The organism is Pseudomonas sp. F8002 (genome assembly GCF_013385495.1).
Taxonomy (GTDB): Bacteria; Pseudomonadota; Gammaproteobacteria; order Pseudomonadales; family Pseudomonadaceae; genus Aquipseudomonas.
The window spans coordinates 40,374-95,515 of the sequence record NZ_JACAPW010000028.1 but is presented as its reverse complement, the minus strand read 5'-3'; the positions used below and the strand labels follow the sequence as shown (position 1 = coordinate 95,515).

The 55,142-nt window shown below is 60.8% G+C and carries 63 protein-coding genes (1 of these 63 only partly in view); 25 read left to right on the top strand and 38 right to left on the bottom strand.

Going from position 1 to position 55,142, the window contains the following annotated elements:
• From HX811_RS20715 to HX811_RS20680, 8 genes are all read right to left on the bottom strand, one after another.
• Positions 1–1,040, bottom strand: the 5' portion of a protein-coding gene (locus tag HX811_RS20715; protein ID WP_177047133.1) for a transporter substrate-binding domain-containing protein. Its footprint begins 2,593 nt before the window's first position; 1,040 of the gene's 3,633 nt are visible here — the first part of the coding sequence; it begins with the start codon at positions 1,038–1,040; the stop codon falls past the left edge of the window.
• 8 nt (positions 1,041–1,048) lie between these two features.
• Positions 1,049–1,675, bottom strand: a complete 627-nt coding sequence (locus tag HX811_RS20710; RefSeq protein ID WP_003209072.1) for a response regulator transcription factor — start codon at positions 1,673–1,675, stop codon at positions 1,049–1,051.
• Between the two features lie 249 nt (positions 1,676–1,924).
• On the bottom strand, positions 1,925–2,332 hold the full coding sequence (locus HX811_RS20705) for a response regulator (RefSeq protein ID WP_003209073.1): 408 nt from the start codon (positions 2,330–2,332) through the stop codon (positions 1,925–1,927).
• Between the two features lie 224 nt (positions 2,333–2,556).
• Entirely contained in the window at positions 2,557–3,888 is a 1,332-nt protein-coding gene (locus HX811_RS20700) for a deoxyguanosinetriphosphate triphosphohydrolase (RefSeq protein ID WP_003209075.1), read from the bottom strand.
• 72 nt (positions 3,889–3,960) lie between these two features.
• On the bottom strand, positions 3,961–5,124 hold the full coding sequence (locus tag HX811_RS20695) for an EAL domain-containing protein (protein WP_177047131.1): 1,164 nt from the start codon (positions 5,122–5,124) through the stop codon (positions 3,961–3,963).
• Positions 5,125–5,216: 92 nt separating this feature from the next.
• Positions 5,217–5,558, bottom strand: a complete 342-nt coding sequence (locus HX811_RS20690) for a hypothetical protein (RefSeq protein WP_008432159.1) — start codon at positions 5,556–5,558, stop codon at positions 5,217–5,219.
• Entirely contained in the window at positions 5,555–5,941 is a 387-nt protein-coding gene (locus tag HX811_RS20685; RefSeq protein WP_003209078.1) for a phage holin family protein, read from the bottom strand. Before HX811_RS20685 ends, HX811_RS20690 begins: the two co-directional genes overlap by 4 nt.
• Before the next feature lie 2 nt (positions 5,942–5,943).
• Positions 5,944–6,258 carry a YqjD family protein gene (locus HX811_RS20680; RefSeq protein ID WP_003209080.1) on the bottom strand — a complete coding sequence of 105 codons (315 nt, stop codon included), beginning with the start codon at positions 6,256–6,258 and terminating at the stop codon, positions 5,944–5,946.
• Between the two features lie 348 nt (positions 6,259–6,606).
• Between HX811_RS20680 and HX811_RS20675 the strand changes: the two genes are divergently transcribed.
• Positions 6,607–7,815 carry an ammonium transporter gene (locus HX811_RS20675; RefSeq protein ID WP_177047129.1) on the top strand — a complete coding sequence of 403 codons (1,209 nt, stop codon included), beginning with the start codon at positions 6,607–6,609 and terminating at the stop codon, positions 7,813–7,815.
• On the opposite strand, the gene HX811_RS20670 is transcribed toward HX811_RS20675, so the two are convergent.
• Entirely contained in the window at positions 7,802–9,523 is a 1,722-nt protein-coding gene (locus HX811_RS20670; RefSeq protein ID WP_177047127.1) for a monovalent cation:proton antiporter-2 (CPA2) family protein, read from the bottom strand. The genes HX811_RS20675 and HX811_RS20670 overlap by 14 nt on opposite strands.
• A 141-nt stretch (positions 9,524–9,664) precedes the next feature.
• Between HX811_RS20670 and HX811_RS20665 the strand changes: the two genes are divergently transcribed.
• From HX811_RS20665 to HX811_RS20655, 3 genes are all read left to right on the top strand, one after another.
• Positions 9,665–9,901, top strand: a complete 237-nt coding sequence (locus HX811_RS20665; RefSeq protein WP_177022164.1) for a glutaredoxin family protein — start codon at positions 9,665–9,667, stop codon at positions 9,899–9,901.
• A 74-nt stretch (positions 9,902–9,975) separates the two neighbouring features.
• On the top strand, positions 9,976–10,311 hold the full coding sequence (locus HX811_RS20660) for a hypothetical protein (RefSeq protein WP_003209087.1): 336 nt from the start codon (positions 9,976–9,978) through the stop codon (positions 10,309–10,311).
• Between the two features lie 70 nt (positions 10,312–10,381).
• Positions 10,382–11,266 carry a pseudouridine synthase gene (locus tag HX811_RS20655; protein WP_177047125.1) on the top strand — a complete coding sequence of 295 codons (885 nt, stop codon included), beginning with the start codon at positions 10,382–10,384 and terminating at the stop codon, positions 11,264–11,266.
• 56 nt (positions 11,267–11,322) lie between these two features.
• On the opposite strand, the gene HX811_RS20650 is transcribed toward HX811_RS20655, so the two are convergent.
• Both HX811_RS20650 and mobA read right to left on the bottom strand, forming a co-directional pair.
• A complete protein-coding gene (locus HX811_RS20650; protein ID WP_003209090.1) occupies positions 11,323–11,544 on the bottom strand; it encodes a YgdI/YgdR family lipoprotein in 222 nt (73 codons plus the stop codon).
• A gap of 80 nt (positions 11,545–11,624) precedes the next feature.
• Positions 11,625–12,227 carry a molybdenum cofactor guanylyltransferase MobA gene (mobA, locus tag HX811_RS20645; RefSeq protein ID WP_003209091.1) on the bottom strand — a complete coding sequence of 201 codons (603 nt, stop codon included), beginning with the start codon at positions 12,225–12,227 and terminating at the stop codon, positions 11,625–11,627.
• Positions 12,228–12,302: 75 nt separating this feature from the next.
• On the opposite strand from mobA, the gene moaB reads away from it, so the two are divergent.
• Both moaB and glp read left to right on the top strand, forming a co-directional pair.
• On the top strand, positions 12,303–12,842 hold the full coding sequence (gene moaB / locus HX811_RS20640; RefSeq protein WP_003209092.1) for a molybdenum cofactor biosynthesis protein B: 540 nt from the start codon (positions 12,303–12,305) through the stop codon (positions 12,840–12,842).
• A complete protein-coding gene (glp, locus tag HX811_RS20635) occupies positions 12,826–14,052 on the top strand; it encodes a gephyrin-like molybdotransferase Glp (RefSeq protein ID WP_177047123.1) in 1,227 nt (408 codons plus the stop codon). Before moaB ends, glp begins: the two co-directional genes overlap by 17 nt.
• 143 nt (positions 14,053–14,195) lie before the next feature.
• On the opposite strand, the gene HX811_RS20630 is transcribed toward glp, so the two are convergent.
• From HX811_RS20630 to minC, 5 genes are all read right to left on the bottom strand, one after another.
• Entirely contained in the window at positions 14,196–15,485 is a 1,290-nt protein-coding gene (locus tag HX811_RS20630) for a M18 family aminopeptidase (RefSeq protein WP_003209095.1), read from the bottom strand.
• Positions 15,486–15,656: 171 nt separating this feature from the next.
• Complete coding sequence (locus HX811_RS20625) at positions 15,657–16,292, bottom strand: RluA family pseudouridine synthase (RefSeq protein ID WP_177047121.1); 636 nt, start codon at positions 16,290–16,292, stop codon at positions 15,657–15,659.
• A gap of 96 nt (positions 16,293–16,388) precedes the next feature.
• Positions 16,389–16,643, bottom strand: coding sequence for a cell division topological specificity factor MinE (gene minE / locus HX811_RS20620; RefSeq protein WP_003175252.1), 255 nt, complete (start codon positions 16,641–16,643; stop codon positions 16,389–16,391).
• A 3-nt stretch (positions 16,644–16,646) separates the two neighbouring features.
• Positions 16,647–17,459 (bottom strand): septum site-determining protein MinD, encoded by an 813-nt coding sequence (minD, locus tag HX811_RS20615; RefSeq protein ID WP_003209098.1) that lies wholly within the window; start codon positions 17,457–17,459, stop codon positions 16,647–16,649.
• Positions 17,460–17,658: 199 nt separating this feature from the next.
• Positions 17,659–18,396: a septum site-determining protein MinC gene (gene minC, locus HX811_RS20610; RefSeq protein ID WP_003209099.1), complete on the bottom strand. Its 738-nt coding sequence runs from the start codon at positions 18,394–18,396 to the stop codon at positions 17,659–17,661.
• A 118-nt stretch (positions 18,397–18,514) separates the two neighbouring features.
• On the opposite strand from minC, the gene HX811_RS20605 reads away from it, so the two are divergent.
• Both HX811_RS20605 and HX811_RS20600 read left to right on the top strand, forming a co-directional pair.
• A complete protein-coding gene (locus HX811_RS20605) occupies positions 18,515–19,450 on the top strand; it encodes a lipid A biosynthesis lauroyl acyltransferase (RefSeq protein ID WP_003209101.1) in 936 nt (311 codons plus the stop codon).
• A gap of 32 nt (positions 19,451–19,482) precedes the next feature.
• Positions 19,483–20,634 (top strand): patatin-like phospholipase family protein, encoded by a 1,152-nt coding sequence (locus HX811_RS20600; protein WP_177047120.1) that lies wholly within the window; start codon positions 19,483–19,485, stop codon positions 20,632–20,634.
• A 121-nt stretch (positions 20,635–20,755) separates the two neighbouring features.
• Here the strand turns inward: HX811_RS20600 and HX811_RS20595 are convergent, their stop codons facing one another.
• The 8 genes from HX811_RS20595 to puuE all read right to left on the bottom strand — a co-directional run bounded on the left by HX811_RS20595 (position 20,756) and on the right by puuE (position 28,036).
• Positions 20,756–21,541: an outer membrane protein OmpK gene (locus HX811_RS20595; protein WP_003209104.1), complete on the bottom strand. Its 786-nt coding sequence runs from the start codon at positions 21,539–21,541 to the stop codon at positions 20,756–20,758.
• A complete protein-coding gene (locus HX811_RS20590; protein ID WP_134326009.1) occupies positions 21,538–21,933 on the bottom strand; it encodes a hypothetical protein in 396 nt (131 codons plus the stop codon). Before HX811_RS20590 ends, HX811_RS20595 begins: the two co-directional genes overlap by 4 nt.
• Before the next feature lie 43 nt (positions 21,934–21,976).
• The gene (locus HX811_RS20585) at positions 21,977–23,329 is read right to left on the bottom strand and encodes a nucleobase:cation symporter-2 family protein (RefSeq protein ID WP_087694784.1); all 1,353 of its coding nucleotides are present in this window, start codon (positions 23,327–23,329) and stop codon (positions 21,977–21,979) included.
• Positions 23,330–23,525: 196 nt separating this feature from the next.
• Positions 23,526–24,827 carry a urate hydroxylase PuuD gene (locus tag HX811_RS20580; protein ID WP_008432185.1) on the bottom strand — a complete coding sequence of 434 codons (1,302 nt, stop codon included), beginning with the start codon at positions 24,825–24,827 and terminating at the stop codon, positions 23,526–23,528.
• Positions 24,828–24,877: 50 nt separating this feature from the next.
• On the bottom strand, positions 24,878–25,381 hold the full coding sequence (locus HX811_RS20575; protein ID WP_003209110.1) for an ureidoglycolate lyase: 504 nt from the start codon (positions 25,379–25,381) through the stop codon (positions 24,878–24,880).
• Between the two features lie 140 nt (positions 25,382–25,521).
• On the bottom strand, positions 25,522–26,517 hold the full coding sequence (gene alc / locus HX811_RS20570) for an allantoicase (RefSeq protein WP_003209112.1): 996 nt from the start codon (positions 26,515–26,517) through the stop codon (positions 25,522–25,524).
• Positions 26,518–26,597: 80 nt separating this feature from the next.
• Positions 26,598–27,113, bottom strand: a complete 516-nt coding sequence (gene uraD, locus HX811_RS20565; RefSeq protein ID WP_008432188.1) for a 2-oxo-4-hydroxy-4-carboxy-5-ureidoimidazoline decarboxylase — start codon at positions 27,111–27,113, stop codon at positions 26,598–26,600.
• Positions 27,110–28,036, bottom strand: coding sequence for an allantoinase PuuE (puuE, locus tag HX811_RS20560; protein WP_008432189.1), 927 nt, complete (start codon positions 28,034–28,036; stop codon positions 27,110–27,112). The genes uraD and puuE overlap by 4 nt, the downstream gene beginning before the upstream one ends.
• 461 nt (positions 28,037–28,497) lie before the next feature.
• Here puuE and uraH point away from each other — a divergent pair, with 461 nt between their 5' ends.
• Entirely contained in the window at positions 28,498–28,851 is a 354-nt protein-coding gene (gene uraH / locus HX811_RS20555) for a hydroxyisourate hydrolase (RefSeq protein WP_134326010.1), read from the top strand.
• A gap of 130 nt (positions 28,852–28,981) precedes the next feature.
• Here uraH and HX811_RS20550 read toward each other — a convergent pair whose 3' ends face one another.
• The 3 genes from HX811_RS20550 to HX811_RS20540 all read right to left on the bottom strand — a co-directional run bounded on the left by HX811_RS20550 (position 28,982) and on the right by HX811_RS20540 (position 31,644).
• On the bottom strand, positions 28,982–29,608 hold the full coding sequence (locus HX811_RS20550) for a LysE family translocator (RefSeq protein ID WP_008432192.1): 627 nt from the start codon (positions 29,606–29,608) through the stop codon (positions 28,982–28,984).
• A 63-nt stretch (positions 29,609–29,671) separates the two neighbouring features.
• Complete coding sequence (locus tag HX811_RS20545) at positions 29,672–31,018, bottom strand: NCS2 family permease (protein WP_003212843.1); 1,347 nt, start codon at positions 31,016–31,018, stop codon at positions 29,672–29,674.
• Between the two features lie 191 nt (positions 31,019–31,209).
• Positions 31,210–31,644 carry a MarR family winged helix-turn-helix transcriptional regulator gene (locus tag HX811_RS20540; RefSeq protein WP_003212841.1) on the bottom strand — a complete coding sequence of 145 codons (435 nt, stop codon included), beginning with the start codon at positions 31,642–31,644 and terminating at the stop codon, positions 31,210–31,212.
• 82 nt (positions 31,645–31,726) lie between these two features.
• Between HX811_RS20540 and HX811_RS20535 the strand changes: the two genes are divergently transcribed.
• Both HX811_RS20535 and HX811_RS20530 read left to right on the top strand, forming a co-directional pair.
• The gene (locus HX811_RS20535; protein WP_003212839.1) at positions 31,727–32,893 is read left to right on the top strand and encodes a PLP-dependent aminotransferase family protein; all 1,167 of its coding nucleotides are present in this window, start codon (positions 31,727–31,729) and stop codon (positions 32,891–32,893) included.
• 10 nt (positions 32,894–32,903) lie between these two features.
• Positions 32,904–33,506, top strand: coding sequence for a glutathione S-transferase family protein (locus HX811_RS20530; protein ID WP_008432197.1), 603 nt, complete (start codon positions 32,904–32,906; stop codon positions 33,504–33,506).
• Between the two features lie 105 nt (positions 33,507–33,611).
• Here the strand turns inward: HX811_RS20530 and HX811_RS20525 are convergent, their stop codons facing one another.
• Entirely contained in the window at positions 33,612–34,508 is an 897-nt protein-coding gene (locus tag HX811_RS20525; protein ID WP_177047119.1) for a LysR family transcriptional regulator, read from the bottom strand.
• A 131-nt stretch (positions 34,509–34,639) separates the two neighbouring features.
• Between HX811_RS20525 and HX811_RS20520 the strand changes: the two genes are divergently transcribed.
• From HX811_RS20520 to HX811_RS20510, 3 genes are read left to right on the top strand one after another with little or no spacing between them, the layout of a single operon-like run.
• The gene (locus HX811_RS20520; protein ID WP_003213142.1) at positions 34,640–35,932 is read left to right on the top strand and encodes a CitMHS family transporter; all 1,293 of its coding nucleotides are present in this window, start codon (positions 34,640–34,642) and stop codon (positions 35,930–35,932) included.
• Position 35,933: 1 nt separating this feature from the next.
• Complete coding sequence (locus HX811_RS20515; protein ID WP_177047118.1) at positions 35,934–37,265, top strand: acyclic terpene utilization AtuA family protein; 1,332 nt, start codon at positions 35,934–35,936, stop codon at positions 37,263–37,265.
• Positions 37,262–37,582, top strand: a complete 321-nt coding sequence (locus HX811_RS20510; protein WP_087694789.1) for a hypothetical protein — start codon at positions 37,262–37,264, stop codon at positions 37,580–37,582. The genes HX811_RS20515 and HX811_RS20510 overlap by 4 nt, the downstream gene beginning before the upstream one ends.
• Positions 37,583–37,689: 107 nt before the next feature.
• Here HX811_RS20510 and HX811_RS20505 read toward each other — a convergent pair whose 3' ends face one another.
• From HX811_RS20505 to HX811_RS20485, 5 genes are all read right to left on the bottom strand, one after another.
• The gene (locus tag HX811_RS20505; protein WP_177047117.1) at positions 37,690–38,061 is read right to left on the bottom strand and encodes a glutathione S-transferase N-terminal domain-containing protein; all 372 of its coding nucleotides are present in this window, start codon (positions 38,059–38,061) and stop codon (positions 37,690–37,692) included.
• A gap of 103 nt (positions 38,062–38,164) precedes the next feature.
• Positions 38,165–38,710, bottom strand: coding sequence for a GTP cyclohydrolase I FolE (gene folE / locus HX811_RS20500; RefSeq protein WP_003204506.1), 546 nt, complete (start codon positions 38,708–38,710; stop codon positions 38,165–38,167).
• Positions 38,711–38,789: 79 nt separating this feature from the next.
• Entirely contained in the window at positions 38,790–39,347 is a 558-nt protein-coding gene (locus HX811_RS20495) for a Smr/MutS family protein (protein WP_003213135.1), read from the bottom strand.
• A 75-nt stretch (positions 39,348–39,422) separates the two neighbouring features.
• Entirely contained in the window at positions 39,423–39,743 is a 321-nt protein-coding gene (locus tag HX811_RS20490) for a hypothetical protein (RefSeq protein ID WP_003213133.1), read from the bottom strand.
• A 130-nt stretch (positions 39,744–39,873) separates the two neighbouring features.
• A complete protein-coding gene (locus HX811_RS20485; protein ID WP_008433198.1) occupies positions 39,874–40,464 on the bottom strand; it encodes a cysteine hydrolase family protein in 591 nt (196 codons plus the stop codon).
• 240 nt (positions 40,465–40,704) lie between these two features.
• Here HX811_RS20485 and prmB point away from each other — a divergent pair, with 240 nt between their 5' ends.
• Positions 40,705–41,613, top strand: coding sequence for a 50S ribosomal protein L3 N(5)-glutamine methyltransferase (prmB, locus tag HX811_RS20480; protein ID WP_003213129.1), 909 nt, complete (start codon positions 40,705–40,707; stop codon positions 41,611–41,613).
• 136 nt (positions 41,614–41,749) lie between these two features.
• Here the strand turns inward: prmB and HX811_RS20475 are convergent, their stop codons facing one another.
• Positions 41,750–42,553 carry a hypothetical protein gene (locus HX811_RS20475; RefSeq protein ID WP_003213127.1) on the bottom strand — a complete coding sequence of 268 codons (804 nt, stop codon included), beginning with the start codon at positions 42,551–42,553 and terminating at the stop codon, positions 41,750–41,752.
• Between the two features lie 99 nt (positions 42,554–42,652).
• Entirely contained in the window at positions 42,653–43,615 is a 963-nt protein-coding gene (locus HX811_RS20470) for an alpha/beta hydrolase (RefSeq protein WP_003213124.1), read from the bottom strand.
• Positions 43,616–43,758: 143 nt separating this feature from the next.
• On the opposite strand from HX811_RS20470, the gene aroC reads away from it, so the two are divergent.
• From aroC to HX811_RS20450, 4 genes are all read left to right on the top strand, one after another.
• Complete coding sequence (gene aroC / locus HX811_RS20465) at positions 43,759–44,850, top strand: chorismate synthase (RefSeq protein ID WP_003213122.1); 1,092 nt, start codon at positions 43,759–43,761, stop codon at positions 44,848–44,850.
• A gap of 148 nt (positions 44,851–44,998) precedes the next feature.
• Complete coding sequence (locus HX811_RS20460; RefSeq protein WP_177047141.1) at positions 44,999–46,150, top strand: MFS transporter; 1,152 nt, start codon at positions 44,999–45,001, stop codon at positions 46,148–46,150.
• Positions 46,151–46,178: 28 nt separating this feature from the next.
• Positions 46,179–46,724: an acireductone dioxygenase gene (locus HX811_RS20455; protein ID WP_003216782.1), complete on the top strand. Its 546-nt coding sequence runs from the start codon at positions 46,179–46,181 to the stop codon at positions 46,722–46,724.
• 235 nt (positions 46,725–46,959) lie between these two features.
• Positions 46,960–47,244: a response regulator transcription factor gene (locus HX811_RS20450; protein ID WP_003216779.1), complete on the top strand. Its 285-nt coding sequence runs from the start codon at positions 46,960–46,962 to the stop codon at positions 47,242–47,244.
• Between the two features lie 54 nt (positions 47,245–47,298).
• Here HX811_RS20450 and HX811_RS20445 read toward each other — a convergent pair whose 3' ends face one another.
• Together HX811_RS20445 and HX811_RS20440 are read right to left on the bottom strand one after the other, a co-directional pair.
• Entirely contained in the window at positions 47,299–47,577 is a 279-nt protein-coding gene (locus HX811_RS20445) for a DUF3509 domain-containing protein (protein ID WP_003216777.1), read from the bottom strand.
• Between the two features lie 69 nt (positions 47,578–47,646).
• Positions 47,647–47,991 carry a hypothetical protein gene (locus tag HX811_RS20440; protein WP_177047116.1) on the bottom strand — a complete coding sequence of 115 codons (345 nt, stop codon included), beginning with the start codon at positions 47,989–47,991 and terminating at the stop codon, positions 47,647–47,649.
• Here HX811_RS20440 and HX811_RS20435 point away from each other — a divergent pair.
• From HX811_RS20435 to HX811_RS20415, 5 genes are all read left to right on the top strand, one after another.
• The gene (locus HX811_RS20435; RefSeq protein WP_177047115.1) at positions 47,976–49,802 is read left to right on the top strand and encodes a long-chain-acyl-CoA synthetase; all 1,827 of its coding nucleotides are present in this window, start codon (positions 47,976–47,978) and stop codon (positions 49,800–49,802) included. The two genes, HX811_RS20440 and HX811_RS20435, sit on opposite strands and share 16 nt — an antisense overlap.
• Before the next feature lie 96 nt (positions 49,803–49,898).
• Positions 49,899–50,414, top strand: a complete 516-nt coding sequence (locus HX811_RS20430; protein ID WP_003216773.1) for an ankyrin repeat domain-containing protein — start codon at positions 49,899–49,901, stop codon at positions 50,412–50,414.
• Between the two features lie 41 nt (positions 50,415–50,455).
• Entirely contained in the window at positions 50,456–50,986 is a 531-nt protein-coding gene (locus HX811_RS20425; protein ID WP_177047114.1) for a hypothetical protein, read from the top strand.
• A gap of 68 nt (positions 50,987–51,054) precedes the next feature.
• The gene (locus tag HX811_RS20420; protein ID WP_003172956.1) at positions 51,055–51,246 is read left to right on the top strand and encodes a PLDc N-terminal domain-containing protein; all 192 of its coding nucleotides are present in this window, start codon (positions 51,055–51,057) and stop codon (positions 51,244–51,246) included.
• Between the two features lie 396 nt (positions 51,247–51,642).
• Entirely contained in the window at positions 51,643–53,730 is a 2,088-nt protein-coding gene (locus tag HX811_RS20415) for an LTA synthase family protein (RefSeq protein WP_177020684.1), read from the top strand.
• Positions 53,731–53,789: 59 nt separating this feature from the next.
• Here the strand turns inward: HX811_RS20415 and HX811_RS20410 are convergent, their stop codons facing one another.
• On the bottom strand, positions 53,790–53,942 hold the full coding sequence (locus tag HX811_RS20410; protein ID WP_003216767.1) for a DUF3309 family protein: 153 nt from the start codon (positions 53,940–53,942) through the stop codon (positions 53,790–53,792).
• Between the two features lie 329 nt (positions 53,943–54,271).
• On the opposite strand from HX811_RS20410, the gene HX811_RS20405 reads away from it, so the two are divergent.
• Positions 54,272–55,093: an SDR family oxidoreductase gene (locus HX811_RS20405; protein WP_177020683.1), complete on the top strand. Its 822-nt coding sequence runs from the start codon at positions 54,272–54,274 to the stop codon at positions 55,091–55,093.
• Positions 55,094–55,142 lie beyond the last annotated feature (49 nt).

Genomic DNA, 55,142 nt, shown 5'->3' with positions numbered 1-55,142 from the left:
ATCTCGAAGCGCAGGCCGGTTCGCAGGCGGATCAGCTCCAGCAGGTCGGCGGTGATGCCTCGGAAGTTGCCGTCGGTATCAAAGAACGTCAGGGGGGCGAGGGTTTCATTGACCACCACCTTCACCACGGGGTTGTCCTTGAGCCAGCGCTCTTCGCGCAGGCTCAGTTGCAGCTTGCGGTCGGTCAGCAGAATGTCGCTGCCCGCACTCCAGCGCTTGGCGATGCTGTCACGTTCATAGGTTGATACGCCATCGAGCACTGAGTCGATGATACTCAGGAGAATGGGTTGATCCTTGCGCAAGGCGAAGCTGAACCCGTGGGCCTCGTGCTTGCCGAAGTTGGCCATGCGGATATTTTTCAGGTAGCCCTTGTTGATCATGTAGTGAGTGGAAATGGTGTCGCCCAGGAATACGTCAGCCTGGTCGAATGCCACGGCATTCAAGGCGTTTTGATAGGACGGGTAGGCGTGGATGGTCGCCTTGGGGTACAGCGCCTGCACTTCGTCCATGGGCAGGTAATGGTAGACAAGACTCAGGCGCAGGCCGGCCAGGCCGTCGCCAAGGTCGCGGTGCTCACCTTCACGGGTCACCAGTACCGGCTGATCCACTGCGTAGGGCAGTGACAGGACGATGTCGGGATTCGCCGCTTCAAAACCGTTGGCAGACCCCAGAAAATCGATTTCGCCGTTTGCCAGCGCCTGGATCGCGGCTTCACGGGAGGAGTAGCGCAACACGGTGATTGGTATCGCCAGTGTCCTGGCCAGCAGCCCGGCGTAATCGGCAGTCAGCCCTTCATAATCACGCCCGCTGGAGGTGATGTCGAAGGGCGGATAGTCGGGTGCAGAGGTGCCCAGTATCAGTTCCCGTTTGTTCTGCAACCACTGGCGCTGTGTCTTGTTCAGGGGGGTGTCCAGTTGAACGGCACCGGCACGCCCCAGCAGGGCATATTGCTCGGGAACAGTTTGTTCGGCAGGCACGGAAGTGCTGAGGCACACCCCGATACTCAATATGATTAGATAGTCCTTTAATCGCCTGGGCATCCGATTTCTCACACTAGCGCGTTACGTTTTGCCATCTCGATAAGTTCTACCAAGGATTTGGCTTTCAGTTTTTGCATGAGCCTTTTTTTGTAAGTGCTGACGGTTTTGTTGCTGAGAAACATGCCCTTGGCGATTTCCTTGTTTGTCCGGCCTTGGGCAAAAAGTTGTAATACCATGAGTTCACGATCGTTGACGACTTTGAAAAGTTCAAGCTCTTCATTGTTATCCGTTTCGTTAGTGCTGCCGTTAAGGGCCTGGCTCGGGAAGTAGTTGTAACCTGACAAGACCGCCCTGATGGCACTGAGCAGTTCGCTCAAGTCACCTTCCTTACACACATAGCCATCGGCACCGGAGCGCATGCACCGGGTAGCAAAGAGCTTGGGGGTCTGGGCAGTGAGTATCAACGTCTTGGTCGGCGTACTCATTGCGTTGAACCGGCACAGCACTTCCAGGCCATCGAGTTTCGGAATGCCGATATCAAGGATAATCAGGTCAGGCTGACACTCCTTGACCATTTGTATCGCATCACAACCGTTATCGGCTTCTCCCACTACTTTATAGCCTTCGTGTTCTAACAACATCCGAATGGCAAGTCGGATGACGGGGTGGTCGTCAATAATAAAAACTGAGTTCATGATCAAATTCCATACAGGCGCAAATAAAGTCGGCACATTAGCTCACATGGCAATGAAGGAGGATGAACTTGATGTGGAACAAACGTAAAACAAGAATAATCCTACATCAAAAAAAGCAAGGGATTACGCTCTGTGAGGTGTTTGTTGTTTGGGTGTAAGAGTTTTGCGTGGGTGGAATTTAAAAGTGACTGGTCGTGAGAGGGCAGCGTTATAAAGAGGCGTTTTCGGATTGCCCGGGTGTTTAACTTCCTACTTTTCTGTTGAGCGAGTAAGGCGTGATTGGCGTATGAGTTCATTCAGCTCAAGGTGGCTTAACGGCTTCGACAAATAGCCAAGTAATGGAAAGTTGCGTCGTGATGCCTGGGCCATCAGGTGTTCCAGTTCATTGACGGGCAGGCCGCTGAGCAATATCGCGGACCTTATAAAGCCTCTGCGGTTGGCAATTTCAATCAACTCCAGCCCGGGCAAGTCGGGCAAACATTGATCACAGAGCAGAATATCGAATGGCACGTCGGTTTGTGTCATCAGCCGCATTGCCTGTTCTGCATTCTCGGCCAGTGCCAGGTCGTGGTAGCCATAGTTTCGTAGCAGGCATTGGGTAGCCAGCAATTGAAAGGGGTGATCCTCCACCAACAGGATGCGAAGTTGTTCGAGCATGGTTTTTTCCATGGAATGGACAATAGCCCTGAAGACGCTCCACCAGGGCGTGTAGTAAGAAGTTAATGGGCCCGCCAGCTATCGGGCGCAGGAGCAGGTCGAAAGACTGCGGTCAGGGCGCGCGATTATTCATCGCGGCGGGGAAGAACTTCGATCAGGCCGCTCTGTTCCGTGCGTAGGGCGATTCTTTGAAAAGCCGCCCTGGCCATCAGCCAGGGCTCGATTTATTGCGGGCTGGAGCGGCCGGTCATCTCGCGGGCCATCTCGCTGGCGTAGCTGTCAGTCATGCCGGCGATAAAGTCGATCATGCGCAGGAAGGACGCGTGCAATGACCAGGAAGGGTCCGGGGCGCTATTGCCCAACAGGTCGAGGATGCGTCGGTTCTTGAACGACGGGGTGCGACCGCCATGTTGTTCCAGGGCCGCGCCGCAGAAGGCATTCAAGAGGATTTCCAGGGTGGTGTAGGCGCCGATCTCATGCAGGGTCTTGCGCTTGTCCTGGAAGATCTTCTTGCGGGCCATGTCCTTGGCATCCAGCACGCAGCGCTTGGCCGGGCCGTGCATATGTTCCACCAGGTCCCCCGGCAGGGTGCCGGCCAGCAGCGCGTCCTGTTGTTCGACGAACGCCCGGGCCGCGGCGTTGGTCAGGTGTTCGATGGCCTTGCCTCGCAGGATCGCTAGTTTGCGTCGCCGGGAATCCAGCGGGCCGAGTTGCCGATAGGTTTGCGGCAAGTCGTCGCCCACCAGGTCCAGCAGCAGTGACTCGACCTCGGCGTATTCCAGCAGCTCCATTTCCAGGCCGTCTTCGAGGTCGATCAACGCGTAGCAGATATCGTCGGCCGCCTCCATCAGGTACACCAGCGGGTGCCGGGCCCAGCGTTGTTCTTCCAACTGCGGCAAGCCGAGCTTCTGGGCGATCTGCTCCAGGATCGGCAGTTCGCTCTGGTAGCAGCCGAACTTGTGTTTCTTGTAGCCCAGGGAGTCGGCGTGGCGGGCGGTCCAGGGGTATTTCAGGTAGGTGCCCAAGGTGGCGTAGGTCAGGCGGGTGCCACCATCAAACTGGTGGTATTCCAGTTGCGTGAGTACCCGGAAGCCCTGGGCATTGCCTTCGAAATTGAGGAAGTCATTGCGTTCGGCGCTGCTCATGTCATCCAGCCAGCCACGGCCTGAAGCTTGCTGGAACCAGTGCCGGATCGCGTCCTCGCCGGAATGGCCGAAGGGTGGGTTGCCGATGTCATGGGCCAGGCAGGCCGACTGCACCACCATGCCCAGGTCGCTTGGGTCGCACCAGTCGGGCAGGGCACTGCGGATGGTCTCGCCCACGCGCATGCCCAGGGATCGTCCCACGCAACTGACTTCCAGGGAGTGGGTCAGCCGGGTGTGGATGTGATCGTTGCTGGTCACCGGGTGCACTTGCGTCTTGCGGCCCAGGCGGCGAAACGCACCGGAAAAGATGATGCGGTCATGGTCTTTGTGAAACGGACTGCGCCCCAGTTCTTCCGGGCTGTGCAGGGGTTTTCCAAGGCGTTCGCGGGTAAGCAGGGTGGGCCAATCCAAGGCGGGTACTCTCCGTGCGGTGAATGACGGCTCCCAGCTTCCCGGTTCAGCCAGGCCTTCGCAAGCGAAAAACTACAGGCCGGCGGCGTCGATATCGATTAACAGCAGGCGCTGACCATTATCAAAGAATTGTCCGGCAGTCAGGCAGTACTGGTTGGTCGTGGCATCGCGATAGGTTGAGGACAGGGTCAGCCGCCGCTCCTCCCAACCTTCGGCCAGCAAATGATAAAAATACGGACGCCATGACCAGTTGTGGCCCAGGTAGCGGCTGTCGGCTTGCCAGGCGCCCTGGTGCCATTCGAAGTTGGGCGTCAGTTGCGTGCCATGCCGGTCGCACTGGTAAAAACGCAGCAGCCAGGGAAACCCCGGCAATTGCGGCAGATGGCTCAGCGGTGCGCGGGTGTGGGCCCAGGTTTGCAGGATCTGCATCAGCTCCGCCAGTTGCTGGCGCAGTTGCATGATCCGGCCACGTTCGGCGAGCTTCTGTTGGACATAGCCGGTGCGCAACTGGGCGAAGCGCGGCACGAATGCGTCGGTGTCGAACCAGTCCAGTTGGGCCTGGGCGAACAGGTAGCCCTGGACATAACGCGAACCACATTCCAGGGCAAAATTCAGCTGGGCCTCGGTTTCCACCCCTTCGGCGATGATCCAGCAGCCGGTTTTTTCCGCCATTTGCGCCAGTGCCCGTACCACCTCACCGCTCGGGCCACCGCGTGCCGCGGCCTGGAACAGGCGCATGTCCAGCTTGAGAATGTCCGGCTGCAAGGCCAGCACCCGGTCCAGCTGCGAATAGCCGGCGCCGAAGTCATCAATGGCAATCCGCGCGCCGGCCTCGCGGTAGCGCTCGACGACTTCGGCCAGGCGCAGGATATCGCCGCCCAGTTCAGTGATCTCGAACACGATGCGGCGCGGGTCGACGTTATGCAGTTGCAATTGCTTCAGGCTCGGCAGCGCCTGGCCCGGGCGCAGGCGGGTGATCCAGCGTGGCGAGATATTCAGGCTGAGGAACCACTCTTGCGGGGCTTCATGCAGGCGGCTCAGGGCATTGTCACGGATCTGCCGGTCCAGGCGGCGCAAGGCCACCGAGGGCGTGCGCGGGTCGGCGAACAGCGGACCCACCGAGCGCAGTTGGCCATTCGCCTGGCGTAGGCGGCCCAGGGCTTCTACGCCGGCGATGCGGCCGGTGGCGGTGTCGATGAATGGCTGGAAGCAGGCGAGCGGTTGCCCGTCGATCACGGGGCCTCCTTAAAAGACCGGAAATAAAAAAGGCCCGGCCCTCAATGGAGAGGGCCGGGCCTGATCTGTTTGCAAGAATGCAGCCAGCACGCTCAACTTTTGCGCGAAGCACCTTGCATGGCCAGTTTGATCAGCGGGATCAGGCCGGCACCCAGCCGCACCAGGCGGGTCATGGTGCCGATTCCGCCACCCTTGGCGCCTTTGCCGGTGAGAAACCCCAGCAGCGTCACCACGCCCACGCCCCACAGCGGCGCGTGCTTGATGCCAAAACCGTCCTGCCAGCTCTGGCCCATGTTGCGGACCTTTTGCAGCGGCAGCATCAGTTGCTGGGACTCGTGACGGATTTCCTGGCGGTGCATTTCCATGCGCAGGCGGATCAACGCCTTGCGCATCTCCCGCCGGGAAGTGTTTTGCGGCAATTCAGTCATGCTCATGGCAGCAGGCGCTCCCGGTCGTTGGCCAGTTCTTCGAGGGTGGCGTGGAACGGCGTGGACTCATCGAACACCGCCGCCTTCAGGCGCAACCCGCAGAATGCTGCGGCCAGTATGTAGAACACACACAGGCTGATAATCCCGGTCAGGCGGTAGGTATCCCACACCAGGATCATCACCAGCGCCGACAAACCCACCAGCAACAGCAAGGCAAACACCAGCGCCAGGCCGGCGAACAGCAACAGGCTGACGGTGCGGGCTTTCTGCTCCTGCAACTCGATGCCGAACAGCTCGACATGGCTGTGCAGCAAACCCAGGACAGCCGCGCCCAGGCGCCGGGAAGTAGAACTTGGGCCCGTGGACGAGCCGGATTCGCCGATAGACATGATTAGCGCCTTGTAGCCAGCAGGCCGATCAAAAAGCCCACGCCGGCCGCAATGCCGACGGACTGCCAGGGGTTGGCCTGCACATAGTCTTCAGTGGCCGTGACCGCCGCCTGGCCGCGTTCGCGCAGGGAGTCTTCGGTCAGTTGCAGGGTTTCACGGGCCTTGAGCAGGCTTTCGTGAATCTTGCTGCGCAGCTCGTCAGCCTGGTCACCGGCGAGGATCGCCGTGTCGTCCAGCAGCTTCTCGGTATCGCTGACCAGGGTTTGAAAATCCGCCATCAGTATTTCTTGAGCAGTCTTTGCCGTTTTTCTGGCCATGGTTATCTCCGTGAGTGGCTGGTCTGTTTACTTCTGGTTTCGAGTCACCGGTGTCGGTGAAGGTTCACTGCAATTGTCTGGTACAGCTTTTGCTTTGCCTTGGTGCGCGGGCCCGGGGCCTTGCGCTGAATCCGGGCGGTTGGGGCTCAAACCCTGAAAAACCTTACCCTAAATAACTAAAACTCGCGGAAAAACCCTGTCGGATTCTGCCTTTTTCAATGATCGCTGCGCCAAAGCGGTTCACGGCCTCAAACGAGGGTCGGACCGCTGGTGCCAATTTAGTGCGCATCATGAAGGTCATGAACTGCTTTGGTGCTTTTTCCTGCATGTGCAGGCCTGCCATCCTCCATGGAAAATTTGCAAAGCGCGGTGGACACCCTCGTCCACAGTTCCAACACGCTGTTCATTCTGATTGGTGCGGTCATGGTCCTGGCCATGCACGCCGGCTTTGCCTTCCTGGAAGTCGGCACGGTGCGCCAGAAGAACCAGGTCAATGCCCTGTCGAAGATCCTCAGCGACTTCGCGATTTCCACACTGGCCTATTTCTTTATAGGCTATTGGATCTCCTACGGCGTGACCTTCATGCAGCCGGCGGCGGTGATCAGCGCCGACCACGGCTACGGCCTGGTGAAGTTCTTCTTCCTGCTGACCTTCGCGGCGGCGATCCCGGCGATCATTTCCGGGGGAATCGCCGAGCGTGCACGTTTTGTTCCGCAACTGTGTGCCACTGCGTTGATCGTAGCCTTCATCTACCCGTTTTTCGAAGGCATGGTGTGGAACGGCAACTACGGCCTGCAAGCCTGGTTGCTGGCCACCTTCGGCGCCAGCTTCCATGACTTTGCCGGCAGCGTCGTGGTGCACGCCATGGGCGGCTGGCTGGCGCTGGCGGCGGTGCTGTTGCTGGGGCCAAGGCAGGGGCGTTATCGGGAAGGGCGCCTGGTGGCGTTCGCGCCGTCGAGCATTCCATTCCTCGCGTTGGGCTCGTGGATCTTGATCGTCGGCTGGTTCGGCTTCAACGTCATGAGTGCGCAAACCCTGTCCGGGGTCAGCGGGCTGGTGGCGGTCAATTCGTTGATGGCGATGGTCGGTGGCACGGTAGCGGCATTGGTGATCGGCCGTAACGACCCAGGCTTCTTGCACAACGGTCCATTGGCCGGGTTGGTGGCGATCTGTGCCGGTTCCGACCTTATGCACCCGGTGGGCGCGTTGGTGACCGGCGTGGTGGCGGGCGGCTTGTTCGTCTGGTTCTTCATTGCCGCCCAGGATCGCTGGAAGATCGACGATGTGCTGGGTGTATGGCCGTTGCACGGGCTGTGCGGCGTGTGGGGCGGGATTGCCTGCGGGATCTTCGGCCAGACCGCCCTGGGCGGCCTGGGCGGCGTCAGTCTGATCAGCCAGTTGATCGGCACCGCACTGGGTGTGGTGGTGGCTCTGGCCGGTGGCTTCCTGGTGTATGGGGTGATCAAGCGCGTTTACGGGCTGCGCTTGAGCCAGGAAGAGGAGTATTACGGCGCGGATTTGTCGATCCACAAGATTGGCGCGGTCAGTCAGGATTGAGGGGCGCGTCCCCTTCGTTCTGGTTGCAGCCATGTAACAGCCGGTACCGGCTCTGGCGCACTTCATCGACACGGCCTTGCACCTGCTGCTGCGACAACCCCAGCAGGATCAACGCATGGGAGGCGAGCATCAGGCTCGACTCCAGCAACTCGGGCACCACTTCAGTGGCGCCGGCGGCTTTCAGTTCGGCCAGCTGACTGTCGTCGCGGGTGCGTACCAGGATCGGCACGGTCAGGTTGATCCGCCGCGCTTCGTTGAGCACGGTCAGGGCGACGTCGCTGTTATCCACCGCGATCACCACCAGGCGCGCACGTTCCAGGCCGACCGCACTGAGCAGGGCGCCACGGCGGCAGTCGCCGTAATGCACGGCGCTGTCTTCGGTAGACGCTTCCTGGACTCGCTCCGGGTCGTCATCAAGGGCAATGAACGCCTGTTGTTCACGGTGCAGGAAGCGCCCGATGGACTGGCCAACCCGGCCGTAGCCGCAGATCACAGCGTGGTCGCGCAGCTCGGCATTCAGGGCCGTAATCTCTTCAAGCTGTACTTGCTGGTTGGGCTTGCGGTGCAGGCGCAGGGCAATCGCGGGTGCAGCCCTGAGCAACAGCGGAGTCAATAGCATCGAGCAGAAGGTGGCAGCCAGCAGCAGGCCGCTGATGTCGGCGGGCAGCAGGCGGCTTTGCTGCATTTGCGCCATCAAGGCGAAACAGAACTCGCCACCCTGGGCCAGCGCCAGGCCGCTGCGCCAGGCGGTTTCACCGTCGCTGCCGCGCAGTTGCACCAATAGCGTGACCATACAGCCTTTGATCAACATCAGCGTGAGGGTCAGGCCGAGAATCAACAGGCTATGACTGACGAACAGTTGCAGGTCGATCAGCATGCCGATGCTGACAAAAAACAGTCCCAGCAGGATGTCGCGAAACGGCCGGATATCGGCTTCTATCTGATGGCGGTAATGGCTTTCCCCCAGCAGCATGCCGGCGAGAAACGCACCGAGTGCCGGGGACAGGCCCAGCAAGTGGGTCAGCCAGGCGGTGAGCAGTACGATCACCAGTGCCAGCAGCACGAACAATTCGGCCGAATGGGACGCCGCCACCTCACGGAACAAACGCGGCAGCAACCAGCGGCTGGCCAGCAGCAGGCCGAGGAACAGCACCACGGTTTTGCCCAGGGTCAGTGGCAATGCCCAGTACCAGGCTTGCTCGCTGTTACCGGCGAACACTGGCACGAGGGTCAGCAGCAATACGGCCACTACATCCTGGAACAGCAATACCCCAATCGCATTCTGGCCATGGCTGCTGAAGATTTCGCCGAGGCTGGTCAGCTCCTTGCTGACGATGGCGGTGGACGACAGTGCCAGTCCAGCACCGAGCAACAGCGCGGTCGTCGGCGACAGGCCGAACAGTGCCAGCAAACCGCTCAGCAGCAACCCGCAGCACAGTACCTGCAGGCTGCCCAAGCCAAACACCACCCGGCGCAGGCTGAGCATTTTGCTGAGAGAAAACTCCAGGCCCAGGGAAAACAGCAGGAACACCACACCCAGTTCGGCAAGGTCTGGCAACTCTTCGCTGTCATTGACCCAGTCGAGGGCGGTGGGGCCCACGGCCAGGCCAACACACAGATAGCCCAGCACCGGCGGCAGTTGCAGGCGACGAAACAACGCAATCACCACGAGGGAGGAGGCCAGGATAATCAGCAGGTTGGCAAACACATGCAGCTCCATTGCAGGTATTACGGGAAAAAAGTCGCGAGAGTCGCTGAATCAGTTATACGCCATGCTGATCTGGGTCAGGCTTTTGCAGTGTCCCGACGCTGTTAGAATAGGCACCTGATTCTTCTCGGACCCTTTGCCATGCTTCCTGAATGTCAGTTGTTCGGCACCCTGGGCTGCCATCTGTGTGAGTTTGCCGAAGCCGAAATCATGCCGTTGGTCGAACACGGCCTGCTGGTGGAGTTGGTGGATATCGCCGATTCCGAAGCCTTGTTCGAGGCCTACGGCCTGCGGATTCCGGTGCTGCGCCGGGTGGACACGGGCGCGGAGCTGGAGTGGCCGTTCGACGAAGCGCAGGTAGTGAACTTTCTTAGCTAGCACTCGGCGATGGCGAGTTCCCGATTATTCGGTTACTGTATGTTTGTACAGCGATTGAATGAGAGGGAACGCCCGTGGTGAATGTTGAACAACTGAAAAGCAGCGTCAATCGCATGTCCGCCGACGTCGTGCGTGACGCGGTGAACGAGCTGCGCCTCGATGGCCTGGTCACGGAAGGCAAGACGCCGTTTAACAAAGTGCATTTCAACACCTGCTTTGCCGAGATCGAGGCGCTGTTCCAGCGCGCGGGTTATCACAAGCAGCTGGATGTGGTGGGTTATCAGGGCTTGCTGTATGCGCTTTACGACCCGGGCCGCTGGGAAGCGGTGGATGTGCTGCGCTGGCTCAAGGAATTCACCGAGGCGGCCAGTGCGTCACCGGTGTTACGCGCGGAATTGGCCAAGGCCTGAATCTGTGCTGGGCCTGATCCGGCTGCATGCGGGATAATGCGCGCCTGTATGTCCACGTCTTGAGCCTGCCATGTCCGTTTTTTCCGCTGCCCAGCACCAAGCCAGCACCTTGTACCTGCCGCCAGGCGCCTGGGCCACCGTGCTGGATTGCCTGTGTGAGCACTTCCAGGCCATCAGCCGTGAGCAATGGCTGGACCGCATCGCCCGAGGCAGGGTGCTGGACATCAATGGCGCCCCCATCAACCAGGACCTCGCCTACCGCGAAGGCCTGTGCATCTACTACTTTCGCGAAGTGCCGAACGAGAAAGTGATCCCGGTGCAGGAGACCATCCTCTACGCCGATGAACACCTGGTGGTGGCCGACAAGCCGCACTTCCTGCCGGTCACGCCTGCCGGTGAATACGTCGAGCAAACCCTGTTGCGACGCCTGATCCGTCGCCTCGACAACCCGGCGCTGGTGCCACTGCATCGCATTGATCGGCATACCGCAGGGCTGGTGTTGTTTTCGGCCAATCCCCAGACGCGCTCGGCGTATCAACAGCTGTTTCCCACGCGCAAGATCGACAAGTTCTACGAAGCCATTGCCCCGGCATTACCTGAGCTGGTCTTTCCGCTGGTGCACAAAAGCCGGCTGGTGGATGGCGAGCCGTTCTTTCGCATGCAGGAAGGCGAGGGGGCGAGCAACACAGAGACGGCGGTCGAGGTGCGGGAAAAGAATGGCGACCTGTGGCGCTATGGCCTGTTTCCGGTGACCGGCAAGAAGCATCAGTTGCGGGTGCACATGACGGCCCTGGGCGCGAGTATCTGCAACGATCCGTTCTACCCCGACGTCATCAAGGATGCCGAGGACGACTACGCCAACCCGCTCAAGCTGCTGGCCCAGGGGGTGCGTTTCATCGACCCGGTCACCGGCCTTGAGCGCGACTTTCGCAGCGCGATCAGCCTGGCCTGGTAAACCCCAGGAACGAAAAAGCCCGCATTACGCGGGCTTTTCGTATCTGGCGTTAAGACTTACAGGTCTTTAACGGTGCGAACCTGATCCTTGTTGATCTGGGTGCGCTTGCCATCCAGCTGTTCGAATTCGTAGAAGCCGGTGGACTTGTCGAATTTAGGAGTGTCGACGGCCTGGATTTCGCGACCGTCATTCAGGGTGATCACTGTCGGCGAGGCGCAACCGGCAAGGGTAGCGAGGCCCAGTGCAAGCATGAGAGCGGCGATGGTCCGTTGAGTCATGAGTTTGTCTCCGAGAGAATGCTTTGTTGAGTACTGACCTTGTGACGTGTGCAACGTCGGCAAAGTTCCTTGTTCGACGCTCATTCTGACACGCTGGGCGGGCGGTGCAACAACTCCGGTGTATTGAGGTTGGCCAGGCGCGGATCGTCGGCGGGGCAATCCAGGGCCTTGGCCCCCAGCGCCTGCATGATCTGGCGCGGGCTGCGCTCGCCGGCTGCCCAGGCCCGCTCGAAGGGCTCGCGCAGCGAAGTGGGGATCACGCAGAGCAGCGGTTCCCAGAAATCGCCGTGGCGCACCATCACCGGCAGCAACGGGTTTTGCTGCGCCGTGCTGCGCAGGTCGGCGAGCAATCGTGCATCGATCTGCGGCACATCGCACGGCAATACCAGCAGATGCCCATGCTGCGCCACCGCCAGTCCTGCGCGAATGCCGGCCAGTGGCCCTGGAAAGTCGGGGCTGTCATCGCCGACCAATCGGTCGGCATAGGCCGCGTACTGCGCCTGGTTGCGATTGCAGGAGATGATCAGGTCGTCGGTCAACGGCCGCACCAGGCGATGCAGGTGCGCGATCAGCGGCTGCCCGTGCCAGTCCAGCAGGCCCTTGTCGAGGCCGCCCATGCGCTGGCCACGACCGCCGGCCAGCAAAAGGATCGAGCAGGGCAGTGGGGAAGAATGGCTTGGCATGACGGCTCCTGCGGGCAGTGAAATGGGGGGCTGTGATATAACATCGGGCTGTTCCTTCGACAACCGGACCGAGCCATGAAAGCCAAGGCTGATGCGCCCTTTGTACCCCTGAATATCGCTGTATTGACGGTCAGCGACACCCGCACCCTGGAAACCGACACCTCGGGCCAGGTCTTCGTCGACCGCCTGACCGCCGCCGGTCACCTGCTGGCCGAGCGAGTTTTGCTTAAAGATGATCTGTACAAAATCCGTGCGCAAGTGGCGCACTGGATTGCCGAAGACGTGGTGCAGGTGGTGTTGATCACCGGCGGCACCGGCTTCACCGGCCGCGACAGCACCCCGGAAGCGGTGAGCTGCCTGCTGGATAAACAGGTGGATGGTTTCGGCGAACTGTTCCGGCAAATCTCCGTGGCCGATATCGGCACCTCCACCGTGCAATCCCGTGCCCTGGCCGGCCTGGCCAACGGCACACTGGTGTGCTGCCTGCCGGGCTCCACCAACGCGGTGCGCACCGGTTGGGACGGGATTCTCGCCGAGCAACTGGATAACCGTCACCGCCCGTGCAACTTCGTCCCGCATTTGAAACAGGCCGAGCCCTGTGAATCCCGTGGGTAAGCCGGGCAAGACCGGCGCGTTGATGCCGGTGGAAGACGCCCTCGAACAATTGCTGGCGATGGCCGAGGCAGCGCCGATTCGCGAGCCGGAAACGTTGCCGCTGGCCGAGTGTGATGGTCGGGTGCTGGCCCAGGCGTTGATCTCCACGCTGGACTTGCCGCCCTGGCCCAACAGCGCCATGGACGGATACGCCCTGCGCCTGGCGGACTGGACCGGTGAGCCACTGGTAGTCAGCCAGCGCATTTTTGCGGGCACGGCACCCGAGCCCTTGGCTGCCGGTACCTGCGCGCGGATCTTCACCGGAGCCCCGGTACCGGAGGGCGCGGACTGCGTCGAGATGCAGGAAAACGCCGTGGTCCATGCCGATCAGCGGGTGAGCTTCACCGAAGCGTTGCAGGTGGATCAAAACATCCGTCCCCAAGGCCAGGAAACCACGGTGGGCGAGTGGGTGTTGCCAGCAGGTACACGCCTGGGCCCGATCGAGTTGGGCCTGGCGGCTTCACTGGGTCGTGATCGGCTGGAGGTGGTACGACGCGCCCGCGTGGCTGTGCTGTCCACCGGCGACGAGTTGATCGAGCCGGGCCTGCCGCTGGGGCCCGGGCAGATCTACAACAGCAATCGCCGAGTGCTGTGCAGCTGGCTGGAGCGCCTGGGCTGCGAAGTGGTGGACGCCGGGATCCTGCCGGATGACCTGGAACAAACCCGCGAACGCCTGGGCGCATTGGGCTCGGTAGACCTGATTCTGTCCACCGGCGGTGTGTCGGTGGGTGAGGCGGATTTTCTCGGGATTGCGCTGCGGGAAGAAGGGGAGCTGGCGCTGTGGAAGCTGGCGATCAAGCCGGGCAAGCCGCTGACGTTCGGGCATTTCCGTGGTGTACCGGTGATCGGTTTGCCGGGCAATCCTGCGTCGACGCTGGTGACCTTTGCCTTGCTGGCGCGGCCTTACCTGTTGCGCCGCCAGGGCGTGGAAGACGTGCAGCCGCTGCGCATTGAAGTGCCCGTGGGGTTTGTCTGGCCCAAGCCGGGGAATCGCCGCGAGTATTTGCGCGGGCGGCTGGAGCAGGGCAAGGCGATCATCTACCGCAACCAGAGCTCGGGTGTGCTGCGTAGCGCGGCGTGGGCCGAAGGTTTGGTAGAAGTGCTGGAGGGGACGACGCTGGAGATCGGTGACCGGGTCAACTTCATTCCGCTGAGTGAAGTGTTGAACTGAGCCCGATCTATCAAACAATGAAGATCAAAATGTGGGAGCGGGCTTGCTCGCGAAAGCGGTGGATCAGTCACCAGATGTATTGACTGACCCTCTGCATTCGCGAGCAAGCCCGCTCCCACATTTGATTTGTGTTCATCCTGCAATTACGGCAAGTCGCGACTCGCGTAAAACGCACTCAACACCTTCACCAGGTGCGCCAGGTCGTGGCTGCCGCACAGCTCGCGAATCGAGTGCATGGCAAACGTCGGCAAGCCGATATCCACGGTGCGCACGCCCAGGTGGCTGGCGGTGATCGGGCCGATGGTCGAGCCGCAACCCATGTCGCTGCGAACCACAAAGCTTTGCACCGGCACTTCTTCGGCCATGCACAGGTGGCGGAAGAACCCGGCGGTTTCGCTGTTGGTGGCGTAGCGCTGGTTGCTGTTGACCTTGATCACCGGGCCGGCATTGAGTTTCGGGCCGTGGTTGGCGTCGTGCTTCTCGGCGTAGTTGGGGTGCACGCCGTGGGCGTTATCGGCAGACACCAGCAGCGACTTCTGGATAGTGCGTACGAATTCATCACCCTCGGGCAGCAGGCGGCGCAGGGTCTGCTCCAGCATCGGGCCGTCGGCACCGCAGGCGGAGCACGAGCCGACTTCTTCGTGGTCGTTGCAGACCAGCACGCAGGTTTCATCGGTTTCGGCGGTGAGCAGGGCTTGCAGGCCGGCGTAGCACGACAGCAGGTTGTCGAGGCGGGCACCGGCGATAAAGTCGCCATTGAGGCCGATCACGGCCGCGCTCTGGGTGTCGTAGAAGCTCAGCTCATAGTCGAGCACCACGTCAGCGTTCAAACCGTGTTCACGAGCCAGTTGCTCGGTCAGCACTGCGCGGAAGTCTACGCGCTCGTCACCGGCGAACTGCGCAAGGATCGGCGGCAGTTCGGTCTGGGCATTGATCGCCCAACCCTGGTTGGCTTCACGGTTCAGGTGAATGGCCAGGTTGGGGATGATCGCGATGGGCAGCTTGAAGTCGATCAGCTGGCTTTCGACCTTGCCGTCGCGGCGGAAAGTGACGCGGCCGGCCAGGGACAAGTCGCGGTCGAACCACGGCGCCAGCAGCGCGCCGCCGTACACTTCCACACCCAGTTGCCAGAAGCCCTGGCGTTGCAGTTCAGGCTGTGGCTTGACCCGCAGGCACGGGCTGTCGGTGTGGGCGCCGACCAGGCGGATGCCGCCTTGCAGGGGCGAGTGGCGGCCGAGTTTGAAGGCGATGATCGAGGAGTCGTTGCGGGTCACGTAATAGCGCCCGTTAGCCTCGGTGGTCCAGGTCTCGCGCTCGTCAAGACGCTGGAAACCGGCCGCTTCCAGGCGCTGTGCAAGGGCGGCGGTGGCATGGAACGGGGTAGGGGAGGCCTTGAGGAAGTCGATCAGGCCTTGGTTCAACTCTTCGCGCATAAGTAGCTCCAGACAGCAATGGCGCGAGTTTACCGTCCGACGGGATAAGTGCACAGAACAAATGTGGGAGCGGGCTTGCTCGCGAATGCGGTGTGTCAGTCGCCGAATGAGCTAACTGATCCACCGCATTCGCGAGCAAGCCCGCTCCCACATTTTAATTGCGTTTACAGGTTAAAACGGCGCGGGGCACTCGAAGCGCAGACGCTCGCCGCTCTGGGGATGGGTGAAGCCCAGCATGCTGGCGTGCAGGCACAGGCGTGGCCAGGCAGCCAAGGCCTGTTCGTGGGCGTACAAGCCATCGCCCAGCAACGGATGCCCGATGGACAGCATATGCACGCGCAGTTGATGGGAGCGGCCGGTGATCGGCGTCAGCTCAACCCGGCACCAGTCGCCGCAACGCTCCAGGACTTTCCAGAAGGTCAGCGCGTTCTTGCCGAACTCGTGGTCCACCACGTGCCGTGGCTTGGTCGGTGGGTCGTAGCGCAAGGGCAAGTCGATGCTGCCGCTCTCCAGTTCCGGTTGGCCCCAGCACAGTGCGGTGTAGGCCTTTTCGGTTTCCCGGTCATGAAACTGGCGGGACAGTTCACGGTGGGTATCCGCGTCACGGGCCAGCAGGATGATCCCGGACGTTTCCCAGTCCAGGCGATGGACGATGCGGGCTTCGGGGTAGCCGTTTTCCTGCAGGCGGGTGATCAGGCAGTCCTTGTTGTCGTCGGCGCGACCGGGCACCGAGAGCAGCAGGGTAGGCTTGTTCACCACCAGGACAGCAGCGTCCTGATGAAGGATATGGACATTGGACAACGGCATTAAAACAGCCTCGTAACAAACGCCAACGGCGGCTCGCTCACCCGGCCCCGTGAGGGGAGCCAGGTAACCGAGCCGCCGTGGCGACCGCCTTTTCGATCAACGATCAGGCAGGGTGATATTGAGTTCCAGAATCGAGCAGCTGCCGTCATTTTCCAGGGCGACATGCACGTCATCGTTACCGATGTTGACGTACTTGCGGATCACTTCCACCAGTTCCTTCTGCAGGGCTGGCAGGTAATCCGGGGTGCTGCGTTGGCCGCGTTCGTGCGCCACGATGATCTGTAGACGCTCTTTCGCTACCGACGCGGTACTTGGCTTTTTGTTGGCGCGAAAGAAGTCGAGAAATTTCATTGTTTAGTTGCCTCCAAAGATACGCTCGAAGAATCCCTTCTTCTTAACATCGAGGAAGCGATGTTCCACGGTCTTGCCCAGCAAGCGATCTACCGCATCGCTGTACGCCTGGCCGGCGTCGCTCTGGTCGTCAAGAATCACCGGCACACCTTGGTTGGATGCCTTCAGGACGGCCTGGGATTCCGGGATCACACCCAGCAGGGTCACGGCGAGGATTTCCTTCACGTCTTCAACGCCGAGCATTTCGCCATTGCTGACGCGCTCAGGGTTGTAGCGGGTCAGCAGCAGGTGTTCCTTGATCGGATCTTCACCTTTCTCGGCGCGCTGGGACTTGCTGGCCAGCAGGCCGAGCATGCGGTCCGAGTCACGTACCGAGGAGACTTCAGGGTTGGTCACGACGATGGCTTCGTCGGCGAAGTACATCGCCAGGTGAGCACCGGTCTCGATACCCGCCGGGGAATCGCACACCACGTATTCGAAGGTTTCCTTCAGTTCGGCGAGGACCTTGCCCACGCCTTCCTTGGTCAGCGCGTCTTTGTCGCGGGTCTGGCTGGCGGCCAGTACATACAGGTTCTCAAGGCGCTTGTCCTTGATCAGTGCCTGTTGCAGGTTGGCTTCGCCATTGACGACGTTGACGAAGTCGTACACCACGCGGCGTTCACAGCCCATGATCAGGTCGAGGTTACGCAAGCCGACGTCGAAGTCGACGATAACTGTCTTGTGGCCGCGCAGAGCGAGGCCGGTACCGATAGCGGCGCTGGTGGTGGTCTTACCCACACCACCCTTGCCGGATGTAACCACGAGAATCTTGGCCAAGGTGTTTCACCCCTAAGGAAAAAGGACTTTTTAGTCCCTGAAAAACATCTCTTGTCACTCGCTGCAGGCGGGCAGCTCTTGTAGGAGAAAGCACGGTTTGCCTGGGCAAACCCCACCTTAAAATTATTCCTACACAAGTTTTGCCGTTTTCGCTGTGCTATCAGAGTCCAGAGATGCTTGGAAAATGCGGCAGTATCCGTTAAAGACGAACGATGTTCAACACATCGCCCGACAGGCTGACTTGTACCCCGGCCCCCCACAGCGGATCGCGGCGCAAATCTTCCGAAACCTTGTACTGGCCTGCGATGGACACTAGCTCAGCGGTCAACTGCTGGCAAAAAATACGGGCCTTGGTGTCACCTTTTATGCCGGCCAGGGCACGACCACGCATGGGGCCGTATACATGGATGTTTCCATCGGCGAGAAGTTCCGCCCCCGGGCTGACCGGGGCGATGACGACAAGGTCGCCACCCTGGGCGTAAATCTGCTGCCCGCCCCGTACGGGAGAGGTGATGATCTTTGTCGGCTTGATCGTCGGCTCCGGCGGTTTCTCCGGTTTTTTCTTCTCTTCGCCGACCAACGGGTCGAGCGGACGCTCGCGGGCACCCGACGGCGGCAGTACTGGCAGTTCAATGGCGATTGCCGCGGCGATGTCTTCGATACGGCTGGCACGGATCGCCAGGGTGCGCAGGCCATGCTGGCGGCACACGCGCATCAGCCCGGGCAGGTCGACCGCGCCCTGGCCGGCCGGGAGCTTGTCCAGGGCCAGCACCAGCGGTGCATTGTTGAAGAAGTTCGGCGCCAGGGCGACCTTGGCGGCGAGCTGGCGGTCCAGGGCATCAAGGTCGTTGCGGGCCAGTTCCAGCACGGTAATGGCGAGCATGCTGCCTTTCAACTGGAACACGGGATCTTGGTCTAGCGGTTCGGTTTGGCTCATGGTCGGCAAAGCGGCTTGTCACGAAAAGTGTCGAGACTTATAACGAGAACATCCGCTAGCCGCAAGCCGGGTCGAACCGTTGTAGAATGCGCGGCCGTTGTCTTTACCGGAATCTTGAATGGATCGCCCGCGTTTTCGAGCTGTATTTTTTCATCCGCGCTTCTGGCTGTTATGGCTGGGGCTCGGTTTGCTGTGGCTGATTGTGCAGTTGCCGTACCGGGCTTTACTGGGGATTGGCCGTGCCTTGGGGGCGGGAATGTACCGGGTGGCCGGTGAACGTCGACGTATCGCCGCACGAAACCTGGAACTGTGCTTCCCGGAAAAGTCCGCTAAAGAGCGTAAACATTTGCTCAAGGAAAACTTTGCCTCCACCGGCATCGCGTTCTTCGAGATGGCCATGAGCTGGTGGTGGTCCAAGCCGCGCCTGGCGCGCCTGGCCCATGTCGAAGGGCTGGAGCACCTCAAGCAGGCGCAACTGGAAGGCAAGGGCGTGATCCTCATGGCCCTGCATTTCACCACCCTGGAAATCGGTGCCGCCTTGCTCGGGCAGAAGCACACCATCGACGGCATGTACCGCGAGCACGGCAACCCCTTGTTCGATTTCGTCCAGCGCCGTGGCCGCGAGCGGCACAACCTCGACTCCCTGGCCGTAGAGCGCGAAGACGTGCGCGGCATGCTCAAGCTGCTGCGGGCCGGTCGTGCGATCTGGTACGCACCGGACCAGGACTACGGCGCCAAGCAAAGTATCTTCGTGCCATTGTTCGGCATTCAGGCCGCCACCGTGACCGCCACCAGCAAGTTCGCCCGCCTGGGCAAGGCTCTGGTGGTGCCGTTCACCCAGGAACGCCTGGCCGACGGCAGCGGTTATCGCCTCGTGATCCATCCGCCGCTGACCGACTTCCCCGGTGAAACCGACGAGATCGATTGCCTGCGCATCAACCAGTGGGTCGAAGCCTCCGTGCGCGAATGCCCCGAGCAATACCTGTGGACGCACCGCCGCTTCAAGAGCCGGCCGCCAGGTGAACCTAAACTGTATGAAAAACGCCGCCGTTGATCTGAAGTCCCCAAGCACCATGGAGTGATGCAATGCGCCCAGCTGAACCGGTCACAGGCTTGATTCTTTCCGGCGGCGGGGCGCGGGCCGCCTATCAGGTGGGGGTACTGGCGGCGATAGCCGAGCTGTTGCCGCCGGGCGCGGCCAATCCGTTTCCGGTGATCGTCGGCACCTCGGCCGGGGCGATCAATGCGGTGAGCCTGGCCAGTGGCGCCATGGACTTTACCGCCGCCATCCAGCGCCTGACCGCCTTCTGGCAGGGCTTTCGCAGCCACCTGGTGCTGCGCAGCGACTGGCCCGGGGTGATCAGCCAGGCCAGTCGATTCCTTATCCACAGCCTGCTGGGGATGGGGGCGCAGGTGCCAGTGGCGCTGCTCAACAGTTCGCCGTTGCGGGATTTGTTGCGTGACAAGCTGCACCTGGAAGGCATCGAGCAGTCGATCCGCGAGAAACACCTTCATGCTGTGGCGGTGACCGCGTTCGGATACGAGTCCGGGCAAGCCGTGACCTTCTATCAGGGCGGCGGCACCATCGATGCCTGGTTGCGGCATCGGCGCATCGGCATTCCCACCCAATTGACCGTTGAACATTTGCTGGCCAGCTCGGCGATTCCGTTGCTGTTTGCGCCGGTCAAACTCGGCCAGGAATATTTTGGTGACGGGGCGGTGCGCCAGTCGGCGCCGATCAGTCCTGCGTTGCACCTGGGCGCCAGCCGCGTGCTGGTGGTGGGGGTCAGTGGCAACCCGCGTGGTAACGATCCATCGAACCCGGCGCGCACCTTCACCGGCCAGGAGCCGACGTTGGCGCAGATCGGCGGGCACATGCTCAACAGCACGTTCATCGACAGCCTGGAAAGCGATATCGAATTGCTCGAGCGCCTGAACCAGTTCAGCCACGTGTTGCCGGCCAACGCGGCGATACAAGGTTTGGCGCCAGTGGAAGTATTGGTGATCGCTCCCAGTCAGCCAATCGACGAAATCGCGGCACGTCACCGCCAGGAATTGCCGGCGGCATTGCGCCTGTTTCTGCGCGGGCCGGGGGCGACCAAAACCAGTGGCGCGGGTGTGCTCAGCTACCTGCTGTTCGAGGCGGGGTATTGCAGCGAATTGATCGAGCTGGGAAGGCGGGATGCGCTGGCCAAGCGCGAAGAGTTGCAGCGGTTCCTGGGCCTGACACCGGACTGAATGTGGGAGCGGGCTTGTGTGGGAGCTGGCTTGCCTGCGATGCAGGCACCTCGCAGTTTCAGTTACACCGCAGTGATGCTATCGCAGGCAAGCCAGCTCCCACAGGGAGGCGCGGTGTTGGTTAGAAGTGGTACTTCACCAACAGGCTCGCAGTGTCCTGGTTGGTCTCGAACGCGCCGCTGTCCTGGATCCCGTACTTGTTCTTCCAGTAGTCGTATTCGATACCGACATACAACTGCTTCTCGCCCCAATGCAACGCCTTGCCCAGGTCATATTTGATCTGCGGGTTGAAGTGCAGGTTGGCGTGGTAAGTGCCGCGGGCGTTCTTGTCGTTATCCACCACCCAGTCCATGAAGCCGTCGATCAGCACATTGGAGTTGCCCACCGGGATCGTGTACGACCACACCGGTGTGATCTGCCATACGCCGTCACCCGGGCGATTGCCTTCGGTCTGGCGCTGGTAGAAGTTCAGCTGGAAGTAGTCGAAACCAGGGATTGCCAGGTCGAAGCCCGGGCCGAGCAAGTACGACTCGTTGTCGCCTTCGCCGAACTCGTAAGTGAACGCCAGCAACACGTCCTTGATCGGACCGAACGACAAGTCCTTGTCGAAAATCTTGCCGAACGACAAGCGTGGGCTGAACTCACCGTAGTAAGTACTCGGGCCGACATTGCCGTCTTCCTTGCCGTTGTAAAAGATGCGGTCGAGGAAGAAGAAGTTGTCGCCGTACTTCCACGCATCGGCGTGTTCGAAGGTCACGGTTTGCTGGATCTGCGGGTTAACAGTGAAGTTCTTGCCCCACAGATAAGTCAGGCTGTTGTTCTGCCACTGCAGCAGATCACCGGCCATGGCCTGGCCCCCGGCCAGCAGGGATCCTGCCAGCATCAGGCTGTTCACGGTACGTTTCATTCGGTTGCTCCCGAGGTAAAGGTTTCTGGTTTTTTTTCTAAGCGGACGCTCTGGTGTGGCGTCTTTTGGCTTGCCGCAAAAATCGTCTGTTCGGTCAGCTTTGATGCTTTTAGCAAGAGCTGCGCCAAGGTGTTTAAAAAGCCAAAAAATCCCCGTCGGCTGTGATGAACACAGTCGAATTCGGAGAGTTTTTGCACACGTTGGCTGCGGACGTGGGGCCGGGATAAGTTGGCCTTGCAGTCAGCTTTTACATTCGCTGTTTTTTTTTGAGTCGATTTGAGCGGGCGCCGAGAATACTGACTCCCAGGCCTGTGCTCAAGTGCGCCGTTAAAGAGCGCGCGGGGCGAGAATGGGGCACGGCGCGTGGCCGGCCCCGGGTGAATGGCGTACATGGTGTGTTCCCTGATCGTTATTGTTTTTGTTGTGACGCAGGAATCAATGTGGGTGTGCGTGAGCGCTTGGGGCAGCGCGTTCGGCGCCACCCAGGATGTTGAATAACAGGTTCAGCGACAGCGCGCTGATCGTGGCCATGGCGATGCCGCTGTGAGTGATCGGGCTCATCCATAGCGGCAGCTGTGCAAAGAATTCGGGACGTACCACCGGGATCAATCCCATGCCGATACTCACCGCCACCAGCAACTGGTTACGACGGTCGGCAATGTCGGCTTCCTGGAGGATCTTGATCCCGGTGGCTGCCACCATGCCGAACATGGCAATCGCCGCGCCACCCAGCACTGCGGGTGGAATCGACGCTACCAAAAAGGCGGCCTTGGGCAGCAGGCTCAGCACAATCAGGAACGCCCCGGCCACGATCGTCACCGAACGGCAGCGCACGCCGGTCATCTGCACCAGGCCGATGTTCTGCGCGAACGAGGAGTGGGTGAAGGTGTTGAAGAACCCGGCAAAAAACGATGCGCCGGCGTCACACAACAGGCCACGGCGGAGCATTTTCGGCGTGACTTCCTGGCCGGTGATCTTGCCCAGGGCGAGGAACATCCCGGTGGACTCGACGAAGATGATCACCACCACCAGGCACATCGACAGGATCGGCGCCAACTCGAACTTGGGCATGCCGAAATGCAGTGGCGTCACCACTTGCACCCACGGGGCGCGCGCCAGGCCGCTGAGGTCGACCATGCCGATCATCCCGCACAGCCCGTAGCCGAGGGCCATGCCGATCAGCACCGAGATATTCACCCAGAAGCCGCGCATGAAACGGTTGATCAGCAGGATGGTGGCCAGCACCAGCGCGGCAATCGCCAGGTAAATCGGTGAGCCAAACGTGGACGCCGCTGCGCCACCGCCGGCCCAATTGACCGCGACGGGAAACAGCGAAAGACCAATGGCGGTGATCACGGTACCGGTCACCAGCGGTGGAAAGAAGCGCACGACCTTGGACATGAACGGCGCGATCACCATGCCGAAAAAACCGGCGGCGATGGTCGCACCGAAGATCCCCTGCAGACCGATGCCGGGCATGCCGGCCATGGCCACCATGCTGCCGACAGCGGCGAAACTGGCGCCCATCATCACCGGCATACGAATGCCTACCGGGCCGATGCCGAAGGACTGGACCATGGTTGCGATGCCCGCCACCAGCAGGTCGGCGTTGATCAGGAAGGCGATTTCTTCACGGCTCAAGCCTGCGGCCTGGCCGATGATCAAAGGCACGGCGACGGCGCCACCGTACATCAGCAAGACGTGTTGCAGGCCTACCAGAATCAGTTGCAAGAGGGGCAGCCGCACCATGGCGGGCGCGGCAGGAGTCTGCGTTTCTAGCTGGGACATGCAACACCTCGGATCTTTTTATTGTTGTGTTGTTCGGCATTCAATTGCCGGGTGGAACTCATTCGTCAAAGCACACCGCAGATCCCATGTGGGAGCGGGCTTGCTCGCGAACGCGGTGGTTCAGTCACCTGAAGTGTTGAATGACACACCGCATTCGCGAGCAAGCCCGCTCCCACACTAGTCCTGCGTTAATCAGTCAGTTGGTACGCGCCCCCTGAGTGATCCAGGTGCCAATCAAGTCCCGTTCCTGCTGGGTCATCTGGGTGATATTGCCCAGCGGCATGATCTGGCTGGCCACGGCCTGTGCCTGGATGCGCGGGGCCATTTGCTGGATCTGCTGCGGCGTATCAAACATCACCCCGGCCGGCGCGGTGCTGAACAGCGGGCTTGTCGGCTTGGCCGAATGGCACACCGCGCAGCGCTCCTGGATCACCCCGTGGACCTTGTCAAAATCAATCGAGGCCTGGGCCGGTGCTGCTTCGGCAGGTGCCGGTGCAGGTGCCGCTGGAGCAGCCGGTTTAAGCCCGCCACCCAACGCCGTTTCCGGCAGCGGCTGGTACTCGATGGCCGCTGGCGCCTTGGCCACTTCCGGTGCAGTCGCCACCGGTTTTGGGCCGGTCACGTAGGCCAGGCAAATCATTGCCAGTGCGCCCACCGGCAAGGTCCAGGCATATTTCTGGCTGTTGTGACGGGTGTTGAAGTAGTGACGCACCAACACCGCTGCCACCGCGATACCTGCGAGGATCAGCCAGTTGTATTGGCTGCCGTAGGTGCTCGGGAAGTGGTTGCTGATCATGATGAACAGCACCGGCAAGGTGAAGTAGTTGTTATGACGCGAACGCAGCAAACCCTTGGCCGGCAGTGCCGGGTCGGGTGTGCGGTTTTCGGCGATGGCCGCCACCAGCGCACGCTGGGCCGGCATGATGATGCGGAACACATTGCCCACCATGATGGTGCCGATCACGGCGCCCACATGCAGGTACGCACCACGGCCGCTGAACACTTTGCTGAAGCCGTACGCAGCGGCAATCAACAGTACGAACAGGATCAGGCCGAGCAGGGCAGGGCGCTTGCCCAGTGCCGAGTCGCACAGAAAGGAGTAGATGAACCAGCCGGCCAGCAGCGAGCCGAGGCCCAGCAACACACCTTCCGGACCGCTGAGGCTGCTGCCCGGGGCCAGCAGGTACAAGGTCGGGTTGGCATAGAACACCACGCACAGCAGCGCGATGCCGGACATCCAGGTGAAATAGGCTTCCCATTTGAACCAGTGCAGGTTGTCCGGCATGGTCGGCGGGGCCAGTTTGTATTTTTCCAGGTGGTAGATACCGCCACCGTGGATCGCCCACAAGTCACCGGCGAGGCCGTCCTTGGGGTTGACGCGGTTGAGGTTGTTTTCCAGCCAGACGAAGTAGAACGAAGCGCCGATCCAGGCGACGCCAGTGATCATGTGAACCCAGCGCACGCTCAGGTTCAGCCATTCCATCAAATGTGCTTCCACAGTCTTTACCTCTCGCCTGTCACTCTGTCGTCGAGTGATCAGACCTTCTCTTATTGGTGGGGGGCGAGGATCAACCGCTCATCCTCTTTGAAAAAATGCTCATCGCAGTTATTGCCTGTGCCACTGCGATCAACCACCAGGAAGTCATCCCGCTTTTCGATCGTCAGCACCGGGTGGTGCCAGACGCCGCGATGGTAATTAATGCCCTGCCTGCCGTTGGTAACGAAGGCGCGGACCAAGCCCGATACAGGTTCATCGCCAAGTGGCGCGACCACGATCAGAAAGGGGTTGCCGAGCAGCGGGATGAAAGCCTGGCTGCCCAGCGGGTGTCGTTCCAGCATGCACACGGTCAGCGGCATGTCCTGCGCGTCGGCGCGGAAGATGCTGATGATCGCGTTATCTTCTGGCGTGGCGGTTTCAACCGTCGCCAGTTTATGAAAGCGCATGGTCGACCCGTTGTTGATCATGAAGTGATCGCTGCCATCGGTTTCGATAACGTCTCCGAAAGGGGCGAAGGCTTCTTTGGTCAGGGGTTCGATCATCAGTGTGCGCATGGCTGTCTTCTTATCCGGATTCTGTGTTGTTTGCTTTTGTGGCGAGGGAGCTTGCTCCCGCTGGACTGCGTAGCAGTCCCATTTCCTGGGGCCGCTTCGCGACCCAACGGGAGCAAGCTCCCTCGCCACAGGTTCACCGCTTACTTCGAGACCTTACCGAGAACCCGCAGGCGGCTCACACCACCATCCGGGAACACATTCAGACGAATGTGGGTGATCGGGCCCAGCGCCTTGATCTGCTCGGCAAACGTGTGTTCAGCGTGCATTTCCAGTTTCTGCGCCGGCAGCAGTTCGCGCCAGAACAGCGATTGGGTTTCGATCTGGCTGTCGGTGCCGCCCTTCACGAATGCGCCCTGGATCGAGCAAGTGTCCGGGTAGTTGCCCTTGAAGTGCAGGGTGTCGACCACGATCTTCTCGATCTCGCCCGGGTGGCCCAGTGCGACGATCACCCAGTCATTGCCCGGCGTACGACGACGTGCGGTTTCCCAGCCATCGCCCATGTTGATGCCACGGCCCGGGTTGAGGATGTTGCTCATGCGCCCGAAGTGTTCATCGGAGCAGGCCAGTGCGCGGCCGCCGTTCAATGCAGCAGCCAGGTCCACCTGTTCGTTGTCGCCCACCGCCGACCAGTCGCGGAACGGAATGCCGTACACACGCAGACGGGCCACGCCACCATCCGGGTAGATGTTGAAACGCAGGTGGCTGAAGGCCTGGTCGTTGTTGATCTCGTGGAAGTGATGGCTGTTGCCTTGCAGCTCCACAGCCGACAGCACTTCAACCCACTGGGTGTTGTCATCCGGCTCGCCGGACGCCAGGAAGCAGGCTTCCAGGGACGCCGATGGCGGGAAGTTGCCGGTGAAGAATGAAGTGTCGATGTCCACGCCTTTGATCGAACCCGGTACGCCCAGGCGGATCACTGCGCTGTCGTAGCCTTCGAAGCGCTTGCGGCGCGACTCCCAGCCGTCCATCCACTTGCCGTTGTCATCGAAAACGCCCTCCTTCCACACGGCCGGGGTCGGCTGGAACAGGCGGTTGGCGTCGGCGAACCAGTCATCGGTGACAGAGATGATCTTGGTGCCCAGGCGGGCGTCGGCCAGGTTGACGAACTTTTCGAAAGGTACGGGTTGCGCTTTCATTCTTCTTGTCTGCCTTAAAGTAAGTGGCTTGGGATGCTCGCCAGGCCCTGGGCGTTCATGAACCGCTCGGGCCAGGTCTGCTAAAGGGTCAGTAATCGGAACAACGCGATTTTATTGATCTCGGCCAGCGCACATTTGAACTCGGCTTCCACCGAGTTGTGAATGCGCGTTTCAAACGCGGCAAGGATCTGGTGCCGGTTGCTGCCTTTTACCGCCATGATGAAGGGAAACTTGAACTTGGCCTTGTAGCCATCGTTCAGCTCGGTGAAGCGCGAAAACTCGTCGCTCGAGCATTGGTGAATACCGGCGCCAGCCTGTTCATTAGTGCTGGCTTCGGTCAACTGGCCCTGGACGGCCGCTTTGCCCGCCAGGTCCGGGTGAGCGTTGATCAGGGCCAGTTGACTGGTGTGATCGGCGCTCAACAGGATGTCGCTCATGCGCTGGTGTAGGGTTTCAATCTCGTCGATCGAAGCGTCCTGGCCCAGGTCGAAGGCCTTTTCGGCCACCCATGGCGAATGTTCGTAGATGTCGGCGAAGGCTGCGACGAATTCGTCGCGGCTCAGGCTCGACGGTTTCAGGGTTTGGAACGCGGTCATTTGGCGGCTCCCTGGAAAGGGTGTACGTCATGCCAGTGACGGGCGATGTCGACGCGGCGGGTAAACCACACCTGGTCATGGCCCTTGGCGTATTCGATAAACCGCTTGAGGGCGGCCAGGCGTGCCGGGCGGCCGATCAGGCGGCAGTGCAAGCCGATGGAGAGCATTTTCGGTGCGTCCGCGCCTTCGGCATACAGCACGTCGAAGGCGTCTTTCAGGTATTCGAAAAAGTCGTCGCCCTTGTTGAAACCCTGGACCTGGGTGAAGCGCATGTCATTGGTGTCCAGGGTGTAGGGGATCACCAGGTGCGGCTTGCCGGTCGGGTTGTTGGGTTCCCAGTAGGGCAGGTCGTCGTCATAGGTGTCGCAGTCATAGAGGAAGCCGCCTTCCTCCATCACCAGCCGCCGGGTGTTGGGGCCGGTGCGGCCGGTGTACCAGCCCAGCGGGCGCTCGCCGGTGAGTTCGGTGAGGATGCGGATCGCTTCGAGCATGTGCTCGCGTTCCTGGGCCTCATCCATGTATTGGTAGTCGATCCAGCGGTAGCCGTGGCTGCAGATCTCGTGGCCGGCGGCGACCATCGCGCGGATCACATCCGGGTGACGCTGGGCGGCCATGGCCACGGCGAAGATGGTCAGCGGGATATCGAATTCCTTGAACAACTTGAGGATGCGCCACACGCCGGCACGGCTGCCGTATTCGTACAGCGACTCCATGCTCATGTTGCGCTCGCCTTGCAGCGGTTGCGCCGAGACCATCTCGGACAGGAAGGCTTCCGACTCTTTGTCGCCGTGCAGGATGTTGCGCTCACCCCCTTCTTCGTAGTTGAGTACGAACGACAGGGCGATACGGGCCTTGCCTGGCCAGTGTGGGTGAGGAGGGTTACTGCCGTAACCGATCAGGTCGCGTGGGTAGTCAGCGCTCACTGCAGTCTTCCTTCTTGTTCGTGGTAGCGGTGTGTGTGGCGGCCGGGCAGCGGAAAGACTGGGTGGCGTCACAACGATGACTGATTGTATACAACTTAGTGTGCACTTTGTAAGCCTGTATTTCTGCATTTTTTCCGCGTGGTCTTTGCAGAATAGCACTGCAAGAAACCTGCCTGACTGGTCAGCTAAATTGAAAAAAACCTCATTCACTGTAGGAGCGAGCTTGCTCGCGAAAAACCTGAGAGCGCCTCGTTAACCCTGAAGCGCTGCGTTATCGTTAACGATCTTCGCGAGCAAGCTCGCTCCTACAGTATCGGCGTCAGCAACGGAACGCAGGCTTGTTGAATTTATTGTGTACAATTTTTTTGAAAAGTGTCTTAATCAGCCATCGCCGGCTTTTTCAGTGACCTGAAAAGGTGCGGTCTTTCACTTTTACTGACTTCGGGAGGCGCGCAGACGCTATGGGACGTTTGACCACACACGTATTGGACGCCGCGCATGGCTGCCCTGGCAGCGCAATCAAGGTTGAGTTGTACCGTGTCGAGGGCGCACAGCTTGAGCTGGTCGCCAGCACCCTGACCAACAGCGACGGCCGCTGCGATGCACCCCTGCTGCAAGGCGATGACTACCGCAGCGGTGTCTATCAGTTGCAGTTCAACGCCGGTGATTACTACCGCGCCCGCGGTGTGCAACTGCCCGAACCTGCATTTCTCGATGTGGTGGTGCTGCGCTTCGGCATCAGCGCCGAACAGGATCACTACCACGTGCCTTTGCTGATTTCGCCTTACAGCTACTCCACCTATCGCGGTAGCTGAGTCGTCACCGCGCTTCACACCCCCAAAGCTCTTCGTTGGTTTTTCGCCCGCTCACACTGCGGGCTTTTTTTCGCCTGCTGATTGCGCCATAAAGGCGGCCCCGATTTTCAGTGCGATCGGGGCTGGATCTTCAGCGGCTCAATAGCGACGCAGCGCCGGCGCCTGTGAACAAGCCCGCGCTGATCCGGTTGAACCAGCTCTGGCCCCTGCCGCTGCGCAGGTAGCGCGCGGCGCCATGGGCGCCGAGGCCGTAGGCCAGTTTGCACAGCAGGTCGAGCACGGTCCAGGTGGCGATCATGATCAGCAACTGCGGCAAAAAGGCCTGCTGGGCACTGAGGAATTGCGGCAGGAAGGCGGCGAAAAACAGGATGTCCTTCGGGTTGCTGGCGCCCAGCACAAAGGCCCGGCCAAACAGCGCACGAAAACGCGGGGTGGCGGCCACTTGCGGTACGTCGGCGACGTGGGCCGGTTGCCGGGATTGCTGCCAGCTCTGCCAGGCGAGGTAGAACAGGTACAGCGCGCCGACGATCTTCAGGGCGCTGAACAGCTGTTCCGATGCCAGCAACAACGCACCCAAACCCAGCGCCGAGGCGCTCAGCAGGCAGATCGAAGCAATCACCCCGCCGAGAAAGGCCGGGTACGAACGGCGCAGGCCGTAGTTCAGGCTGTTGCTGATCATCAGCAAGGACAGGGGGCCGGGGATCAGGATCACCACCAGCGCAGCGCCGCTGAACAGCAGCCAGGTTTCCAGACTCATTGCATTCCTCCATTCGTACAAAAGCCCCACCCGACGGGGTGAGGCAGGGTCAAGCGGGTTGGCCTACAGGAACGCGAACTTGGCGATGAAGATCGCGCAAAGCACCCACAGGCTGATGGAAATTTCCTTGTGTTTACCCGTACCGGCCTTCAGCGCCACGTAGGTGATGAAACCCAGGGCGATGCCGTCGGCCACCGAGAAGGTCAGGGGCATCATGATCGCCGTGACGATCGCCGGAATGCTGTCGGTGGCGTCGTCCCAATTGATATGGGCCATGCCGCTCATCATCAGCATCGCCACATAGATCAACGCGCCGGCGGTGGCATAGGCCGGAATCATGCCAGCCAGCGGGGCAAAAAACATCGCTGCGATAAACAGCACACCCACGGTGACGGCGGTCAGCCCGGTACGGCCACCGGCGGCAACCCCGGCGGCGCTTTCCACGTAACTGGTGACTGGCGGCACGCCGACCATGGCGCCGAACACGCTGGAGGCGCTGTCGGCTTTCAGGGCGCGGGAGAGGTTTTCGATCTTGCCGTCGGCATTCACCAGGCCTGCGCGCTGGGCCACGCCCATCAGGGTGCCGGCGGTGTCGAACATGTGCACAAACAGGAAGGCGAACACCACGCTGATCATGCTGACGTTGAACACGCCCATCACGTCCATGGCCATCCAGGTCGGCGCCAGGCTTGGCGGGGTGGCCAGGATGCCGTGGTACTCCACCAGGCCCAGGCCCCAACCGGCGAGGGTCACGGCGATGATGCTGATCAGGATCGCGCCGAATACCCGGTGGTAGCTGAGGATCGCAATCAACAGGAAACAGATGGCCGCCAGCAATGGGGCGGGTTCATGCAGGGAGCCGAGCTTGATCAGGGTGGCCGGGCTTTGCACGATGATGCCGGCGGTTTTCAGGCCGATCACCCCGAGAAACAATCCGACGCCGGCGCCCATGGCATGGCGCAGGCTCACCGGAATGCTGTTGAGCAGCCACTCGCGAATGCGTGAGAGCGTCAGGATCATGAACAACACACCGGAGATAAACACCGCACCCAGTGCCGTCTCCCAGTTGTAGCCCATGGTCCCGACCACGGTGTAGGTGAAAAACGCGTTCAGGCCCATGCCCGGCGCCAGGCCTACTGGCCAGTTGGCGTACAGGCCCATCAGCAGGCAACCCAGCGCGGCGGCGATGCAAGTGGCGACAAACGCCGCGCCGTGATCGATGCCGGCGTCGGCCATGATGTTGGGGTTGACGAAGATGATGTAGGCCATGGTGATAAAGGTCGTGAGGCCAGCGATCAGCTCGGTCTTCACTGTGGTGCCATGCAAGCGGAGTTTGAACAGGCGTTCCAGCCAACCGTTGTGGGTTGGCGAGAGGTCGAGCGTAGGGGCTTCGGATTTGCGGCTTTCCACAGCAAGTACTCCTCAAGAGTTTTATTGTTATTTCCAGCGCCGGACACATGAGTGGGCAGCAGCGCTTTGAGGTACCAGCGGGTTTTGTTGACCAATAGGTCAGGAACTCGCACGAAGCGAATTATGCTTTTGTATACAAATAAAGCAAATAATGTTTTCTATTTTGTGTGCGAAAGGGGATGAAAGGCAATTCAGGATTGGCCACTGAGTGCCTTGTTTACCGCCAGCCAGCCTTCTACTGCCGTCTCGCCTGCCTCGGCAAACGCCCGTTGCAGCAGCTTTACCTGTTCGCGCCGCAGCGATTGTTCGAAACGCCGGCCTTCCTCGGTCAACTCCAGCAGGCGCTTACGCTTGTCGGTCTCGGACGCCACGCTGTCCACCAGGTGCATTTCCTGCAGTTGGCGCAACGGCATGTTCAGCGCCTGTTTGCTCACGCCGAGCAGTTCCAGCAGCTCCTTGACGCTCAAGGCCGGGTAGCGCGCGATAAAAAACACGATGCGTTGATGCACCCGGCTCAAGCCGCGGCGCTCCAGCATTTCGTCAGCCTTGGCGGTGAACGCCTGGTAGCCGAAGAAGAAGGCTTCCATGGCGGTTTGCTGGCTGGTCTGGTTTTTAAGGTCAAGCATATTGACGTATCTGCCCAAGTCGTCGTAATTTCGGTCAAGCAGTTTGACGTATTTTCCCCAGGCTTTGCTACCGGTGACCCTTATGGCCTTCTCAGAACGTGTTTCGCGTCTTAAAAGCTCCCTGATCCGTGAAATCCTCGCGGCGGCGCAAAAGCCGCAGGTGATGTCCTTCGCCGGTGGCCTGCCGGCCGAAGTGATGCTGCCCACGCTGGATTGGGAAGGCATGCCGCTGAATATCGGCCAATACGGCATGAGCGAAGGCGAGCCACAGTTGCGTGAATTGCTGGCGGCCGAGGCGCGGGTGCTGGGTATTGCCTGCGATGCGCGCCAGGTCATGGTGGTCAGCGGCTCCCAGCAAACCCTGGACCTGGCGGCCAAGCTGTACATCGACAAGGGCACCAAAATCCTGCTGGAAGGCCCGACCTATCTCGCGGCGTTGCAGATATTCCAGCTGTTCGGCGCCGATTGCCTGACCGTACAGCTTGAAGCGGACGGTCCGGACCTCAGAGCCTTGCGCAGCAGCCTTGAGCAGCATCGCCCGTCCTTCGTCTACCTGATCCCGACGTTCCAGAACCCTTCGGCGGTGCGCTACAGCGATGCCAAGCGCGAGGCCGTCGCCGCGTTGCTGGACGAGTTTGGCGTAACCCTGATCGAAGACGAACCCTACCGCGAACTGACCTTCGACGGCGGCAGCGCGCAACCCATCGTCAGCCGGCTGAAAAAGGCCAGCTGGATCTACACCGGCACCGTATCCAAGACCTTGTTGCCCGGCCTGCGGGTCGGCTACCTGATCGCCAGTCCGGACCTGTTCCCGCACCTGCTCAAACTCAAGCAATCAGCCGACCTGCACACCAACCGCGTTGGCCAGTGGCAGGCGATGCAATGGATCGGCACCGAGAAATACCAGCATCACCTGGTAGAGTTGCGCAGCTTTTACCGAGGCCGGCGCGACGCTTTCCAGGCTGCACTGGCGCGGCATTTCAGCGACCTGGCCGACTGGCAAATACCCCAGGGCGGATTATTCTTCTGGCTGACCTTGAAACAGCCGCTCGATACCCGCACCTTGTTGGCACCTGCGCTCGACCAGGACATCGCGTTCATGCCCGGTGAACCGTTCTTTTCCGAGCCGGACAATCATCACGGTCACCTGCGGCTCAATTTCAGCCATATCGACCCGGCGCGCTTGGACGAAGGTCTCAAGCGTCTCGCTGCGGTGGTCCGTCAAGCACAGCACGCGCAAGCGGCATAGGGGAGCCTCCATGTACAAGGTCTACGGCGATTACAAATCGGGCAACTGCTACAAAGTCAAACTCATGCTCAGCCTGTTGGGCATCGACTATGAGTGGATCGATGTCGACATCCTGAAGGGCGACACCCAGACCGCGGAGTTCCTGGCCAAGAACCCCAACGGCAAGATCCCGGTGCTGGAGCTGGAAGACGGCACCTGCCTGTGGGAGTCCAATGCGATTCTCAACTTCCTGGCCGATGGCAGCGAGTTCCTGCCCAGCGAACCGCGCCTGCGCACCCAGGTTCTGCAGTGGCAGTTTTTCGAGCAGTACAGCCACGAGCCGTACATCGCGGTGGCGCGGTTTATCCAGTTTTACCTGGGGCTGCCGGAAGATCGCCTGGAGGAATACAAGAAGCTGCACAAGGGCGGTTATAAAGCCCTGAAGGTGATGGAGCGCCAGTTGCAATTGACACCGTATCTGGTGGGCGACCAATTCTCGATTGCCGACGTGGCGCTGTATGCCTACACCCATGTGGCGGATGAAGGTGGCTTTGACCTGAGCGCCTATCCAGGCGTGCAGGCGTGGTTGAAGCGCGTGGCCAGCCATCCCAAGCATGTGCCGATGCTGGGCTGAAATGCGGTCAAAAATGTGGGAGCGGGCTTGCTCGCGAAAGCGGTGGATCAGTCAACCTATGCATTGGCTGACACACCGCCTTCGCGAGCAAGCCCGCTCCCACATTTAGTTTTGCGGTGCGCCAGGTAATTCTTCACTGAGCAACTCAAAACAGCGCTGCGCCGCTGGGCTCAACGGCTGTCCACTGCGACTGATCAACCCGATCTCCCGGTTCACCCCCGGATGATCAATGGTAATCCGCTTCAACCCCTCCAGACTGTCCGCCGCCGACTCCGGCAACACACTGATCCCCAAGCCCTGCCGCACCAACGCCAACACGGTCGACATGTAGTTGGCCTCCATCCCCGCGAGCATCGTCAGGCGTGTTTCATCGAACAACGCGTCCACCTGTTCCCGCACGCTGCTGTCGCGGCCGGTGAGGATGATCGGCTGGTCGGCCAGTTGCTCTAGGCTCAACGTTGCAAAACGAGTCAGCGGATGATCCAGCGGCACGAACGCACATAACCGATCATTCAGCACCGGTACAAACCCCAACCCGTGGCTCAGCCGCGCCCGCACACCAATACCGAAATCCACCTCGCCCGAACGCACTTGCGCATGAATGCGGTGAGCAACCAGGTCATGCAAGCGCACCTCGATCCCGGCAAAACGTTCGCGAAACAGGCGCAGGGCGGGAGGCAACGCGCCGGCGCACACGGAGGGCAGGGCGGCGATGGTCACCACGCCTCGTCGTAGCGCTGCCAGGTCACGGGAGCCGGTGACGATGTTGTCCAGGTCCAGCAACAGCTTCTCCATCGGCCCGCGTGCATCCAGCCCGGCGGCGGTGATGCTGACGTGGCGCGGGCTGCGGTCGAGCAGCGCGACGCCCAGCCATTCCTCCAGTTGCTGCACCTGCACGGTCAGCGCTGAGGGCGACAAATGCAGTTCGTTGGCGGCCTTGGTAAAGCTGCCCGTGCGGGCAACGGCGAGAAACGCCTGGATATGCTGGATCGAATTTTTCATTTTTATTTTGCTCGAGCGTTTTGTTTTTTCGAATGTGGAGTGCCGAATATTCCAATTTACAAAGCCTAACGCGATTCCAATACTCCAGGGAAAACAATAACCGGCCGAAAACGCCGTTCTGGAGCTACCCCATGCTCGCTACCCTGGGTGTCATCACTATCCTGTGCCTGCTCACTGCCGTCATGAGCAAACGCCTGTCGCCACTGGTGGCCCTGATTGCCTTGCCGATCATCGCCGCGCTGCTGGGCGGTTTCGGCCTGCAAACCAGCGCCTTCATCATCACCGGCATCAAGAACGTCGCCCCCGTGGTGGGGATGTTTGTGTTCGCGATCCTGTTCTTCGGGATCATGACCGATGCCGGCATGCTGGATCCAATCATTGATCGCATCCTGCGCACGGTAGGGACGCGTCCTACAAGGATTGTCGTCGGTACCGCGACCCTGGCCCTGCTGGTGCACCTCGACGGCTCCGGCGCGGTGACCTTCCTGGTGACGGTGCCGGCGATGCTGCCGCTGTACACGCGGCTGGGAATTGATAAACGCATCCTCGCGTGTGTGGCGGCGATGGCGGCCGGGGTCAACTTCCTGCCGTGGACCGGCCCGGTACTGCGTTCCTCGGCGGCGCTGCACGTGCCGGTGGCGGACTTGTTCCAGCCGCTGATCCCGGTGCAGATCGTCGGCCTGGTCTTTGTTTTCGCCTGCGCCTGGTGGCTGGGCCACCGGGAAGAAAAACGCCTGGGCCTGGGCGCTGGTTCCAGCGTGGACGCCGTGCCGCAACGGGTGCTCAGCGACGATGACATTGCCCTGCGTCGCCCGCGGCTGTTCTGGGTCAACCTGGTCCTGACGGTACTGGTGATGGTGGTGATGATCGCCGGTTGGGTCGACCCGGTGGTGATGTTCATGCTCGGCACCGTGGTGGCGCTGTGCATCAACTACCCGAACGTCGACGCCCAACGCGCGCGGATCGACGCCCACGCAAAAACCGCCCTGACCATGGCCAGCATCCTGCTCGCTGCCGGTGTGTTCACCGGCATCATGCAAGGCACCGGCATGCTCAAGGCCATCGCCGAAGTGGCGGTGGCGCAGATTCCGGCGGGCCACGGCAAGTTGATCCCGGCGGTGGTGGGCTTCCTGTCGATGCCGCTGAGCATGCTGTTTGACCCGGATTCCTACTACTTCGGCGTGATGCCGGTGATCGCCGAAGTCGGCAAGGCCTTGGGCGTCGACCCGCTGCAAGTGGCCCAGGCCTCGTTGCTGGGCGTGCACACCACCGGCTTTCCGGTCAGCCCGTTGACGCCTGCGACCTTCCTGTTGGTGGGCCTGTGCAAGATCGAATTGGCCGATCACCAGCGCTTCACCATCCCCTTTCTGTTTGCCGCGTCGGTGTTGATGACCCTGACGGCTTTGCTCCTGGGAGTGATTTGAAATGAAAACCTTGCGCATCGGTTCCGGTGCCGGCTACTCCGGCGACCGTATCGAACCTGCGGTGGAATTGGCCGAACAGGGCGACCTGGATTACCTGGTCTTCGAATGCCTGGCCGAACGGACCATCGCCCTGGCGCAACAGGCGCGGATCAGCGATCCACAAGGCGGTTACGACCTGCTGTTGAGTGAGCGCATGCGCCGCGTGCTGCCCTTTGTCGGCCAGCCCGACGGGCGCCGGCGCTTGCGGGTAATCACCAATATGGGCGCGGCCAATCCGGTGGCGGCGGCGGTTGAAGTGCGGCGGATTGCCAGTGAACTGGGGCTTAACCTCAAGGTGCTGGCGGTGGTTGGCGACGACGTGCTTGAGACCTTGCGTGCCCAGCCGGAGCAGTTGCTCGACAACGGCCAGACCCTTGGCTCGTTGGGCGAGCGGTTGATTTCCGCGAACGCCTATTTGGGCGCCGACGGCATTATCGACGCCTTGCGCGCCGAGGCCGACGTGGTGATCACCGGCCGGGTGGCAGACCCTTCGTTGTTCCTGGCGCCGCAGATGTTCGAATTCGGCTGGGCTGCGGATGATTGGCAACGGCTGGGGCGCGGCACGCTGGTGGGGCATTTACTGGAATGTGCGGGGCAGGTCAGCGGTGGCTACTTTGCCGATCCGGGCTTCAAGGACGTGGACGATCTGGCACGCCTGGGCTTTCCATTTGCCGAGATTGACCCAGACGGCGAGGCCTTGATCACCAAGGTCGCAGGTTCCGGTGGGCGGGTCAGCCGTGCCACGTGCACCGAACAATTGATCTACGAAGTGCACGACCCGGCGGCCTACCTCACACCGGACGTGTGCGCGGATTTTTCCCAGGTGGCGTTTACCGAAGAAGCCGTGGACCGGGTGCGTGCCCACGGCGCGAGCGGACGGCCACGTCCCGAAGCGTTGAAAGTCAGCGTCGGTTATCTGGACGGCTGGATCGGTGAGGGGCAGATTTCCTACGGTGGCCCGGGCGCGGTCGCTCGTGCGCAACTGGCTCGCGATGTGGTCCTGAAACGCTTGGAGTTGACCGGCGTGCGCATGCAGGACGTGCGTGCCGAATTGATCGGCGTCGACTCCCTGCACGGCCCGCGCAGCACGGTTGAACCGTGGGAAGTGCGCCTGCGCATCGCCGCCCGCTGCGCAGAACGCAGCGAGGCGGTGCGTGTCGGCAATGAAGTGGAAACCCTCTACACCAACGGCCCGTCCGGCGGCGGTGGCGCCAGCAAGAGCCTGCGCCAGGTGGTGGCGGTGGCATCGTTGCTGCTGCCTCGTCACGCGGTCAACCCGAGGATCGAAGCATGAAGCTGCACACCCTGGCCCACTCCCGAACGGGAGACAAGGGCGACACCTCGAACATCTCGATCATCGCGTATCGGGCCGAGGACTATCCGCTGCTCTGCGAGCAACTCACGGCTGAGGTGGTAGCGGCGTTTTTTGCGCCGTTGCTGGAGGCGGGCGCCGCACCGGTGCGGCGCTATGAACTGCCCAATGTGCAGGCACTGAACTTCGTGTTGCCGGGGATCCTGCGAGGCGGGGTGACGCGGTCGCTGGCGCTGGACGCCCATGGCAAGTGCCTGGGCTCAGCATTGCTGGATCTTGAATTGGCAATACCAAACTAATGTGGGAGCGGGCTTGCTCGCGAAGGCGGAGTGTCAGCCACTACATCTGTGACTGAAACTCCGCCTTCGCGAGCAAGCCCGCTCCCACACTGGATCCTCGCTGTTTGTCAGACCGCCGCAAATCGCTTGTCGAGGTAATCGATGATCACCTTGGAGTGGTACATCCAGGTGGTCTGGCCGTTCTCTTCGATGCGCAGGCATGGCACCTTGATCTTGCCGCCTTGCTCCAGCAGGGTCTGGCGGTCCTGCTCGTTGTTCTTCGCATCCTTCAAGGCCACCGGCACGTTCAGGCGGTGCAGGGTGCGGCGGGTCTTCACGCAGAACGGGCAGGCGTGGAATTGATACAGGGTCAGGTCCTTGGCCGCTGCGTTCACCTGCGCCTGTTGTTCGGCAGGGCGCTGCTTTTTGCGCGGACGGGTCAGGAAGTCGCCGGCGATGATGACGTGGCCGAGGCCCACTCGAAGTGCTTTGACGAACATGGCTGAAACCTCTTGCCCTAGACTTAAGGGGGCGCAGCTTACCTGATTTTTCACAGGCGAAAAAAAACCGGCGATGAACGCCGGTTTTTCCAGGTGCCGCGTATTACTTGATCAGGCTGAGAAACTCGCTGCGGGTCGCCGCGTTTTCGCGGAACTCACCCAGCATCACCGACGTGATCATCGACGAATTCTGCTTCTCCACACCGCGCATCATCATGCACATGTGCTTGGCCTCGATCACCACTGCAACGCCCAGGGCGCCGGTGACCTGCTGGACCGCATCGGCGATCTGGCGGCTGAGGTTTTCCTGGATCTGCAGGCGGCGGGCATACATATCGACGATACGCGCGACCTTCGACAGGCCCAGCACTTTGCCGCTCGGGATATACGCGACGTGAGCCTTGCCGATGAACGGCAGCAGGTGGTGTTCGCACAGCGAGTACAACTCGATGTCCTTGACCAGCACCATTTCGCTGTTGTCAGAGCTGAACAAGGCACCGTTGGTGACTTCTTCGAGGGTCTGTTCATAACCGCGGCAGAGATACTGCATGGCCTTGGCGGCACGTTTTGGCGTGTCGAGCAGGCCCTCGCGGGAAACGTCCTCGCCGAGTTGGCCGAGAATCGCGGTGTAATTCTGTTCCAGGGACATGAAACTACCTAGTGGGATTTTCGCAAAGGGCAAGGGTACGGCGGCCAACACATCGCTGCAAGCCTGACGATGGCACTTGTTACTCGTCGCGGCCTTCCATCATGGTGCGCTTGAGCATCACATACACCGCGCCAGCGCCGCCGTGACGTGGCTGGCATGAGGTAAAACCCAGCACCTGGGAGTGCTGGCGCAACCAGGTGTTGACGTGGCTTTTGATCATCGGTCGCTTGCCGTCCAGGCGCACGGCCTTGCCGTGGGTGACGCGCACGCAGCGGATTTCGAATTTGGTGGCTTCGGCGAGGAACGCCCAGAGGGTTTCGCGGGCTTTTTCGACGGTCATGCCGTGCAGGTCGAGACTGCCCTCGAACGGGATCTGGCCGACCTTGAGCTTGCGCATCTGGCTTTCCTGCACGCCGTCGCGGGCCCACATCAACTCGTCTTCGGGACCTACATCGATAACGAATTGATCCGACAGGCCGTCCACGGTGGTGGCGTCCGTGCGCACGGTCGCGGCCTGGCGCAGCTTGGCGATCTGGGCGCGATCGGTCTTGGGTTTGCCGGTGTCGGCGCGATCATGCTTGATCGGCTTGACGCCGCGCAGCTCGTTCTTGAATAGGGAAAAATCGTCGTCTTGCATGTCAGCCTCCGCGAAGGGCGGGCAGTTTACCTAATCGCGGCGGCTTGATGCGCAACAAACGCTATCTGTGCGCCATCAGTCGTGCTTTTTCATCAGGTGCGAAGCGATGTTCAGTGACAGCGGTTGGCGCATGCGCCGACGGCAACGGCGCCACAGCCATACGCCGAACCACAGCACCAGCAAGCCGATGACCAAGAGTATTGCAGAACCGCCAGGGCTGGCATTCAGCTCGCCCAGGGCCGGTGAGTGTCCAACCAAACCAGCGCCGCCAGCAATTGCCAGTAGTACGCCACCTATCGCCAACAGCGCGGCAAAGCCGGCGCCGATGCGCAGACGCCAGTTGCTCGGGCCCTTGGGGCGCAAGCGACGAGCATCAAAACCATCGGATATCTTCATTCCGACCTTTCCTCCAGGGTATCGGCCCTTCGACCGGAAGATACACAGGTTGTTCCGGGTACAGAGGCAATTGCAGCAAATGACAGGTATTTGCGGATGAGCGGGCGGCTACCCGCTCATCGAAGGTCGATCAGATCAGATCTTTGGTCAAGGCGAGGGTGGCGAAGTTGTCAGCCATGATGGCCATTTCAGTCTGCTGCACATGGTCGGCGCTGAGGATGCCGCCCTTGTAAGGCAGGTCGCGGGTGGCGCAGGCGTCTTCCACCAGGGTGCAGCGAAAGCCCAGGTTTTTTGCCGCACGCACCGTGGTGCTGACGCTGGAGTGACTCATGAAGCCGCAGACGATCAGGTCCAGGGAACCGAGGTCTTGCAGGTGTTTCTCCAGGCCGGTGCCGTGGAAGGCGCTGGGCAGCAGCTTGCCGATGATGGTTTCGTCGGCCTGTGGCTCAAGGCCAGGAATGAACTCACCGCGCTCGCCCTGAGGGTCAAACAACCCGCCGACAGTGCCCAGGTGGCGCACATGCACGATCGGGCGCCCGGCGTTGCGCGCGGCAGCCGCCAGTTGCTTGATATTTTCGACAGCAGCGTCCATGCCCGAGAGGGCGAGGGGACCACTGAGGTATTCCTTCTGGGCGTCGATGATCACGAGGGTCGCATGGTTCAGGTTCGCCGCTGCGTAACCACGACCGCTGAGTTGAAACATCGTCTTTGGAACGGACATTCTGGGGCTCCTGTGAGTGGGGCTTTTGTGACATTGTCCTCTGGCTGAGCGCTTCTGTGAATCGCTACCATTGTAAGGTACGCCGTTGTTGGCGTGCAGCGATGTCAATAGGGCACTACGTTTAGGCAAAAACCACGTTTAAGATGAAATCCGACGTGCGGCAAAGGGTTTTTTCGTACATCGTCGGTACAGCTTAAGACTGTTAGAATCGCCGGTCGTTTTTTCCAGGAGCTTGCCCCCGTGATCACTTCCCGCCTGCGCACCTTGCGCGACCACATCCGATGGGCCGTCAGCCGTTTCCATGGGGAAGACCTGTTTTTTGGCCATGGCACCGACAACGCCTGGGACGAAGCCCGGCAACTGGTGCTCGGCGCCTTGCACCTGCCATGGGAAATTGCCGACAGTTACCTGGATTGCAACCTGGAAGAAGAGGAAATCTCCCACGTGCAACGGTTGCTGCACCGCCGTATCCACGAGCGTGTGCCGACCGCTTACCTGTTGAAGGAAGCCTGGTTCTGCGGCATGTCGTTTATCGTCGATGAGCGCGTGCTGATTCCACGCTCACCGATTGGCGAACTGATCGAAAACCGCTTCGAACCGTGGCTGGGCACGCCGCCGGCGCGCATCCTGGACCTGTGCACCGGTTCCGGTTGCATCGGTATTGCCTGCGCCTACGAGTTCCAGGACGCCGAAGTGGTACTGGGCGACCTGTCCTTCGAAGCGCTGGAGGTGGCCAACCAGAACATCGAGCGCCATGGCGTCGATGAGCGCGTGTATACCGTTCAGGGCGACGGCTTTGATGGTTTGCCGGGCCAGCGTTTTGACCTGATCGTGTCCAACCCGCCGTATGTCGACGCCGAAGACTTTGCCGACATGCCGGATGAATACCAGCACGAGCCGGAGTTGGGCCTGGCCTGCGGTGACGACGGCTTGAACCTGGTTCGGCGGATGCTGGCCGAGGCGGCAGATCACTTGACCGAGAAGGGCTTGCTGATTGTCGAAGTGGGCAACAGCCAGGTTCACGTCGAGGCGTTGTACCCCGAAGTGGACTTCGCCTGGCTGGAGTTCCAGCGCGGCGGGCATGGCGTGTTCATGTTGACGGCCGAGCAGTGCCGGGCGCATCAGGCGGTGTTTGCCGCGAGGGTCTAAACCCTGCCCGACAGCATGCTGATACTTGTGGCGAGGGAGCTTGCTCCCGCTGGGCAGCGTAGCGGCCCCAAGAATCTTGGGAGCGCTTCGCACTCCAGCGGGAGCAGGCTCCCTCGCCACAAATACACTTTATGATTCAGCGATGCGTCGCAATCCAGATCAACAGCCCCGCCTGAAACACGGTAAACGCCACCAGACACGTAATCGTGAAGCGCAACCCGCTGTCTTCGCGCTTGAACTTGGTGACCTTTTCCTCTTCCTTGCGCAGCTTCACTTCCTGTTCCGCCAGGTTCTGCTCGGCCTGTTGCAGCATCTGCGCCGCTTCCAGAATCTCCACGAACTGCAGCTTTTCGGTGTTCCAGCTGTCCAGCACATCGCTGACCTTGCCCGGCTGCACGTTGCCCTTCAAATGCTGGACATCGGCGTACGCCACATCAAAGCCCTGGATACGCAGGAAGTGATCCCGGCGCAGGCGCGTGGCTTCGTTGAGGGCGTCCTTGTTGGCCAGGTCGACGCCGTCGACGCGGTAGTGCGACCACTTCTTTTTCGCCCAGGCGGCGCCCTGGGCTACCAGGAAACGGCCGATGCCGCGGTTAGCCGGCTCGATCTCCAGGCTGTTGCCCGGGCCAAAATGCACCCGATGGGTCGCGTGATCGACCCAGATATCCAAATGGTTCTGTTCCCGGCGCACCCGCTGGCCCGGCAACTGAATGACCATGCGCAGCAGGCTGTGGTCCTTGTTGTTGCGTTCGGCCCAGCCAAACTGCACAAAGCGCAGGGGCCGCACGCCCGTGGCACGGTCGGTGGCCAAAGGGGCCAGGCGCAGCATCTTGAAATGTTCGGCCTGCACCTCCGCCCACGGTAACGCGGCCGATGCGGCGGCCTCGGTGTCAGCCGTGGTGTCGGCGGTAGGTTCGGGTGTTGCTTCGGTGTTCGTCATTCGGCGCGATCCTGTCCAAGCTCTGCGGGCCGACAGGCTTTTTGCTGTCGACCCATGGCTTATCGGCCGTTTTGCTCAGGACTGGAGGGCAATACTCGCTTAACTGGCGCGAAGTCCGTCGATAAAGCGAACCAGGCGGGTGCCCAGTTCAGCCGCCAGCGGCAACTGCGGGTCGTTATAGGACTCCAGTTGCTGCTTCACGTTGTTGGGCACGATGCGCATCACGTGGTTCATGCCTTCGATCACCGTCAGCTCGGCGTCGGGCTTGGCCTTCTGCAATTGTTGCGCATCGGCCACGCCGACCTGCAGGTCATTGGTGCCCTGGACGATCAGCGCCGGCATGGTCAATTTGGCAAAGGCCGCCGAAGGGTCGGCGCGGAACAGGCTGATCAGATAGGGCTGCACGCTGGGGCGGAAAATGCCCTCAAGGGGGGTGGGCACATCGGCGTCCACCTGGCCGGCCTTGAGGTGATCGAGAATCTGGTTGCTGCGCAGTAACAGCGCTGGAGGCATATGGTCGGCCAGTTGCTGGCGGATCACCTGGTCCACCGGGCGCGCACTGCCCGACAGGGAGATCACCCCGGCCGGGTTGAGCTGCGGGGCGGCGAGGGCGGCCACCAGTGCACCTTCGCTGTGGCCCAGCACAATCAGCGGGCCCATGCGTGGGTCGGCCTTGAGCAACTTGCCCCAGGCCACGGCGTCGGACACGTAGGCATCCAGAGTCAGGTTGCGTTCATCGGGGGTGGCGGCAAGGCTGGCGGCCACGCCGCGCTTGTCGTAGCGCACGCTGGCGATGTTGTGCCTGGCCAGCACCCAGGCCAGGCGCTTGAGGCTGTCGTTGCGTGCGCCGTCGGCGCTGTTGCCGTTGCGGTCGGTGGGCCCGGAGCCGGCGATGATCAGCACCACCGGCACCGGCTTGTCGGATTTGGGCAACAACAGCGAACCAAACAGCTCGCCACTGCCGGTGTCCAGGCTGATGGGCCGTTGCAGCACGACAGGGGAGGCGGCGAAGCCAAGGCTGGAAAACAGAGTGAGGGTCAAAAGCAGAACTCGCAGCATCATCGCGCCATCATGAGGAAGGTGCCGGTTGGACCAACGTCTACCGGTAAGGTTTCGAGGATGAACTAGTCGGTTAGCCTGCGTATACTGGCCGCCTTAAGTTATTACGGTTGACTTGATTCAACTGATTTCACGGAGCGCCCTGCATGTCCGGCAATACCTACGGCAAGCTGTTCACTGTTACCACCGCGGGCGAAAGCCATGGCCCGGCGTTGGTCGCCATTGTCGACGGCTGCCCGCCGGGCCTCGAGTTGTCCCTGGAAGACCTGCAGCGTGACCTCGACCGCCGCAAGCCCGGCACCAGCCGCCACACCACCCAGCGCCAGGAAGCCGACGAAGTCGAAATCCTCTCGGGCGTGTTCGAGGGCCGCACCACCGGCTGCGCCATCGGACTGCTGATTCGCAACACCGACCAGAAGTCCAAGGACTACTCGGCGATCAAGGACCTGTTCCGCCCGGCCCACGCCGACTACACCTACCACCACAAATACGGCGAGCGCGACTACCGTGGCGGTGGCCGCAGCTCGGCGCGGGAAACCGCGATGCGCGTGGCGGCCGGGGCGATCGCCAAGAAGTTCCTGGCTACCCAGGGCATCGTGATCCGCGGCTACATGAGCCAGCTGGGCCCGATCGAAATCCCGTTCAAGACCTGGGACAGCGTCGAAGACAACGCCTTTTTCTGCCCAGACCCGGACAAAGTGCCGGAGCTGGAAGCCTATATGGACCAGTTGCGCCGCGACCAGGATTCCGTCGGCGCCAAGATCACCGTGGTTGCCGAAGGCGTGATGCCGGGCCTGGGCGAGCCGATCTTCGACCGCCTCGATGCCGAACTGGCCCACGCGCTGATGAGCATCAACGCGGTCAAGGGCGTGGAAATCGGCGCCGGGTTCGATTGTGTGGCCCAGCGTGGCACCGAGCACCGTGACGAGCTGACCCCGGAAGGTTTCCTCAGCAACAACGCCGGCGGCATTCTCGGTGGCATTTCCTCCGGCCAGCCGATCGTTGCGCACCTTGCGCTCAAGCCGACTTCCAGCATCACCACGCCGGGCCGTTCGATTGATGTGCACGGCAACCCGGTGGACGTGATCACCAAGGGCCGTCACGACCCTTGCGTCGGCATCCGCGCCACGCCGATTGCCGAGGCGATGATGGCCATCGTGCTGATGGACCACCTGCTGCGCCATCGTGGGCAAAACGCCGACGTAAAAGTCAGTACTCCGGTATTGGGCCAGCTGTGACCGTGGGTGGCGAGCGAGCTTGCTCGCGCTGGGCTGCGCAGCGGCCCCAAAGCCTGCAACCCGGTAGGACCTGGAGAACTGCGGCGCTTCTAGTGGGGGAGCTTCTCGCCCCAGCGCGAGCAAGCTCGCTCGCCACAAGTCTCTTATGCTGACGCAAGCCCTTCCATACTGGCGACTCTCCAGCTTCTACCTGTTCTATTTCGCCCTGCTGGGGGCGACGGCGCCGTTCCTGGCGCTGTACTTCGATCACCTTGGGTTCTCCAGCGCGCGCATCGGCGAGCTGGTGGCCATCCCCATGCTGATGCGCTGCGTGGCGCCCAACCTGTGGGGCTGGCTGGGGGATTACACCGGCCGGCGCCTGGCCATCGTGCGCTTTGGCGCGGTGTGCACCCTGGTGAGTTTCTCGTTGATCTTTGTCAGCAAGACCTACGCCTGGCTGGCGCTGGTGATGGCCTTGCACGCGTTCTTCTGGCATGCGGTCCTGCCGCAGTTTGAAGTCATCACCCTCGCGCACCTGCAAGGCCAGACCTCGCGCTACAGCCAGGTGCGGTTGTGGGGCTCCATCGGTTTTATCCTCACCGTGGTGATCATGGGCCGCTTGTTCGACTGGCTGAGCCTGGATATCTACCCGGTGGTGGTCGTGGTGATCATGGCCGGCATCATCGGCGCCAGCCTCTGGGTGCCGAATGCGCAGCCCCTGAGCCAGGGGAATCGCCTGGCCGGTGACGGCTTTTTGCGGCAACTGCGCAGCCCCGGCGTGCTGGCGTTCTATGCCTGTGTGGCGCTGATGCAGATGAGCCATGGTCCGTACTACACCTTCCTCACCCTGCACCTTGAACACCTCGGTTACAGCCGTGGCGTGATCGGCATGTTGTGGGCGCTGGGCGTGGTGGCGGAAGTCTTGATGTTCCTGGCCATGAGCCGGATTCTCACGCGCTTTTCGGTACGCCGGGTATTGATGGCGAGTTTCCTGCTGGCCGCACTGCGCTGGTTGCTGCTGGGCTCGTTTGCCGAATTCTTCTGGGTGCTGTTGCTGGCGCAGGTGATGCACGCGGCGACCTTCGGCAGCTTCCACGCGGCGGCCATCCAGTTCGTGCAACGCAGCTTTGGTGCTCGCCAGCAAGGGCAGGGCCAGGCACTGTATGCGGCACTGGCCGGTACCGGCGGTGCGCTGGGCGCACTCTATTCAGGTTATAGCTGGAACCTGCTGGGGCCGACCCTGACCTTCAGCATTGCCAGCATCGCGGCCCTGGCCGCCGCCCTAATCATTGGCATTCGATTGCAAGAGGAGCGGCCATGAGCGGCTCCCGTGACAGAGGAAGAGTTTGATGAGCTATCTCGCGGTTTACCACGTCTGCACCCCCGACACCCCGAACAAGGTCCTGACTCACCAGGACGATATCGCCTCGACCCTGGCCGAGCTGGGTGTGGGTTTCGATCGCTGGCAGGCGGCTACCCGACTTGAGCCCGGGGCCAGCGAGGTTGAGATTATCGCGGCCTACCAGGCGCCCATCGACAAGCTGATGACCGAGCGCGGCTACACCACCGTTGATGTGCTCCGCGTCAGCAATGATCACCCGCAGAAAGCCCAATTGCGCGCCGAGCGACTCGACGAACACCGCATGGCCCAAGACCACGTGCGTTTTTTCGTAGCGGGGCGTGGGCTGTTTACCTTGCACATCGAAGATTATGTGTACGCGGTGTTCTGCGAGAAAAACGACCTGATCTTGGTGCCGAGCGGCATCCCGCACTGGTTTGATATGGGGGAGAACCCGCACTTTGTGGCGATCCGCCTGTTCAGTGACCCTGAAGGGCTGGCGGTCATGCTGACCGGCGACGCGATCGCCGAGGGTTTTCCTCGGCTTGATGACTAAGTTCGTCCGGCAATGCCTCCTGAACAGGGGGCATTTTTTTAACTTCAATTCCTTCAGGTTGGAAATCGCTGTAGGAATAAACTTGAAAGTTTGTGGGTAACAGCTGTTTATCGTTGACCTTACTTATTAGTTCCACTCTTTGTGTAACTCTCTCTGGTCTCAATATTTATTCGCCTGTCAATAGGAGTAATCCGACTTCGGGCGTTACAAGACCTATATGAAGAGAGAGGCCTGCATGAGCGGTTCGGAGCCACAGGAACAACCGTCCACGCAAACGGACAGCGCGCCGGTTGCCAACCGCAAGGCGCGTGCGATGTTGTCGGGTAAACCCCTGACCCCCAAGGAACGGGAAATCCTGCATTGGGCGGTCGAGGGCAAGACGGTGTGGGAAATCAGCAGGATTCGCTCCATCTCCCAGGCCACGGTGAAGTTTCACCTGCGCAACATCTACGGCAAGTTGCAGGTGACTAACCGGGTCCAGGCCGTGAACGAGGCGGTGAAACAGGGATTGTGCAAATAAAAAAAGGCCGTGGTGCGCAACGGCACCACGACCTGTTCGGGTCCTGCATGACGGTCAAGCCGAATGGTAGGTCGGCAGCGCAAAGCGGTTCTGGCTTTGCAGCATCGAAATCTGTGGCAAGTCGCTGGCTTGTTCAGCCAGGTCGCGGCGAATAGCGCTGATGACCCACGTCAGTTGGTCGGCTGTGTGCAGTTGCTGATAAGAGATCGAACGTTTGATCTGCTTGCCTTCGCTGTTACGCAAGGTCAGCAGGATGCCGCCATCAGGACGCGCCTGGGTGGTGACGTCGAAATTGGAGAACACAGAAGAAAATTTATCTTGGATCAGGCTCATGTCTATCAGCTCCGTTAGCTCATGTTTTGCAGCGTGGAGTGATAGGTGCAGTGATTGTGCCAGTACTGACTATCTTAAAAAATCGTTATAAATCAATAAGTTATAAAATTTTAAAATTTCCAGTTTCGTGCAATTTGCATGAATGGCCATCGTGCATCCTGCATTTTGCGGGGTTTTGCCAAGTGTTTCACCGCTGGCACGCAAGGCAGGTCTTCCATAGTGACCACCTGGCGGTGCGCTAAATTCCTTTTCCTTTCGGGATACAAAACTTTTCAAATCCTGCGTGTACAGCCGAAGAACGGCTGGCGTATTTTCCTGCAAGGCATCCGGCGCCGGTCTTACAGTGCGATGGGTGCCTTGAGGGTCATACGAACAATAAGAAAAAGGACGTTCCCGCCATGAACCACCCGCCAAGTGACATGATCACCTGGGGCATGATGCTGCGTAAGGTGCCCACCATTGTCCGTGCGCTGCCGCGCCTGGTGCGCGGAATCCGCGTTGCCAACATCACCGATCCCGACCAGCCGTGCGGCCTGGGCTGGACCTTTGAACAAGCCACCCAACGCAACCCCGACGGCGCCGCGCTGCTGTATGGCGACACGGTGCTGAGCTACCGCCAGGCCAACCAGCAGGCCAACCGCATGGCTCACTACCTGCAGCGGCAGGGGATCGGCAAGGGCGACGTGGTGGCGTTGTTTATCGAAAACCGCCCCGAGTTGTTGCTCAGCGTACTGGCCGTGGCCAAGGTGGGCGGCATTTGCGCGATGCTCAATACCTCGCAAACCCAGGCGGCGCTGGTACATAGCCTCAACCTGGTGGCACCGGCGGCCATCGTGGTGGGAGCCGAGTTGGTAGGGGCCTACGAGGCCGTGCGCAGCCAGGTGGCCATCGAGGCGGATAAAACCTGGTTTATTGCCGATCAGCAGCACAGCCATGTGCCGCCGGATTACGTCGACCTGATGGCTGCCAGCGCCGACTGCCCGGTGGAAAACCCCGCCAGCACCCAGCAGATTTTTTTCAACGACCCTTGCTTCTATATCTACACCTCCGGCACCACCGGCTTGCCCAAGGCCGGCATTTTCAAACACGGCCGCTGGATGAAGTCCTCGGCCAGTTTCGGCACCATCGCCCTGGATATGGGGCCCGAGGATGTCGTCTATTGCACCTTGCCGCTGTATCACGCCACTGGCCTGTGCGTGTGCTGGGGTTCGGCGATTGCCGGGGCGTCGGGGTTCGCGATTCGCCGCAAGTTCAGCGCCAGCCAGTTCTGGGACGATGTGCGCAAATTCAATGCGACCACCCTGGGTTATGTCGGCGAGCTGTGCCGCTACCTGATCGACCAGCCTGCCCACGGGCGCGACCTGGATAACCGGGTGACGAAGATGATCGGCAACGGCCTGCGCCCTGGGGTTTGGGCTGAGTTCAAGCAGCGCTTTGGCGTTGATCATATCTGCGAGCTGTACGCCGCCAGTGACGGCAACATCGGCTTCACCAATGTGCTGAACTTCGACAACACCATCGGCTTTTCCCTGATGCACTGGGCACTGGTGGACTACGCCCATGACAGCTGTGAGCCGATTCGCGGCGCCGACGGTTTCATGCGCGAAGTGCCCAAGGGGGGCCAGGGGCTGCTGCTGGCCAGGATCGATGACAAGGCACCGTTCGACGGCTACACCGACCCCGAGAAGAACCGCAAGGTGGTGCTCAGCGACGTGTTCGAGAAGGGCGACCGTTATTTCAACACCGGCGACCTGTTGCGCAATATCGGCTTCGGCCACGCCCAATTCGTTGACCGGCTGGGGGACACCTACCGCTGGAAAGGTGAAAACGTCTCCACCACCGAAGTCGAGAACATCTTCCTGCAGCACCCGCAGATTTCCGAAGTGGTGGCCTACGGCGTGGAGATTGAAAACACCAACGGCCGCGCGGGCATGGCGGCCATTACGCCTGCCGAATCCCTGGCTTCCCTGGACATGCGCGAGTTGCTGACCTTCGCCCACGGGCAATTGCCCGCGTATGCGGTGCCGTTGTTCCTGCGGATCAAGGTGAAGATGGAAACCACGGGTACCTTTAAATACCAGAAGGTGAAACTCAAGGAGGAAGCGTTCGACCCGGGCAAGGCCGGTGATGATCCGATCTTTGCCTGGCTGCCTGGGTCGGACAGTTATGTGCCGGTCACCGGGCAACTGTTGGCGGATATTCAGGCGGGCAAGTTCCGTTATTGATTCTGTCTATCGCCGCTTTTGGGAAAAAAGGCATGACAGTGGGGAACTCCATCGCGAGACTGGGCGCCTTATGAAACACCAGACAAGGAGCCCCACATGTCAGACCAAGCCAAACAAATGACCGAAGACGAAGCCGCCGAATTTGCCGAGCAGGTGTTCGACGTGGCGCGCAAGGGCGATGCCGCGATGCTGGCTGCGTTGCTGGCCAAGGGCTTGCCGCCGAACCTGCGTAACCACAATGGCGATACGCTGTTGATGCTGTCGGCCTACCACGGCCATGTGGACGCGGTGAAAGTGCTGCTGGAATTCAAGGCCGACCCCCAGATTGCCAACGACAAGAACCAGCTGCCGATTGCCGGCGCGGCGTTCAAGGGCAACCTGCCGGTGGTCAAAGCGTTGATCGAAGGCGGAGCGTTGGTCGAAGGCGCATCCTCTGATGGTCGCACCGCCTTGATGATGGCGGCGATGTTCAACCGTACCGAAATGGTGGACTACCTGATCAGCCAGGGCGCCAATCCCAAGGCCACCGATGCCCAGGGCGTGACCGCGCTGGCAGCGGCCCAGACCATGGGGGCGGTGGATACGGCGGCGCAGTTGGAAAAACTGGTGTAGGCTTTGCGCCCTCAAAATCAGCCCCGCCACAGGACCACCCCATGAAAACCGCACTCGTCGAACTCATCAGCAAAATCAGCTCCGGCTGCATGAGCGAACCCGAGATCGCCAAGGTGGCTGACGAAGCGGCCCAGGCCTACGCCGATCCCGACGCTTTCCTGGCCGCCAACCCCGACATCAACTACGACGACACTTTCCCGATTCCCCTGGGTGAGTGGATCGTCGTCGGCAGCCTGCCTGACACCGTGCTGTTCCAGGCCGACACCTACCTGGACCTGTTCGCCCAGATCGTCGCCTCCTTTGGCCCCGGCGTGGCGTTCAACCTCAAGCCCAAGCAACTGGCCAAGACCGAAGCCCTGACCGCGCTGAACCGCATCCAGATCCAGATGAGCGCCCTCAACCCGGAGAACGGCGGCTACGTGCTGATGAATTTCAGCCAATTGCTGGACGACGAGATCCAGGCTGTGCTGGTCTACGGCAACGACGTGCCACGGGTTCTGGAGTTGTGTGCCGAAGTCGGCATCAAGGGCGAACCCTCCCTGGAAGCCCTGCGGGTTGCGGTACACGTCTGAAATAAAACGGAACCCCTGGCCACGGCTGACTATCCTAAGCAGGCAAGCCCTCACTTAGGAGCGACACCATGGGTTCCACTTTTAATGGTCTGATCGGGTTGATCATCCTCGCGCTGGATATCTGGGCGATCATCAACGTGTTCAAAAGCGGCGCGAGTACCGGCGCCAAAGTGTTGTGGATCCTGTTGATCCTGCTGCTGCCGGTACTGGGCTTGATCATCTGGGCGATCGCCGGGCCGCGCGGTAACGTGCGGATCTGATCCAAACAACGCTATCCAGAGCGGGCACAGTAAGTGTGGGAGCGGGCTTGCTCGCGAAGACGGTGTAACAGTCACCTGATGTATCGACTGATTTACCGTATTCGCGAGCAAGCCCGCTCCCACATTTGTTTCCGTACTCCCGTTATTGTGTTTCGAGATATTCGCTGCACAGAATTTTCACATTCCATCCAAGACAATTCGCCGGCTATTTTTCCAGCCGGATGCTCTAAGACGAGTCTCAAACACTGGCCGGATTGAGTAATCAATGGCGTTGCCGGCGTTGATCGGGCACCATTTGCGCCATTGCGTTCACCGTCTACCCCAGCCTGCCTGGGCGAGGGCGGGGCGCCGCTGTATTCATTCGCAACTTAAACTTCCAATGGGTCCTAAAACGACATGGCAAACCCGGACGCCCTGAATCAGCAGCGAGCTTCTAATCGCTTGCTGCAACCGACCGTCAAATCCCATCTGGCGTACACGCTGCTTTGTGCCTTGATCATGATGGTGATGTTCTCCCTGCTGCGCCTGGCGCTGCTGGTCTACAACCGCGAGATGATCCTCGACACACCGGCCTCGACTTTCCTTGAAGCGTTCGCCAACGGCCTGCGCCTGGATATCCGCCTGGTGATGTACCTGCTGGTGCCGCTGCTGCTGGCGTTGTTCAGCGTACGGGCCATGGCGGCGCGCGGCTTCTTCCGCTTGTGGCTGACGGTCGCGTCCAGCATCGCGCTGTTCCTGGGCCTGATGGAAATGGACTTCTACCGCGAGTTCCACCAGCGCCTCAACGGCCTGGTCTTCCAGTACGTGAAGGAAGACCCGAAAACCGTGATGAGCATGCTCTGGTACGGTTTCCCGGTGGTGCGCTACCTGCTGGCCTGGGCCGTGGGTACGCTGATCCTGAGCATCGCCTTCAAAGGCGCCGACCGTGCAACGCGCCCACGCGGCCCGTTCAGCGGTGGCAGCATCGGCACTCGCCAGGTAGCGCCGTGGTACACGCGCATCGCGGTGTTCGTGGTCTGCCTGCTGGTCGCCGTGGTCGCCATCCGTGGCACCCTGCGCCAGGGCCCGCCACTGCGTTGGGGCGACGTGTACACCACCGACTCGAACTTCGCCAACCAGTTGGGCCTCAACGGTACCTTGTCGCTGATTGCGGCGGCGAAATCGCGCTTCTCCGAGGAGCGTTCGAACATCTGGAAAGCCACCCTGGAGCAGCCGCTGGCCACCCAGACCGTGCGCGACATGCTGGTATTGCCGACCGAGAAACTGGTCGACACCGACACCGCCGCTGTCCGCCGTGACTTCACGCCGCCGGCCGAGAAGACCCTGCCGATCAAGAACGTCGTGGTTATCCTGATGGAAAGCTTCGCCGGTCACTCGGTGGGCGCCCTGGGCCGCCCGGGCAACATCACGCCGTACTTCGACAAATTGTCCAAGGAAGGCCTGCTGTTCGACCGCTTCTTCTCCAACGGCACCCACACCCACCAGGGCATGTTTGCCACCATGGCGTGCTTCCCGAACCTGCCGGGTTTCGAATACCTGATGCAGACCCCGGAAGGCAGCCACAAGCTGTCGGGCCTGCCGCAGCTGCTCAGCCATCGCGATTTCGACGACGTGTACGTCTACAACGGCGACTTCGCCTGGGATAACCAGTCGGGCTTCTTCAGCAACCAGGGCATGACCAACTTCATCGGGCGTAATGACTTCGTCAACCCGGTGTTCTCGGACCCGACCTGGGGCGTGTCCGACCAGGACATGTTCAACCGTGGCCTGGAAGAGTTGAAGGCCCGTGAAGGCGGCAAGCCGTTCTATGCGCTGCTGCAAACCCTGTCCAACCACACGCCGTACGCGTTGCCGACGCCATTGCCGGTCGAGAAGGTCACCGACCGTGGCAGCCTCAACGAGCATTTGACGGCCATGCGCTACTCCGACTGGGCCTTGGGCCAGTTCTTTGAAAAGGCCCGCAAGGAGCCGTACTTCAAGGAAACCCTGTTCGTGATCGTGGGCGACCACGGCTTCGGCAACGAGCAGCAGATCACCGAAATGGACCTGGGCCGCTTCAACGTGCCGATGCTGATGATCGCACCGGGCATGCAGGAGAAGTTCGGCGAGCGTGACCACACCGTGGGCACCCAGATCGACATCGTGCCGACCATCATGGGCCGCCTGGGCGGTGACACCCTGCACCAGTGCTGGGGCCGTGACCTGCTCAACCTGCCGGAAGGTGACAAGGGCTTTGGCGTGATCAAGCCGTCGGGCAGCGACCAGACCGTCGCCTTGCTCACCGGTGACCGGGTGCTGGTACTGCCCAAGGAAATGCCGCCGAAGTTGTGGGAATACGAACTGGGCGCCAACCCGACCGGGAAAGTGATTCCAGAGTCGCCGGACGAGGCTGCGTTGAAGCAGAAGCTCGAATCGTTCCTGCAGACCGCTACCAAGAGCCTGCTGGACAACACCGCCGGCGTAGTGGACGGCAAGCCGGACTAAATACCCGCGCATAAAAAAGAGGCCTTTCAAGGCCTCTTTTTTTTGCACGCTGGAACGCGTTATATCTTGCCGAGCAACAACAGAATCAGCAGCACTACCAACACAGTACCGAGAATACCCGATGGCCCGTAACCCCAATTGCGTGAGTGAGGGAACACTGGAAGACCGCCGACCAGCAGGAGGATCAGAATAATGATAAGAATGAGGCTCATGTTTTGTTTTCCTTATTGTCTTCTGAAAAGACCTGGTATTTAACGGATAGGCCCGACAACTGATACGGACGCCTTAATAACTCCGACCCATGTGTTTGGCAGAAAATTCCGTGTTTTTTTAAAGCTTTTCGCTAACTTGCTTATTTCCTTTAACCCCGTTGCAAATAACCGTCCTTAGTTCAAATAAATGGAACTTGGCGGGTTTCCCGCTATCCGACCCGGCCCACGGTTTGCCTGGGGCATTCAGCAGTCTGATGGTGCGTGGGTGCGGGAAAAACCTTCGCTACACTGCGGCTCACTTCTTCCGTGAACCACAAGGCTACTTTCCTATGCAAAATCGCATGATGATCACCGGCGCCGGTTCTGGCCTGGGTCGCGAAATCGCTCTGCGCTGGGCCCGCGAGGGTTGGCAACTGGCCTTGTCGGACGTCAGCGAAGCGGGCCTGCAAGAAACCCTCAAGCTTGTACGCCAGGCCGGCGGTGACGGTTTCACCCAGCGCTGCGACGTGCGCGACTACAGCCAGCTCACCGCGTTCGCACAGGCCTGTGAGGAAAAGCTCGGTGGCATCGACGTGATCGTCAACAACGCCGGTGTCGCATCGGGCGGGTTCTTCAGCGAACTGTCCCTGGAAGACTGGGACTGGCAGATCGCGATCAACCTGATGGGCGTGGTCAAGGGCTGCAAGGCCTTCCTGCCGCTGCTGGAAAAGAGCAAGGGCCGCATCATCAACATCGCGTCCATGGCCGCCCTGATGCAGGGCCCGGCCATGAGCAACTACAACGTGGCCAAGGCCGGCGTGGTGGCGCTCTCGGAGAGCCTGCTGGTGGAACTCAAGCAACAGGAAGTCGGCGTGCATGTGGTGTGCCCATCCTTCTTCCAGACCAACCTGCTGGACTCGTTCCGCGGGCCGACGCCCGCGATGAAAGCCCAGGTGGGCAAGCTGCTGGAAAGCTCGCCGATTACCGCCGCACAGATCGCCGACTACATCTACCAGCAGGTGGCTGAAGGGCAATTCATGATCCTGCCCCACGAGCAGGGGCGCATGGCCTGGGCACTGAAACAGAAGAACCCGCAACTGCTGTATGACGAGATGACCGTGATGGCGGACAAGATGCGGGCGAAAGCTCAGTCGCAGGCGGTAAAAGGTTGAATTTCAGGTGAGCACCTGATGTGGCGAGGGCTTGTTGTGGCGAGGGAGC

Coding starts and splice junctions, on each gene's coding strand:
- HX811_RS20585 (WP_087694784.1), bottom strand. CDS start 23,329: ATGTCCCAGCTAGAAACGCAGACTCCTGCCGCGCCCGCCATGGTGCGG.
- HX811_RS20445 (WP_003216777.1), bottom strand. CDS start 47,577: ATGAGCCTGATCCAAGATAAATTTTCTTCTGTGTTCTCCAATTTCGAC.
- uraD (WP_008432188.1), bottom strand. CDS start 27,113: ATGACCGCGTTCCAAACCCTGAAACCGTCGAGCCTGAGCCGCGACGAA.
- HX811_RS20415 (WP_177020684.1), top strand. CDS start 51,643: ATGGCAAACCCGGACGCCCTGAATCAGCAGCGAGCTTCTAATCGCTTG.
- HX811_RS20665 (WP_177022164.1), top strand. CDS start 9,665: ATGCTTCCTGAATGTCAGTTGTTCGGCACCCTGGGCTGCCATCTGTGT.
- folE (WP_003204506.1), bottom strand. CDS start 38,710: ATGTCCCTGGAACAGAATTACACCGCGATTCTCGGCCAACTCGGCGAG.
- HX811_RS20450 (WP_003216779.1), top strand. CDS start 46,960: ATGAGCGGTTCGGAGCCACAGGAACAACCGTCCACGCAAACGGACAGC.
- mobA (WP_003209091.1), bottom strand. CDS start 12,227: ATGCCAAGCCATTCTTCCCCACTGCCCTGCTCGATCCTTTTGCTGGCC.
- aroC (WP_003213122.1), top strand. CDS start 43,759: ATGTCCGGCAATACCTACGGCAAGCTGTTCACTGTTACCACCGCGGGC.
- HX811_RS20710 (WP_003209072.1), bottom strand. CDS start 1,675: ATGAACTCAGTTTTTATTATTGACGACCACCCCGTCATCCGACTTGCC.
- HX811_RS20690 (WP_008432159.1), bottom strand. CDS start 5,558: ATGAGCATGACTGAATTGCCGCAAAACACTTCCCGGCGGGAGATGCGC.
- HX811_RS20685 (WP_003209078.1), bottom strand. CDS start 5,941: ATGTCTATCGGCGAATCCGGCTCGTCCACGGGCCCAAGTTCTACTTCC.
- HX811_RS20485 (WP_008433198.1), bottom strand. CDS start 40,464: ATGTCCGTTCCAAAGACGATGTTTCAACTCAGCGGTCGTGGTTACGCA.
- HX811_RS20675 (WP_177047129.1), top strand. CDS start 6,607: ATGGAAAATTTGCAAAGCGCGGTGGACACCCTCGTCCACAGTTCCAAC.
- HX811_RS20510 (WP_087694789.1), top strand. CDS start 37,262: ATGAAGCTGCACACCCTGGCCCACTCCCGAACGGGAGACAAGGGCGAC.
- HX811_RS20470 (WP_003213124.1), bottom strand. CDS start 43,615: ATGATGCTGCGAGTTCTGCTTTTGACCCTCACTCTGTTTTCCAGCCTT.
- HX811_RS20535 (WP_003212839.1), top strand. CDS start 31,727: ATGGCCTTCTCAGAACGTGTTTCGCGTCTTAAAAGCTCCCTGATCCGT.
- uraH (WP_134326010.1), top strand. CDS start 28,498: ATGGGACGTTTGACCACACACGTATTGGACGCCGCGCATGGCTGCCCT.
- HX811_RS20550 (WP_008432192.1), bottom strand. CDS start 29,608: ATGAGTCTGGAAACCTGGCTGCTGTTCAGCGGCGCTGCGCTGGTGGTG.
- HX811_RS20595 (WP_003209104.1), bottom strand. CDS start 21,541: ATGAAACGTACCGTGAACAGCCTGATGCTGGCAGGATCCCTGCTGGCC.
- HX811_RS20505 (WP_177047117.1), bottom strand. CDS start 38,061: ATGTTCGTCAAAGCACTTCGAGTGGGCCTCGGCCACGTCATCATCGCC.
- HX811_RS20410 (WP_003216767.1), bottom strand. CDS start 53,942: ATGAGCCTCATTCTTATCATTATTCTGATCCTCCTGCTGGTCGGCGGT.
- HX811_RS20605 (WP_003209101.1), top strand. CDS start 18,515: ATGGATCGCCCGCGTTTTCGAGCTGTATTTTTTCATCCGCGCTTCTGG.
- moaB (WP_003209092.1), top strand. CDS start 12,303: ATGAAAGCCAAGGCTGATGCGCCCTTTGTACCCCTGAATATCGCTGTA.
- HX811_RS20590 (WP_134326009.1), bottom strand. CDS start 21,933: ATGTACGCCATTCACCCGGGGCCGGCCACGCGCCGTGCCCCATTCTCG.
- HX811_RS20420 (WP_003172956.1), top strand. CDS start 51,055: ATGGGTTCCACTTTTAATGGTCTGATCGGGTTGATCATCCTCGCGCTG.
- HX811_RS20655 (WP_177047125.1), top strand. CDS start 10,382: ATGTCCGTTTTTTCCGCTGCCCAGCACCAAGCCAGCACCTTGTACCTG.
- HX811_RS20540 (WP_003212841.1), bottom strand. CDS start 31,644: ATGCTTGACCTTAAAAACCAGACCAGCCAGCAAACCGCCATGGAAGCC.
- HX811_RS20455 (WP_003216782.1), top strand. CDS start 46,179: ATGAGCTATCTCGCGGTTTACCACGTCTGCACCCCCGACACCCCGAAC.
- HX811_RS20435 (WP_177047115.1), top strand. CDS start 47,976: ATGAACCACCCGCCAAGTGACATGATCACCTGGGGCATGATGCTGCGT.
- HX811_RS20530 (WP_008432197.1), top strand. CDS start 32,904: ATGTACAAGGTCTACGGCGATTACAAATCGGGCAACTGCTACAAAGTC.
- HX811_RS20515 (WP_177047118.1), top strand. CDS start 35,934: ATGAAAACCTTGCGCATCGGTTCCGGTGCCGGCTACTCCGGCGACCGT.
- HX811_RS20525 (WP_177047119.1), bottom strand. CDS start 34,508: ATGAAAAATTCGATCCAGCATATCCAGGCGTTTCTCGCCGTTGCCCGC.
- HX811_RS20430 (WP_003216773.1), top strand. CDS start 49,899: ATGTCAGACCAAGCCAAACAAATGACCGAAGACGAAGCCGCCGAATTT.
- HX811_RS20490 (WP_003213133.1), bottom strand. CDS start 39,743: ATGAAGATATCCGATGGTTTTGATGCTCGTCGCTTGCGCCCCAAGGGC.
- HX811_RS20705 (WP_003209073.1), bottom strand. CDS start 2,332: ATGCTCGAACAACTTCGCATCCTGTTGGTGGAGGATCACCCCTTTCAA.
- HX811_RS20425 (WP_177047114.1), top strand. CDS start 50,456: ATGAAAACCGCACTCGTCGAACTCATCAGCAAAATCAGCTCCGGCTGC.
- HX811_RS20575 (WP_003209110.1), bottom strand. CDS start 25,381: ATGCGCACACTGATGATCGAACCCCTGACCAAAGAAGCCTTCGCCCCT.
- minC (WP_003209099.1), bottom strand. CDS start 18,396: ATGAGCCAAACCGAACCGCTAGACCAAGATCCCGTGTTCCAGTTGAAA.
- HX811_RS20520 (WP_003213142.1), top strand. CDS start 34,640: ATGCTCGCTACCCTGGGTGTCATCACTATCCTGTGCCTGCTCACTGCC.
- HX811_RS20600 (WP_177047120.1), top strand. CDS start 19,483: ATGCGCCCAGCTGAACCGGTCACAGGCTTGATTCTTTCCGGCGGCGGG.
- alc (WP_003209112.1), bottom strand. CDS start 26,517: ATGAAAGCGCAACCCGTACCTTTCGAAAAGTTCGTCAACCTGGCCGAC.
- HX811_RS20475 (WP_003213127.1), bottom strand. CDS start 42,553: ATGACGAACACCGAAGCAACACCCGAACCTACCGCCGACACCACGGCT.
- HX811_RS20650 (WP_003209090.1), bottom strand. CDS start 11,544: ATGACTCAACGGACCATCGCCGCTCTCATGCTTGCACTGGGCCTCGCT.
- HX811_RS20630 (WP_003209095.1), bottom strand. CDS start 15,485: ATGCGCGAAGAGTTGAACCAAGGCCTGATCGACTTCCTCAAGGCCTCC.
- HX811_RS20405 (WP_177020683.1), top strand. CDS start 54,272: ATGCAAAATCGCATGATGATCACCGGCGCCGGTTCTGGCCTGGGTCGC.
- minE (WP_003175252.1), bottom strand. CDS start 16,643: ATGAAATTTCTCGACTTCTTTCGCGCCAACAAAAAGCCAAGTACCGCG.
- HX811_RS20680 (WP_003209080.1), bottom strand. CDS start 6,258: ATGGCCAGAAAAACGGCAAAGACTGCTCAAGAAATACTGATGGCGGAT.
- HX811_RS20495 (WP_003213135.1), bottom strand. CDS start 39,347: ATGCAAGACGACGATTTTTCCCTATTCAAGAACGAGCTGCGCGGCGTC.
- HX811_RS20625 (WP_177047121.1), bottom strand. CDS start 16,292: ATGCCGTTGTCCAATGTCCATATCCTTCATCAGGACGCTGCTGTCCTG.